The organism is Methylobacterium sp. WL19, from assembly GCF_008040005.1.
In the GTDB taxonomy this organism is placed as follows: domain Bacteria; phylum Pseudomonadota; class Alphaproteobacteria; order Rhizobiales; family Beijerinckiaceae; genus Methylobacterium; species Methylobacterium bullatum.
In genome coordinates this window covers 1-45234 of the sequence record NZ_VRVC01000025.1, presented here as the reverse complement: position 1 = coordinate 45234, position 45234 = coordinate 1, and the positions used below count along the sequence as shown (strand labels likewise).

The window sequence follows — 45234 nt, the reverse complement described above, 5'->3', positions numbered from 1 at the left end:
GCGTGTGACCACGACTGACGGCAGGTCTCCTGGCTCGCGGGTCACTGCCCTTCACCGTCTTCCCGAGCGAGGCCGCTCAGTGACGTCGGTGGCGAAGGGCTCGCCGCTTACAGTTGCGGGGGCAGCCGCGGCGTTGAGGCTACCCCCGCACCGCGTTCCCTTTTGATCCTCCGGGGAGGAACCGTCACGGCCGAGCTAACATGCCGACGCCCATGCCCGTCAACGGACCAAGTGCAATGCACGAGGGGTTATGCCCTGCCGGCAACACCTGGGAAGACGGATCGCGCACTCCGTCCGTCAGGTCAGGACCTCGACCTGCTGCGGCGGCAAGCTACGCCACCACGCGTCCGGGGATTGGAAAACCTCGTAGGTGAACCGGAGGACCTCATCCGGCTGGCGATGCGACGGGTCCACGCGACCGCGCTCGTCGTTGCGGGCCTTCAGGACCTCCCACGGCACGTCGAACACCTTCCACGCCACGGTGAGCCCGTGTCGGGCGACGATCCCGAGTTCGCGCTCGAACACGGGTCTGGTGAGATGTGTGTCCGCCATCACCACGCTGAAGCCGCTCGTCAGGGCGGCATCCAGGGCTGCTTCCTTGACCCGGTGCAGGAGGTCCCGGGCCGCATCGTCATGTGAGCCCTGCCTGAGTTCCCAGTAGACCTGCCGGTGCGGCGGCCAGAGGGTCTGCCGGAAGTCGTCGAGGGTGAGGTGAACCCAGCCGGCGAGAGGGTCGAAGCGGCGGGCGTAGGTCGTCTTCCCCGCGCCCGGGCAGCCGATCAGGCCGATCACCCTCTGCGGTGCCCCCGGACGATTCCTGCCGGGCACCGTCCGGGTCACGGTCAGGCCGTCGCCTCCGCATCCTCGTCGTCGCTCGCCGAGCCCTCGATGATCTCGCCCCGTAGGTAACGAGCCTGGGCCTCGGCGACCCGGCGTGCGCCCTGGGCGTGGCGGGTCGACACCGTGCCGCCGGGCGCCTCGGGCCCGCCGCGCTTGATGGCCACGAGTTCCGGATCACCCCAATGGTCGAGCATCGCCTGGAACGCTTCGTAGCGGCCGGCATCGAAGGCAATGCGGTCGCCCATCATGTCCTTGTAGGGGTGCGCCGGGTGCAGGCCTCCGCAGGGGACCCAGCCCGCCGGGATCGGCGTCGTGGCGGCATGGGTCCGACCGCTGCGCAGGAGCTTTGGCAGTACGTGCGTGTGCGGACCCTCGGGGCTGGTGCCGCCGGACCCGGGGATCGGGGCATAGACCTCGACGCGACCGACCCGCGCCAGGAACACCCGGTGCGGGCTCATGGCGACGAGGTGCGGCCCGATGGGGTTGGCGTGGTCGAACAGGGGCATGCCGACGCCGGCCCGCAGCCGCTCGACGGCCTCCGGATCGCGCACCCGCACACAGGCATCCACGGCGAGCAGGCCGAGGCCGAGGTCGAACAGGATGCCGTCGCGATCCTCGACCCGGGCGGCGTTCCGGTCGGGCCCGAGTTCCGTCACCACGGTCCTGCGGTTCATCGTGCATGTCGCTTCCGGCAGGCAGAGGGCGACCGCGTGGTTCCAGCCCGAAGCGACCGCGGTCTCGTAGGCGATTGGCCTCAGGTCGGAACTCGGCGTCAGGGCGATGGCGCCGCGCGCTGTCGCAAGTCCTAGGCGATCGTCAGGGAGGGCCAGGACAGGCTCGTCCGGATCGCGCATGAACTCGGCGATGGCACCGAAGCTGCCGAGGCTCCAGGCCGTGCCCGGATCGGCCAGTGCCTCGCGCAGGAGGGCCACGACAGCATCAGGGCTGGTGGGGGAAGGCTGCATCGATGTCCTCCGGATGTGGCCCTGAACGGTTCCAGGGCAGGATATAGGCGGTTCCGTCCGGTCCGGCCCCACGGCACGCCGTGACGCCGAACGCGTCGGCGAGCAGCCGATCCGTAAGAGCAACGTCCGGGCGTCCGTCGGCGACGAGGCGTCCCGCACCCAGGACCACGATCCGGTCGCAGAACCGTGCGGCGAGGGTCAGATCGTGCAGGACGGCGACGACGCCGGTGCCGGCCAGGGCCACGTTCCGTAACAGCGTCATGGCGTCGAGCTGGTGGGCAGGGTCGAGGGCGGTGATCGGTTCGTCGGCCAAAAGCCACTCCGCTTCGACGGCAAGCGCCCGCGCTAGCAAGACGCGCATCCGCTCGCCCGTGGACAGGGTCGGTTCGGTCCGCTCGGCGAAGCGCGCGACGTCGGTTCGTGCCATCGCTCGGTTTATGGCGGCATGATCTGCCCCATCGAGGCCACCGAACGCGCGTCGATGCGGCAGCCTGCCGAGGGCGACGAGGTCACGCACCTGCATCGGCCAACCGGCCCCCGCGCCCTGGAACAGCACCGCGATGCGCTTGGCGCGCGCGTCGCGGGAGATGCCCTTGAGCGGCATACCGTCGAGATTTACGCGGCCCTTGGTCGGGGCGACCAAGCCCGCGAGGGTGCGCAGGAGGGTGGTCTTGCCAGCGCCGTTCGGACCGACCAGACCGACGAGGGTCCCGCGTTCCAGGGACAGGGTGATATCCGACAGGATGGCACGCCCGCCGAGGCGGACATCGAGGGCTGCGATCGCGAGGCTCATGCGCCGCGTCCTCGCTCACGCAGGAGGAGCACGATCAGAAACGGTGCCCCAACGAGCGCAGTCACCACACCGAGCTTTAGTTCCGGGCGCGTCGCCAGGAGACGAACGCCCAAGTCCGCGGCAAGGACCAGGGCGGCCCCGGCGAGGCCACTCGGCCACAGGCTGGCACTAGGGCGTGCGCCGACCAGTGGTCGCACGAGATGCGGCACCACGAGGCCGACGAAGCCGATGGCGCCGCTCACAGCCACGCCGCTGCCTACGGCCAACGCCGCCCCCGTCACCAGGCGCAGGCGAACCGAGACTAGATGGAAGCCAAGGCTCGTCGCCGTGTCCTCGCCGAGCGTCAGGGCATCCAACGCACGGCCGGTGGACAGCATCAGGCCCCAGCCGACCGCCATCAGCGGCAGGCAGAGCCAGACATGGTCCATGCCGCGGTCGGCGAGCGACCCCATCAGCCAGAACACGATCTCCAGGGCCGCGTAGGGATTGGGCGACAGGTTGAGCGCCAGCGCCGTCATGGCACCCGCGAGGCTCGACAGGGCGACACCGGCGAGGATCAATCCCAGGGTGGTACCGCCGCGGGCGGCGAGGAGGTTGAGGGCGAGCGCTGCCAGCGCAGCGCCGGCGATCCCGCCGAGCGGGAGGGCCAGGGCAAAGGAGGCCGCGAACCCGCCGTAGAACACCACCACGGCTCCGAGGGCCGCCGCCGAGGAGATGCCGAGGATGCCGGGATCGGCGAGCGGGTTGCGAAGGTAGCCCTGCATCGCCGCCCCGGTCAGCCCGAGGCTGAATCCCACGAGGCCCCCGAGCAGGGCGCGGGGTAGCCGCAGTTCCCAGAGCACCAGCGCCGGGAGGGTCGCGCGTCCGGCGATGAGGTCGCCAGCCGCCTCCGGAACGTCGAAGGGGGCATACCCGACCGCGATGGACGCGACCGTCAGGACGAGCACAAGCAGACCGAGTATCCAGACGACCGCGCGGGGTCCGACGACCGCCCGGTCGACCCACATGGGAGGCGGGAGGGGAGCGTTCATCGTGCCGCCCGTTGGTGTGCCGCCGCAGCGAGCAAGGCCACGACCTCGGCGACCTGCGGACCTGGACAGGTCCAGAGCCGGTTCGGGATCGAGACGGTGCGACCCTGCCGGCGTAGCGTGTCGAGGACGGGATGATGCAGCAGGGCATCGGCCAGCGACGGCGCGCCGGGCTCCCCCTCGTCAAGGACGATGAGGTCGGCGTCGGCCAAGGCCGCCGCTTCCAGCGGGACCTGGCCGAAACGGTCGCGACCGAGTTCGGCGGCGACGTTGGCGAGGCCGGCGGCACGGATCACCGCGTCGCCAAGGCTGCCGGGTGCCACCGTGAAGGCGTTCGGACGCATCACGAGGGCCCGCAAGGGTTTGGCCGCCGGCATCACCCGGGCCAGCCGCGCGTCGAGGTCCGCGACCATCACCTCGCCGCGCGCCGGGTGCCCGAGGGCCGCGGCGACGGTCCGGATCTGGGCCCGCACCCCCTCGAAGTCGGTGGGTACGCCGAGTTCGAGAAGGGGGAAGCCGACGCGCTTCAGAAGGCCCACCGTAGTCCGTGTCGTGAAGGCACCGGCGACGACGAGGTCGGGCCGCAGGGCGACGATCTCCTCCGACAGGCCGCGCGTCACCGCGATGCCGGCGGCCTCCCGTGCGACGGTCGAGCCGCGCGGGTCTTGAGCGAGGTAGGTCACGGCGGCGACCTGATCGCGGTCGGCAAGCCGAAGGACGAGCTCGTCCGCGCAGAGGTTCATCGAGACGACGTGCCGGGGTTCCCCGGATGCTGGGGCGGCCATCCTACCGGCAATCGACCAGGTTTGGCTGACCGCCAGCATCACCGTCAGGACCGCGAAGCCGGACCGTCTTGCCATCGGCGGTCTCACAACGCGGTCAGGCGGACGCCGCCGTACACGGCGAGGCCTGCCCCGAGGAAGCCGGTGGGGTTCTCGTAGCGGCGGTCGAACAGGTTATCGACCCGCCCAAACACGCTCACCGTCTCGCTGACGTCGTAGTTCACCGCGAGGTTGACCAGGGTAAAGCCCGGGTTCTTGAGCCGGGCCACCGAGAAGTCGCGGTTGCCGTCGACGAAGTGGCCGAGCACGATCACGGTCCCGCTGACGGTCAGGCCCGGGAGGGGGGTCCAAAAGGCCGTCGCGCTGCCCTTGTGGCGGGGCCGTCGCAGGAGCTCCTGGTTGGTGATCTCGTTCTTGGTCACCGTGTTGGTGTAGTCGATCCGGCCCGTAAGGGTATCGGAGAACCGGACAGCGACGAAGGCTTCCGCCCCGTACGATTCGGCCCGGCCGACGTTCTCGTTCGAAGTGAACGTCGCGTTCGAGGTGATGAGGTTCTTGAAATCGTTAGCGTAGTAGGTCGCTCCGACGAGGACGCGGTCCCCCAGGGGCTGCTCGATGCCGGCGTCGTAGCCGAGGCTCTCCTCCGGCCTGAGGTTCGGGTTGGCGAAGAAGTTTGAGGCCGGGAAGCTCTGGAACAGCTGGCTCAGGGTCGGCGCCTTGAAGCCGGTGCCGACGCTGCCTTTGATCCGGGTCTCGGTGAAGGGCAGGATGTAGCTCGGCGCGACGCGGAAGGTGGTGGCCGGCCCGAAGGCGTCGTTCTCGTCGTGGCGGATGTTGGCAACGAACGACGCCCGCTCGAAGGGCGTCAGCTGCACCTCCCCGTAGCCGGCCGTGTTGCCGTTCCTCGCCCGCAAGTTGCCGGCCCCGAACGGGCTCGGGTCGGTGGTCGACAGGCTCTCGTCGTCACGCTGAGCGCCGAACAGGACGAGGTTGCCGGGCGAGAGCTGGTAGTCCCCGCGGTACTCGTAGCGCGTGCGCTCGCCCAGGCCCGTCGTCGCGTCCGGCGTCGCAAGGGGGTCGAGGGGGCCCTGCTGTCTGTTGAACAAGTTCGAGTAGTTGATCGCAAAGAGGTTGTGGAACCCAGCGAACGGTGTCCACTCGGCCTCGTTGCGGGTGAAGACCTGCTGCACGTCGGCGGCACTCCGGAACGCCGCCGGGAAGGCTGGGAAGGTGCTGTAGTCGGTTCCCGTGAATAGGAGACGGGAATTGATGAAGCGCGTCACCGAGTTGATGCGGAAGGTGTCGGTGAACTGGTAGCCGAACTTCGCCGAGACGGTCTCGTTGTCGTAAAAATTCGGATGGATCGCCCGGCCGAGCGGGACGAGGTTCGGCGGCGTCACCGGCGTCGCGGCCGCACGGAAGTGCTGGATCGAGACCGAATAGTCGAAGCCGTCCTCCGACCCGCTGATCCTGCCGCTTTGGTTGAAGGTACCGAACGAGCCGCCCTCGATCCGCGCGGTGGCCCTGGCCGGTCCCTCGCCACGCTTCGTCGTGAAGGAGACCGCGCCTCCAATGGCGTCGCTGCCATAGAGGCCGCTCTGGGGACCCCTGAGCACCTCGATGCGGGAGAGGTCGTCGGTCAGGAGTTGCCCGAAGTCGAAGGAGCCGTTCGGGTTCGACGGGTCGGTCGCGTCGATGCCGTCGATGAGCACCTTCACGTGGTTCGAGTTCGAGCCGCGAATGAACACCGAGGTCTGACCGCCCGGGCCGCCGGTCTGCACGACGTTGAGGCCCGGTACCTGCTGGAGGGCATCCGGGACGGTGCGGCGCTGCTGGGCCTCCAGGGTGGCGGCGGTGAGCACGGTGACGCTTGATCCGACCTGGTCGACGGGCGTCGGCACGCCGGTGGCGGAGACGGAAAGCTCGGAGAGCGTGACGGCCGCCTCGGCCCCGCGCGGGACATCGGCGAAGGGGGCGGCGGCCTGTTGCGCGAGCACGGGACCGGAAAGGGCGGCGCAGGCGAGCGCGAGCGTGCGCAAGCACGCGGTTCGGGAAGGAAAGGACACGGGACAAGCCTCGGGCGACGTCTGTGGCACGTCACCGCGAACGAGGCCTGGGCGCTTGCCTGCCGTTAGGGCAGCCGGGCGCCTCGACACCCATCAGGACACCCCGCCCGATGCGTTTCGCGTGTGACCACGACTGACGGCAGGTCTCCTGGCTCGCGGGTCACCGCCCTCTCATCGTCTTCCCAGGCCCGAAGACCCAGTGACGTGTTGATGATGGGCTCGCCGCTTACAGTTGCGGGGGCAGCCGCGGCTTCGGGAAGGCCCTTTCGGACCTCATCCTCACCGCGTTCCCTTTTGATCCTCCGGGGAGGAACCGTCGGACATACAGGACCTGAGGGAATGGCCCAGCGTCAATGTCGCTTCGGGGTTTTCCGCCCTGTGTGTTCATAACGTTACAAGTCGGGCCTCGGGGTCGATGGCATTCGGTTCGGACCGCGGCAGTCCCCAGCCCTTCACCAGGCCGTAGACCGCAGGGATTACCACGAGGGTCAGGACGGTCGACGAGACCATGCCGCCGATCATGGGGACCGCGATCCGCTGCATAACCTCAGAGCCCGATCCGGTGCTCCACAGGATCGGCAGGAGCCCGGCCATGATGGCGACCACCGTCATCATCTTCGGACGCACCCGCTCCACCGCGCCGATCATGATGGCCCTCCGCAGGTCGGCACGGGTGAGTGCCCGTCCGGCGCGGTCGCATCCGGCCCGGATCTCGGCCAGCGCATGATCGAGGTAGACCAGCATGATCACCCCGGTCTCGGCCGCGACGCCTGCCAGTGCTATGAAGCCGACGGCCACCGCCACCGACAGGTTGAAGCCCATCCACCACATCAGCCAGACCCCGCCGACGAGCGCGAACGGCAGCGACAGCATCACGATCAGGGTCTCGGTCAGTCGACGGAAGTTGAGGTACAGCAGCAGGAACACGATCAGCAGCGTCAGCGGCACCACGACCTTGAGCCGGGCCGTCGCCCGGTCGAGGTACTCGACCTGACCGCTCCACTGCACGAGGGTACCCTGCGGCAGGCTCACCTCTTTGGCGACCGCCGCCCGCGCCTCGGCGACGTAGCCCCCGAGGTCGCGACCGGCGACGTCGACGTAGATGAAGACCGCGAGTTGCCCGTTCTCGGTCCGGATCTGGGTCGGGCCACGGTTCAACTGAACCTTGGCGACCTCACCGAGCGGTACCGTGCCCCCACCCGGGATCGGCACCTGAACCTCGGAGGCGATGGAGCGCGGGTCGGAGCGGAAGGCGCGCGGGTAGCGTACGTTGACGGTGTAGCGCTCGCGGCCCTCGACGGTGTTGGTGACGCTCTCGCCGCCGAGCGCCATCCCGATCACGTCCTGCACGTCGCCGACGGTCAGCCCGTACCGGCCCAGCGCCTCGCGGTCGGGGGTGATGTCGAGGAAGTAGCCGCCCTGCACCCGTTCGGCGTAGGCGCTCGACGTGCCCGGCACCGCCTTCACCACCGCCTCGACCTGGCGGGCGACCTTCTCCATCTCGGAAAGGTCCGTCCCCAGCACCTTGATCCCGACCGGCGTACGGATGCCGGTCGAGAGCATGTCGATGCGGGCGCGGATCGGCTGGGTCCAGGCATTCGAGACCCCGGGGAACTGGAGCGCGGCGTCCATCTCGGCCTTCAGGCTCGCCGTCGTGACCCCGGGTCGCCACTCCGCCTTCGGCTTCAGGTTGACGATGGTCTCGAACATCTCGGACGGCGCCGGGTCGGTCGCGGTGTTGGCCCGACCGGCCTTGCCGTAGACCGAGGCGACCTCGGGGAACGACTTGATGATCCTGTCCTGGGTGGCGAGCAGGTCCCCGGCCTTGGTCACCGAGATGCCCGGCAGCGTGGTCGGCATGTACATCAAGGTGCCCTCGTCGAGGTCGGGCATGAACTCGGAGCCGAGCCGGCTCGCCGGCCATGCCGTCGCCGCCAGGACGACGAGGGCCAACAGGATGGTGAGCACCCGCGCCCGCAGGACGCCTGCGATGAGCGGTCGGTAGATCCAGATCAGGAGTCTGTTCACCGGATTGCGGTGCTCCGGAATGATCCGGCCCCGGACGAATAAAGCCATCAACGCCGGGACGAGTGTCAGGGACAGCACCGCCGCCGCGGCCATGGCGAAGGTCTTGGTGAAGGCCAGCGGACCGAACAGGCGGCCCTCCTGGCTCTCTAGCGTGAAGATCGGCAGGAAGCTCACGGTGATGATGAGGAGCGAGAAGAACAGCGACGGCCCGACCTCGCTTGCGGCCTCGATCAGGATCTCGACCCGGCGCTTGCCGGGGTCCGCCCGCTCCAGGTGCTTGTGGGCGTTCTCGATCATCACGATGGCGGCGTCGATCATGGCGCCCACCGCGATGGCGATGCCGCCCAGGCTCATGATGTTGGCCCCGAGCCCGAGGGCCTTCATGCCCGCGAACGCCATGAGGATGCCGACCGGCAGCATCAGGATCGCCACCAGCGCGCTGCGGACGTGGAGCAGGAACACGACGCAGACGAGGGCTACGATGACGCTTTCCTCGATCAGCGTGCCCTTGAGGGTCTCGATGGCCGCCTCGATGAGGTGCGAGCGGTCGTAGACCGGAAGGATCTCCGTGCCCTCGGGCAGGCTGGCGGCGACATCGGAAAGCCGGGCCTTCACGTTCTCGATGACGTTCAGGGCGTTGGCACCGAACCGTTGCAGGACGATCCCGCCGGCGACCTCGCCGTCGCCGTTCATCTCGGTGATCCCGCGGCGCTCGTCGGGACCGAGCTCGACCCGAGCCACGTCCTTCACCCGCAGGGGTGTGCCCGCCTCCGTCCTCAGGACGATGCTCTCGATGTCGGCGACGCTCTTGAGGTAGCCGCGGCCACGGACGACGAACTCGAACTCGGAGAGCTCGACGGTACGGCCGCCGACGTCGGCGTTGCTCGACCGGATCGCCTCCCGGAGCTTGGACAGGGTGATGCCCTGTGCCCGCAACCGGTTCGGATCGACGACCACGTTGTACTGCTTCACGAAGCCGCCGACGCCGGCGACCTCCGCCACGCCCTCGGCCCGCGACGCCCCGAAGCGGACGACCCAGTCCTGCAGCGACCGGAGCTCGGCCAGCGTGCGCTCCTTGGCGACCACGACGTACTGGTAGACCCAGCCGACCCCGGTCGCGTCGGGTCCCAGGGTCGGGGTGACGCCGGCCGGCAGGCGTTTGGCCACGGTGTTCAGGTATTCGAGCACCCGGCTCCGGGCCCAGTACGGGTCGGTGCCGTCCTCGAAGATGACGTAGACGAACGACACCCCGAAGAACGAGAAGCCGCGCACGACTTTCGACCGGGGCACCGTCAGCATCGCGGTGGTCAGGGGGTAGGTGACCTGGTCCTCGATGACCTGGGGCGCCTGCCCGGGGTACTCGGTGTAGACGATGGTCTGGACGTCCGAGAGGTCCGGGATCGCGTCGAGCGGCAGGGTCCTCAGGGCGTAGAGCCCGGCTCCCACCGCGAAGACGGTCCCGATCAGCACCAGCACCAGATTCCGGGCCGACCAGGCGATGAGGCGGGCGATCATGGCGCCTTCCCCTCGGCGGCGGCCTGCGGCCCGGGATCGGGCTTGGGTTCCGAGAGCCCCTGCAGCGCCGCCTTCAGGTTGCTCTCGGCATCGATGAGGAAGTTGGCCGAGGTCACCACGCGGTCGCCGGCGACGATGCCGTCGCGGATCTCGACGTAGCCGTCGCCGCGGGTGCCGAGCCTGACCGGCCGCGGTTCGAAGCGACCCTCTCCCCTGTCCAGCAGGACGATCTGCCTGGTGCCGGTGTCGATGACCGCGTCGTCGGGCACCGCCACCACCGGCCTGTCGCTGCCGGTGGCGATCGTCACGTCGGCGAACATCCCCGGGCGCAGGTCGCCGTTCGGGTTGGGCAGCTCGATGCGCAGGCGGGCGGTCCGGGTCCCCATGGCGAGGTGCGGGTAGATCCGGGTCACCGCGCCGGTGAAGACGCGGTCCGGGAACGTCCGGGCGCGCACGGTCGCCGTCTGGCCCTCCGCCACGGCAGCCAGGTCGCGTTCGGTGACGTCGGCCAGGACCCAGACCCTGGAATGGTCGACGAGCTTGAACAGGGTGTCGCCGGACTTGGCGCGCATGCCGTCCGAGACGTTGCGCTCGACCACGACCCCGTCGCGGGGCGCCGACCACGTGATGGTGGAGGGCACCTTCCTGGTGCGCTCGATCTCGTCGATGACCTCGGGTGGGATGCCGAGGTTCTCCAGGCGGCGCCGGGCGCCCTCGTAGCCGATGCCGGTGAGGTACTGCGCGGCGGCCGCGTTCATCTCCGGCGAGAATAGGCGCAGGAGTGGCTGACCCTTGCGGACGTGGTCGCCGGTGGTGACGGCCTCAACCTTCTCGATGAACGCGTCGGTGCGCATCGCGATGACCGAGATCCGGCGCTCGTCCTCCTCGATGGCGCCCGGCGCGCGCACAGGCATCGACAGGACGCGTCGCTCGACGACCGCCGTCCGGACCCCGGTGCGCTGGAGCTTGCCGGGCGAGATTTTTACGGTGCCGTCGTCGGTGTCCTCCCCCTCGTAGACGGGGAGGTAGTCCATCCCCATCGAGTCCTTCTTGCGGGTCGGCGAGGTGTCCGGCAGGCCCATCGGGTTGCGGTAGAACCGCACCTTGCGGGCGCTCGCGGGCATCGTGGCCTGACCCATGGCCATGTCGCCGTGCCCGGCGTCGGGCATCGCCTCCGCCTCGTCGGGTTCGTCGAAGCGCACGTCCTCGCTGGCGCGGACGGCGCGAAAGTCGCGACCGTCCGCCGTGCGCCTCAGCTCGGAGGCGTAGTCCGGCTTCCCGTCCGGGTCCTGATAGTAGACGACCGGTCCCGTCGCCTTCGCCGCGTCCGATGCCTGTATCGGGGAAGCCGGCCGGGGCGTGCCCGGCAGCCAATGGGCGAACCCGGTCCGCGCCTGCTGGACGAGCGCCGGCACGGGGCTGCCCTCATGCCCCGCGCCAAATCCCAAAACCCCCGCCGCCAGCGCGGCGAGGGTCCCGGCGGCCCATGCCGTCCGGCTCACTTGGTGGCCTTGAACACCAGCTTGTTCTCGACGGTGCCGGTCTCACCCTGGACCTTGGCCCCGAGCGAGAGGCGCCAGCCACCGGCCATCGTCAGCTTCGCCTTGAACCGGTAGAGGCCCGGCTCCGGCGACGGCAGCTGCTCGATCTTCGAGGTCATCTCCTCCATGCTGTCGGGCGCCATGTCGATGCGCTTGGCGAAGATGACGGCGTTCGGCACGGGCTTGGACGTGCGCTTGTCGACGAGGCGGACATCGAGGATGGCCTCCCCCTGCTTGGCCTCGTCCTTTACCAGTTGGAACTCGTAGTCCTTGGTGTCGGCCCGGGCCGCGGCGGTCAGGGCGAGGCCGAGCAGCGCAGCCGTCAGGGCGCGCGAAAACGATGTCTTGGACACGGTCGTTGATCTCCTGAAAATGATGTGACCCGGGCCTTCAGGCGCGCGGGATCGACCGGCGCAGGCGCCGGCGGCATCGAATTCAGGCTCGGGGAGGCTCGGTGGGCGGCCCTTGCGACAGGCTGTCGAAGGAGGCGGTGCCGCCCCAGGTCGGCCCCTCGACGCCGGCGACGCGGCCCGGAAGTCCGAGGGCCACCGGCAGCCCGGTGGCGACCTTCGCCAGGCAGAGCGCCATCAAGGGGCAGACCTTCGAGCAGTCGGGCAAGTCCGGCCGCTCCTTGGGACAGCACGGCATCTCGTCCATGGCCATCCCGGCCATGTCGTCCATGGCCTCGTCGGGCGCCGCCATGGCGTGCCCCTGAACGGCTATCGGCGCGCGCATGCCCGCGGCGGCCGCGGAAGCGGTCACCGGCGCAAGGGCGAGGCCGAGTACCGCCATAAGCGGGAGCAGGCGCCGAAGGGCGAGCCAGAAGGTCACGAACGGACGATGCCACATCGCGTGTCGGCGCGGAAGGGACAGGGACTACCTGACGAAAGCCCCACCCGCGGAGAGACCGAACCCGCGACGGGGAAGCCGAGGGACAGGCCCCCGATGACCCATCTCAGAGGCCACCCCGTGTCCTCCGATATTAGGTTGGCGAGCATGCACAGCAGGTAGAACGAGGCCCCCCAGGTCAGGATTTGGATCGAGCCAAGGGCAGGGATCACCACGAGACGGTGGCGATGCGGGATCACGGGTACGCTCCGCCGTATCATCGGGGCCGACCTAGACGGCCGGGACCGGCAACGCCGACGTTCGGCCGAGCCTGGGCATGACACGGACGTAGACGAGCTCGCTCACGAGCTCGACCAGCGTCTGGGTGACGATGACGGCCGGCAGCAGCGGGACGGCGCCGGGGACGGCGAAGGCCAGCGGCAGGACCACCAGGGAGTTGCGGGTGGCGGCGCTGAAGGCCAACGTCCGCACCGTGGGGGCGTCGAGGCGGAACGCGCGCCCGACCGCCCAGCCCATCAAGGGAGCCGCCACCGCGAAGGCGACGTAGACAGGAACCACCCGCAGGGCATCGTCGAGGGCGGGTCCGAGTTGGGGCAGGACGGACGCGATCACCACGAACAGGACCAGCGCCGTCGCCGGCACCGGCAGGAGCCCGAGGCCCGTAATCACCCGTTGCCCGGCCGGGCGGCGTCCGGCCCAGATCTGCACGGCCGCAGCAAGTCCGAGGGGAACCGCGATGAGCCAGACGAACGCGTGCACGAAGGGACCGACCTGGACGAACCTGGCGGCATCCTCGCCGAGGAAGACGTTCAGATAGATCGGCAGCAGCAGCATCTGCGCGATCAGCAGCGCCGGGGTGGAAGCCAGCAGCACCTTGGCGTCGGCCCGTCCGAGATGGGCGAAGGTCACGACGTAGTCGATGCACGGCGTGAGAAGGACCATGAGCACGCCCAGCCGCAGCATCGGATTGGCGGGCAGGAACTGGATCAGGCCAGCCACCAGGATCGGCAGCACCACGAAGTTCGTGACGAGGAGCGCCGCCAGGAAGCGGACCCGCGTGAAGGCCCGGCCGAGTTCCGGCAACGGCACCTGCAGGAAGGTGACGAACAGCATCAGCGCCAGGGCCGGATTGATCCCGACCTCCAGGGCCGTGGTGCCGGGCAGCGTCAGGGCGATCAGCGCCGCCGCGCCGATGGCCGCGAAGTAGATCGCGATCTGGTTGCCTTCGAGGGTGTCGCGCAGGCCCGTCATGCTTCCTCACAGGCGATCTTGGATGGCTGAGCGACCTGCTGGGGCCGACCGGTGCACCGGGCGAACAGGGCGATGGCTCGGTCGCAGACCTCGCAGTGTCCCTCGCAGCAATCGCGCATCAGGAAGGCCACCAGGTCGGACAGGGCGGTGAACACCGCGCTGTAGATGATCGACCGCCCCTCCCGGCGGCTGACCACGAGCCCGGCGTTCTCAAGGTGGCTGAGGTGGAACGAGATGCGTGGCGCCGAGGCGCCCGCGATGGCCTCGGTGATGGCCCCGGCCGCCATCCCGTCCGCGCCGGCAGTGACCAGCAGGCGGACGATGCGAAGACGGGTTTCCTGGGCGATGGCTCCGAAACCGTCGAGGGCTTGCTTCTCGTCCACGTCACTTAAACCGTTATGGAAACGTTTAAGCGTCATTAGGCTCGGAATGGGTCGAGGGCAAGAGCCGCCTAGCCAGTCCACGCTCGCCGACGAGACCGCTTCGTCCCCGGACGGAAGGCGATCGGTCTGATCGGGATCGGATGCCGCGAACGTCGGAGGCGGACGTCGACCTGTTAGGCCTCGGACCGGACGCGCCACAGGGCCAGGGCAAGCGCGACATTCGCCACAGCGAGGACGCACAGGAGGACGTAGGTCGTATCCGCGCCTGCGTGGGTTAGGACCACGGCTCCGATGGAGGGGGCGAGCGCCTGAGCCACCAGTCCCGGACGGGCGAGCCGGCCTACGAGCGGGGCGTAACGCTCGGGTCCGAACAGTGCCAGGGGCACCGTTCCCCGGGCAATCGAGTAGATCCCGTTGCCCGCCCCGTACAGGACTAACGCCAGCCCGACCACGGGCAGTCCTGCGGCAAGCATCGCAACCCCGATGGCGACCAGCACCATCGCCGCCGTCAGGGTCCAGAGCGGATGGTGCCGGCCCTTTCCGGCCATCTCGACGATGCGTGCCCCAACCTGGGCCGGTCCGATCAGGGCGCCGTAGGCCACGGCCGAGGTAAGAGCCACCCCACGGGCCTGAAGCAGGGTGATGAGGTGCACCGAGACCATGGCCATCACCGTGCCGCCCAGCGTGAGGACCCCCGCCATGAAGAGGAAGGCGCGCCGCTCCCGACCATCGAGCCGAATGACGGGGCTTGGGCCTACGGGTCGCGTGATCGGATGTGCGGGGGGCCGGGGGATCGCGATCAGGACGAGCGGCAGCGTGACCGAGAGGTGCAGTCCGGCATAGGCGAGACAGGTCCCGCGCCAGCCCACCTGTTCGATCAGGAAGGCCGAGAGGGGCCAGCAGACCGTGCTCGCGAAGCCGCCCCACAGGGTCAGCGTGGTGATGGCGGGCCTTGCTTCGGCCCCGTAGAGCCGACCGAGGGTGGCGAAGGCGGGGTCGTACAGTCCGGTGCCCATGCCGAGGCCGATCAGGAGCCAGCCTCCGAGATATGTCGGTAGGTTCGGCGCCAGACCGAGGATGGCAAGGCCGACGGCGAGGGCGACGGACGCGAAGGCCAGGACGGGGCGCCCGCCATGCTCGCCGATGTAGGTGCCGACCCGCGGCGAGGCCAAGCCCGCAACGAGGAGACCGAGGGACAGGCCGCCGATGACCCATCCCAAGGGCCACCCCGTGTCCGCCGACATCGGGGCGGCCAACACCGACAGCAGGTAGAACGACGAGCCCCAGGTCAGGATCTGAACCACGCCCAGGGCCGAGATCACGGGCCATCGGCGCGCCGGGGCCATCGGATCGCTACCGGGCGCCGAGCACGGGTAGCCAGAGGGCCAGCGCCGCCAGGGTGGCGAGCAGCACCGGCGGGGTGATGACCAGGCCGACCCGCATGTACTGGCCCCAGGTGATGTGCTGGCCCTTGGTGTCGAGGACGTGGAGCCAGAGCAGGGTGGCGAGGCTGCCGATGGGCGTGAACTTCGGGCCGAGGTCGCAGCCGATGACGTTGGCGTAGACCATCAGCTCGCGCATCAGGGGCGACAGGTCCGGGGCCTGCTGGATCGACAGCGCGCCCACCAGCACGCTCGGCATGTTGTTCATGACCGAGGACAGGATGGCTGCGGCGACCCCCGTGCCGATGGTGGCGACGAACGGTCCGTGGCCCGAAAGCCAGGCGAGGCCTTGGGCCAGGTAATCGGTCAGGCCGGCGTTCTTCAGGCCGTAGACGACGAGGTACATTCCGAGGCTGAACAGGACGATCTGCCAGGGGGCGCCCGCCAGCACCTTGCGGATCGGGATGACGCGGCTCCGGCTGGCCAGCGCCAGCAGCACCACGGCGCCGGCGCAGGTCACCACCGAGACCGGCACGCCGAACGGGGCTGTCACGAAGTAGGCGACCAGCAGCAGGCCGAGGAGCGGGAAGGCTGCCTTGAACACCAGCGGATCCTTGATCGCGTGGCGCGGCGGTTCGAGCTCGGTCACCGGGTACGTCGCCGGTAGGTCGCGCCGGAAGAACAGCCACAGGACCACCAGGGTCGTGGCGAGCGAGACGAGGTTCACCGGGACCATCACGGCGGCGTAGCGGCTGAAGGTGATGTCGAAGAAGTTCGCCGAGACGATGTTGACCAGGTTCGAGATCACCAGGGGCAGGCTGGTCGAGTCCGCGACGAACCCGCAGGCCACGATGAAGGCCAGGGCGGCCGCCGGCTTGAAGTCCAGCCGCAGCAGGATGGCCAGCACGATGGGTGTGAGCAGTAGGGCGGCGCCGTCGTTGGCGAACACTGCCGCGATGGCGGCGCCGAGTAGGATCACCAGCGGGAACAGCAGGCGCCCCCTGCCTCCGCCCCAGCGGGCGATGTGGAGCGCCGCCCAGTGGAAGAAGCCGGCTTCGTCGAGCAGCAGCGAGATGATGATCAGCGCCACGAAGGTGAAGGTGGCGTCCCAGACGATGTGCCAGACCACCGGGATGTCACCCGGGTGGATGACGCCGGTGGCCAGGGCCACCGCGGCCCCGATGAGGGCGCTCCACCCGATCCCGAACCCCTTGGGCTGCCAGATGACGAAGACGAGGGTGACGACGAAGATGGCGAGCGCGAGCATCCGGACCGTTTCTTATTCTTGGTGGCTGGGGATGGATCAGGCGGTGGCGACGCGGCGCCCGTGCTCGTCGACGACGCGTTCGCCGCCCTCCTTGACGAACTCGCCCTGCTGGGCCGGCAGGAGGTCGAGGACCGCCTCTGACGGGCGGCATAGCGAGACGCCTTTCGGGCTCACCACCAGCGGCCGGTTCAGCAGGATCGGGTGCTCGGCGATGGCATCGAGAAGCTGGTCATCCGTGAGGTTCGGGTCCGCGAGGCCGAGCTCGGCGTAGGGCGTCCCCTTCTCCCGAAGCAGGTCGCGCACGGTGATGCCGGCGCGCTCGGCGAGTTGCCGGACCAGGAACCGGTTCGGCGGGGTCTTCAGGTACTCGACGACGTGCGGCTCGATGCCGGCGTTGCGGATCAGTGCCAGGGTGTTGCGGGACGTGCCGCAATCCGGGTTGTGGTAGATGACGACGTCCATCAGGCGGTCTCCGTGCAGCAGGCGGATAGGGCGGCGACGGCCGGGGCGCAGACCTCGGGGCGGCCCTGGCAGCAATCGCGCATCAGGAACTGGATGAGCTCGGACAGGTCCGGGTAGGCGGCGCCGTAGATGATCGACCGGCCTTCCCGGCGCGAGGTGACGAGGCCGGCATGGCTGAGCTCCTTGAGGTGGAACGACAGGTTGGTGCCCGAGATGCCGACCGCCTCGGCCAGGATACCGGCCGCCATGCCGTCCGGCCCGGCGGTGACGAGTTGGCGCACGATGCGCAGGCGATGCTCCTGCCCCAGGGCCGCGAAGGCGGCGACGGCTTGCCGTTCGTCCATCATCATGTCAATATCTCAACCATCATTGAAACGTAGAGGATAGACGTTCCTTGGACAAGCCCCGACAGCCCTTCGCCGACGGCCTGCCGAACCTGAGCGAGGGACACTTCGTCGTCCCGACGAGCGCCGACCTGGAGGTGGCGACGCCGTTCGCCCACGCCCCGCGCTTCCTGATCATCTACGGGTCGCTCCGGGAGCGCTCGTTCAGCCGCTTCCTCGCCTACGAGGCCGCGCGCCTTCTGGAGGCGATGGGCGGCGACGTGCGGATCTACGACGCGCACGGGCTGCCCCTGCCCGACGACAGCACCGCCGACCACCCCAAGGTCCAGGAGCTCCGGAACCTCTCGATCTGGTCCGAGGGGCATGTCTGGGTCAGCCCCGAGCGGCACGGCGCCATGACCGGTGTCATCAAGAGCCAGATCGACTGGCTCCCCCTTTCGGAAGGGTCAGTGCGTCCGACGCAAGGGCGGACCCTGGCCGTGATGCAGGTCTCGGGTGGGTCGCAGTCGTTCAACGCGGTCAACGGCCTGCGCATCCTCGGGCGCTGGATGCGGATGATCACCATCCCGAACCAGTCATCCGTGCCGATGGCCTACAAGGAGTTCGACGACGCCGGCCGGATGAAGCCGGGACCGCTCTACGACCGGGTGGTCGACGTCTGCGAGGAACTGATGAAGTTCACGCTCCTTACCCGCGAGCGGTCCGACGACCTCGTCGACCGCTACTCGGAGCGGAAGGAGCGCGAGCCGGAGCGGCTCAAGGCCGTCGCCGTAGACATCGGCTTCGTCAGGCGCTGAACCACCGACCGACGGTGGCAGGTTCGGCGACGGCGTCGACCTGTTCGAGTTTTACGACAAGATTGGTTTTGTCGAAATCCCCAAGCCTGGGCTTGCCTGAAGTCCGACCCATCCATGGACGATCGCGGGGAAGGCCACCGGGCGGCACTCAGGCGTCGAACGACGGCGTGGCGACACGAGAAGCGATGCGTCCGGGGAATGCCGGCCAACCCTGTCGATCGAGACCACGTGGTAGATCCCCGCCGCGCGCAGGACATCGTTGGTCTCGGCATTGATGAGGCCGCGCTTGCCCGTCACCAGGGCCGCGGCCACCGCGCCGGCCTGCCCGCCATTGGCATCGGTGATCCGCCGGGTCAGCGCGTTGCGCGCATCGTCCACGGCAGCGGCGAGCGAGACCTGCCAGGGCAAGGGTCTCGGCGGAGGCTTCACCTCGATCTTGCCCACGAGAGAGCCGACGGCGCCGATCCCGCGAAAGTAGGCATCGCGCGCGAAATCGTATCCGCCGGGCCGGGCCGCCTCGGGCGGGGGCAGGAGCCGCGCCGTCGCCGAGATGTAATCGCCGGGCTTCAGGGTGAGCGCCTTTTTGTAGGACACGCGAACCCGCGTCGGCCGGCGATCCGGCGTCAGGGTGCCGAAACTCTCCACGAGGACGATGAGCCGCGCACCGACCTCCCGCTCGTCGAGGGCTTCCACAAGGCCTGTGAGCGGCGCGATGGTCGTCCGGGCCAGGACGGGCGCCGCCACGATCCGCAGGCGCAACACAGCGGCCGAGAAGCCGAGGAAGGACGCGGCGAGTCCGAGAACCAGAGCGAGGGCGACGGGCCTTGAACCGAGGAACGGTACGGCGGCCGAGAGGGCGAGCGCCACGAGGAGCGGTGCCGCCAGCGATGGCTCGCCGTTGGTGGCGGTGAAACAGACGAGAATGCCGAGGCCGAATGCGACGGCGAGCCACGGAAACAGGCGGCGCTGTTCGGATTCCTCCGCGAGCCCGCCGGCGAACCAGCGTTTTGCCGCCTCTACCATAGCCGACGGGGATCGCGGACGGGCCAGGCCCGAAAACGTCGCGCCCTTTGCTCGCGCGCTGGCCTGGGCCATCTGCCGCTGCGTCTCCCTCAGGGCTCACCCTTTTGGAGAGAGCCCGCACGAGCGGCACCGCCTCCGCCTCGCGACTCGGCGCCACGTTTTCTTAACGTCACCGCAAACGCATGCTACATGCGCCGATCCGGGCCGGTCGATCCGCCCTCCCACCTTCACGCACAAGTTTAGCCGCCCGATGTCGTCACCCGTCGTTACGCGTTTTGCCCCCTCCCCCACGGGGTACCTGCATATCGGGGGAGCGCGCACGGCGCTCTTCAACTGGCTCTATGCCCGCCATTTCGGCGGTCGCATGCTGCTGAGGATCGAGGATACCGACCGGGAGCGCTCCACCCAGGGCGCCATCGACGCGATCCTCGAAGGGTTGCGCTGGCTCGGCCTGGATTGGGACGGAGACGTCGTATACCAGTTCGCCCGCGCGGATCGGCACCGCCAGGTCGCGGAAAGCCTGCTCGCCTCGGGCAACGCCTATCACTGCTATGCGACGCCGGACGAGCTCACCGCCATGCGCGAGGCCGCGCGCGCCGAAGGCCGCCCGATGCGTTACGATGGCCGCTGGCGCGACCGCGATCCGGCCGAGGCACCGGCCGGTGTTAAGCCGGTGATCCGCCTGCGCGCTCCGTCCGACGGCGAAACGGTGGTGGAAGATCAGGTCCAGGGCCGCGTGACCTGGGCCAACAAGGATCTCGACGATCTCGTCCTGCTGCGCTCCGACGGTAACCCCACCTACATGCTCGCCGTCGTCGTCGACGATCACGACATGGGCGTGACCCACGTGATTCGCGGTGACGACCACCTCACCAACGCCGCCCGGCAGGGACAGATCTACGACGCGCTCGGCTGGTCCGCGCCGATCATGGCGCATATCCCGCTGATCCACGGGGCTGACGGCGCCAAACTGTCGAAGCGTCACGGAGCACTCGGTGTCGACGCCTATCGCGACCTCGGCTACCTGCCTTCGGCCTTACGCAACTACCTCGTCCGCCTGGGCTGGAGCCATGGCGATCAGGAGGTGTTCTCGACCGAGGAGATGATCGCCGCCTTCGACCTGAAGTCGATCGGCCGCTCGGCTGCCCGATTCGATTTCGCGAAGCTCGAGAATCTCAACGGGCTCTACATTCGCGGGGCGGACGATGCCGTGCTGATCGATGCGATCGAGACGATCCTTCCGGTGCTCGCTCCCGATCGCGGATTGCCCACCGCTTTGTCGCCCGAGCTTCGTGCCAAGCTCGGCGCGGCGATGCCCGGTCTCAAGGAGCGCGCCAAGACCCTCGTGGACCTCCTCGACAGCGCCTATTACCTCACCGCGTCGCGTCCCCTCGGCCTCGACGACAAGGCGAAGGCCCTCCTGAGCGAGGAAGCTCGCCAGCGTCTCGCGGCGATCCTGCCGGCCCTCGCCGACCTGCCGGAATGGAACGCGGCCAGCACGGAGGGCGCGGTGCGCCGCTTTGCCGAGGAAAACGCGCTCAAGCTCGGCCTGATCGCCCAGCCATTGCGGGCCGCGCTCACGGGGCGCGCGACCTCTCCGCCGGTCTTCGACGTCATGGCCGTGCTCGGACGCGAGGAGTGTCTGGGGCGCCTCGGAGATCAGGCATCCTCGACCTGATCACAGACGCTCGACGGGTGACAGATCGGCCCGGTTTTCGCTTGCGCGGCCGAGTGGCGAGGGGGATCGGTTGTAGGCGGTGTGCCGATCCGCTAACCCGATAGGTGTGTGAGCACCTGCAGCAAAAGCCTGTTCGTGCGCGCCGGTCCGAAGTGGCGGATGTCGCCATTCGGGCCGGCGCTACCCTCTGCCAAGGTCTGCCTTCTGCCAAGAAAGGGTCCACGTCTCCATGAGCGCCACCAGCACGATCTCCGTGGGCGACAACCAAGTCGATCTTCCGATCAAGACCGGTACGATCGGACCCGACGTCATCGACATCGGCAAGCTCCACGCCAAGACCGGCATGTTCACCTTCGATCCCGGGTTCACCTCCACCGCGTCCTGCGAATCGAAGATCACCTATATCGACGGCGACGCCGGCGTCCTCCTGTATCGCGGCTATCCCATCGAGCAGATCGCCGAGCAGGGCGACTTCCTCGAGACGTGCTACCTGATGCTGTTCGGTGAATTGCCGACGCCCGCCCAGAAGGCGGATTTCGACTACCGGGTCACGCGCCACACCATGGTGCACGACCAGATGAACCGCTTCTTCCAGGGATTCCGCCGCGACGCCCACCCGATGGCGATCATGGTCGCCTGCGTCGGCGCGCTGTCGGCGTTTTACCACGACTCGACCGACATCTCGGACGACAAGCAGCGCATGATCGCCAGCTTGCGCATGATCGCCAAGATGCCGACGCTCGCGGCGATGGCTTACAAGTATTCAATCGGTCAGCCCTTCGTCTACCCGAAGAACGACCTCGATTACACCTCGAACTTTCTGCGGATGTGCTTCGCGGTGCCGTGCGAGGAGTTCGTCGTCAACCCGATCTACGCACGCGCGCTGGACCGGATCTTCATCCTCCACGCCGATCACGAGCAGAACGCCTCGACCTCCACCGTGCGTCTGGCCGGCTCGTCGGGCGCCAACCCCTTCGCCTGTATCGCCGCCGGCATCGCCTGCCTGTGGGGGCCTGCGCATGGCGGCGCCAACGAGGCGGCGCTCAAGATGCTGGAAGAGATCGGCACACCCGACAACGTGGCGAAATACGTCGCCAAAGCGAAGGACAAGAACGACCCGTTCCGTCTGATGGGCTTCGGTCACCGGGTCTACAAGAACTACGATCCGCGCGCCCGCATCATGCAAAAGACGACGCATGAGGTTCTCAGCCAGCTTGGCATCAAGGACGATCCGCTGCTCGAAGTCGCCGTACAGCTCGAGCAGATCGCCCTTAAGGACGAGTACTTCATCGAGAAGAAGCTCTACCCGAACATCGATTTCTATTCCGGCATCACCCTCAAGGCGATGGGCTTCCCGACCTCGATGTTCACCGTGCTGTTCGCGCTCGCCCGCACCACGGGCTGGATCGCCCAATGGGCCGAGATGATCGAGGATCCCTCGCAGAAGATCGGGCGCCCGCGCCAGCTCTATATCGGCCCGGACAAGCGCGAATACGTGCCCATCGGCCAGCGCGGCTGATACTCGGGTTCAGACTCTCCGCCGTATCCAATCTTGGTTTCCGAGAGCGGACTCCAGGCTGCGAGTTGATCGTCCGTTAGAAGAGTTACCGAAGGCGGGGTGGCCAGATAGGCTGTCCCGCCTTTCTTGTGCTCTCCCCGCACCGCAGGCCGCCAGCGGAGCGCAACCTGCCCCGTTCCAAAGAGCATCGGGCAAACAAAAAGGCCGCCCTCTCGGGCGGCCTTTTTCGTCTCGGTGATGATCCGGTGGGATCAGCGCGAATAGAACTCGATCACAAGGTTCGGTTCCATCTGGACCGGGTAGGGAACTTCGCTGAGACTCGGCACGCGGGTGACGCGAGCGGTCATCTTGGCGTGATCCACCTCGATGTAGTCCGGCACGTCACGCTCGGCGAGCTGCGAGGCGACGACGACGATCTCGAGCTGCTTCGACGAATCCTTCACCTCGATCACGTCGCCCGGCTTCACGAGGAAGCTGGCGATGTTCACGCGACGGCCATTCACCTTGACGTGGCCGTGGTTCACGAACTGGCGGGCAGCGAACGGGGTCGGCACGAACTTGGCGCGGTACACGACCGCGTCGAGGCGACGCTCCAGCAGGCCGATCAGGTTCTCGCTCGAGTCGCCGCGCAGGCGGATCGCCTCGGCGTAGTAGCGGCGGAACTGCTTCTCGGTGATGTTGGCGTAGTAGCCCTTGAGCTTCTGCTTGGCGCGCAGCTGCGTGCCGAAGTCGGACATCTTGCCCTTGCGGCGCTGGCCATGCTGGCCGGGGCCGTACTCGCGGCGATTGACGGGGCTCTTCGGGCGGCCCCAGATGTTCTGGCCCATACGGCGATCGAGCTTGTGCTTCGCCTGAATACGTTTTGACATCGCAGTTCCTCTCAGCGAGTGAGATTGGTCGAGGAACGCGCCCTCCTCTTTCCGAAGCGGCCCGGGGCCGAAGCGGAACGACAGAGCGGACATTGCCGCTCACGGGTGCGCTTGAAAAAGCTGCGGGGCCCCTCTCGGAGCCCCGTAACTGAGCGCTGCATAGGCGAGAGAGGCCCGGAGGTCAATGCCGAGGCGGCAACGCATCTATTGCAGAGCGAGCGGCATCATCTCCACGGCGACATCGCCGACGCCCCTGGCATCGAGAGAGCGACGCAGGGAGGGCGTGATGCCGGCACCGCTGGTGAAGGCCGTCAGCCCCGGAGGGATGTCGTCCAGGGGCTTGCGCCGGGATGGACCGAGAAGCTGCGTGACCCGGCGGGCGATGGCCGGGGCCGGATCGATCCAGGTCACCTCCCAGGGGGCGAGGCGCTGGAATCGCGTGAGCAGCAGGGGATAATGGGTACAGGCGAGGCAGACCACGTCCGTACGTCGACCGTCCTCGCTCTCGACGAAGCATGGGGCGATCTCGGCGGCGATCAACGCGTCGTCGACCGGGCGGCCCGCGAGTTCGGCCTCGGCATAGGCCGCCAGATTCGGCGATCCGACCAGGGTGACCGCACAGGCGCCCGCATAAGTCTCGATGAGGTCGTGGGTATAGGGCCGCGCCACAGTGCCAGGCGTCGCCAGGAGGCTGATCCTGCGCGAGCGTGTCGCCTCCGCCGCCGGCTTGATCGGCGGCACGACGCCGACGAACGGTGTCGAAAAGCGCGCCCGGAGTGCAGGAAGCACCAGGGTCGACGCCGTGTTGCAGGCGATCACGACGAGATCGGGGCCGTGGCGTAGGAGAAGTCTCTCCATCACCGCCAGGACGCGGGCAACGAGGATGGATTCCGATAGACGCCCGTAGGGAAAGGCGGCGTCGTCGGCGGCATAGACGTAACGCGCATCGGGCCGGGCGCGCCTCACCTGTTCGAGAACGGTGAGGCCTCCAAGACCGGAATCGAACACGAGAATGGTTGGGGTCGGCCGGATTTCAGCCGCCAGGGCCGCCGTCATCACTCCTGCCATCAGATCGATCCGCATACGAGCCTTGCCTGGACACTGTGCGTGGATGGAGGAGTGTCGGGCCGGCAGGGTTAAGGCCGTGTCACTGAGGCATGAAAAAGGCCCGGCATTTTTCGCCCATGCGCGCCGCGTCGATGGGCGCAGGCGAACGGCCGTTGCCGAATGGCGGCGGGGCCATATTTCCGCATCATGGATGCGAGTGGAGTGATCGAAATGGCAGCGACGGCGGCAATCCGCGAGACCTCGCATCGTCAGACGGAAAGCGCGGCATTCCCGCCGCCAAACGTCTCGGAAAGGCCGGTGGATCGCGCGGCCTGGATCAGGGCCTTCCGCGCCGTGCGTGACGAGACAGAGCGCCGCGCCGCGCCGCTATCGCCGGAGGACCAGCAGATCCAGTCCATGGCCGATGCCAGCCCGACGAAGTGGCACCGGGCGCATACCACGTGGTTCTTCGAGCAGTTCCTCCTGCGCGATCACGTGCCCGGCTACCGCATCTACGACGAGCGGTTGCACTACCTCTTCAACTCCTATTACGTCGCCGCAGGCCCCCGCCAGCCGAGAATCATGCGCGGTCTCATCACACGGCCGACCGCGGATGAGGTCGCCGGTTACCGCACTCATGTGGACCGTGCAGTGGAGGGCCTCCTGGCGGATTCGACCGAGGCGACCCTCGACACGGTGCTGTCGATCCTGGAGATCGGCCTTTATCATGAGCAGCAGCATCAGGAGTTGCTCCTCACCGACATCCTCCATGCCTTCGCGCAGAACCCTCTGAGCCCCGTCTACGATGCCGGATGGCGTTTTCCTCGTCCTGTATCGCGGGGCGGAACCGCCGAGTTGGATGGGAGGGTCGAGAAGATCGGGCATCAGGGCGACGGATTCTCGTTCGATAACGAATCCCCACGCCATGAGACGCTGATCCTGCCGTGTCGGATCGACAGGGGCCTCGTCACCAACGCGCAATGGCTCGCCTTCATCGAGGATGGCGGCTACGCGCGGCCCGAACTCTGGCTCTCGGATGGCTGGCTCGCGGTGCGGGCGGAGGGCTGGGAGGCCCCCGGCTACTGGCAGCGCAATGAGGCCGGGCAATGGTCGAGCATGACCCTCGCCGGACAGGCCAGTATCGACCCGGCCCTGCCCGTCACCCACGTGAGCTATTTCGAGGCGGATGCCTTTGCCCGATGGGCGGGGCGCGATCTGCCCACCGAGTTCGAATGGGAGATCGCCGCCAAGGAGGGTCTGCTCGACGACGCCTTCGGCCTCGTCTGGCAATGGACCCGTTCTGCATATTTGTCCTACCCGGGCTACAGGCCGGTGTCCGGTGCGCTCGGCGAATACAACGGAAAGTTCATGTCGAACCAGTTCGTCCTGCGCGGCTCTTCCGTGGCCACCTCCGAAGGTCATGCCCGGATCGGCTATCGCAATTTCTTCTATCCGCATCAGCGCTGGCAGTTCACGGGGCTGCGGCTTTCGAACTATCGCGACTGATCTCCGTTTCCCTCTCCCGCGAAACCTTACGTCCTTCGGCGTTCCTCGGAGACTTGCCCGTGACCATCAACCCCGTCTTCACGGACGCCACCCCCGTCTCCTCCGTCACTCCGGAGCAGCAGTTCCTCGACGACATCCTCGTGGGGCTCTCGGCGGCACAGAAATTCATTCCGGCGAAGTATTTCTACGACGAGATCGGCTCCGACCTGTTCGAGGCGATTACCCGACAGCCGGAATATTATCCGACTCGCACGGAAATCGGCATCCTCGATGCGTCGGGGCCGGACATCGCATCGCTTCTTCCTTCACGAGCGAACCTCGTGGAATTCGGTAGCGGCTCGACGGTGAAGGTCCGGCGGCTTCTCGTCCATCTCACGGATTTGGCCGCCTACGTTCCGGTTGACGTTTCGGAGAACTTCCTACGAAGCGAAGCCGAAACCCTGTCGCGGGACTTCCCACACCTGTCGATTCAGCCGGTCGCGGCGGATTTCACCCGGCCCTTCACTCTCCCCGACGGGCTCTCCGATGGCGCTGTAGCGGGGTTCTTCCCAGGCTCGACCATCGGCAATTTCGAGCCGCCTCAGGCCGCTCATCTCCTTGCCCATTTCGGGCGGGTTCTCGGGCCTGGAGCATCCTTGATTGTCGGCGTCGATCTCGTGAAGGACAAGACGGTGCTGGATGCGGCCTATGACGATGCGGCTGGCGTTACGGCGCGTTTCAACCTCAACCTGCTCGATCGGATCAATCGCGAACTCGGTGCCGATTTCGACCGATCGGCCTTCGCCCACCGGGCCTATTTCGCACCTGAGGCGTCGCGGATCGAGATGCATCTCGTGAGCTTGCGCGCCCAGGACGTGTCGCTCGCGGGCCGCCGCTTCAGCTTCGCGGGTGGAGAGACGATCCACACCGAGAACAGCTACAAGTACACGATCGACGGCTTCCGCGCCCTTGCGGCTCAGGCAGGATGGAAGGTTGCGAAGAGCTGGACCGATGCCGAGCGCTTGTTCTCGGTCCATGCCCTCACCCGATAAGGGTCAAGCCTTCTTCTCGAGCATCTGCTTGACCTGCATCAACTGGTCCCAGACCGTGCCCGGAGTCGTTCCGAGCACGTCGAATCCGGCGCTGATCCCCCAATAAATTCCGTAGCAGATGATCGGAACGAGGATCCAACCCAGGATTTCCTCGCCCCGGCGCCGCCGTACACGACGACGCCGTCGCTCTTCGCGCCGGGTTAGTTTCTGCGGGCGGGCCGCGACATGCGTGCCCTGGCTGGAGAGCGGTGTCAGGGGGCCCTCTTGCAGATCGCTCATGGATACTCCCCTGTCATCGCGAGTGGCTTCAACGATCCCACTCCAACCTTTCCCGCACCGGCATGAGCCGTGACGGGAAATCGAAGTCTGTGACGTTGCTCGGCGAGCCCCTCGAAGGTGTCACGGCCGAACGTGCGCTGATGCATTTACTCAAAGGCGCTAGCTAGCGACCGAGCCCGCGCATGTCGACAGCAGGACCGCGCATTTTCAGCCCGAACGCGAACGGGGCGCGCCTCCCTCGTAAGGAAGACGCGCCCCGTTCGGCAGAGCTTCGGTGCGATCAGGCCCGGACGAGAGGAACTTTCGGTACCGTGCGGACACCGCCCGAACCACCCTTGTCGTCCTTCTTCGCCTCTTCCTTCTTTCGCGGAGCGGCCTTGGCCCGGCTGCGCTTGCGCTTGCCGCCGGCATTGGTCACGTCCTTCTCCGGTTTCGGTGTCACGGGTCCGGCCGGGAACTCGAAGGCCAGCGCGTCTTTCTGCGCCAGCGTCACACCTTCCTCGGCCTTCTTCAGCACAACCCGAACCGCGCCGCCATCCTTGAGGCGTCCGAACAGGACTTCATCGGCGAGCGGCGTCTTGATCGTGGTCTGGATCAGGCGTGCCATGGGCCGGGCACCCATCGCCTCGTCGTAACCGTTCTCGGTCAACCACTCGCGCGCCTCGTCCGAGAGTTCAATGGTCACGTTGCGGTCGGCCAGCTGCGCCTCGAGCTGGAGCACGAACTTGTCGACAACCTTGGCCACCACGTCCTTCGGCAGATGTCCGAACGAGATGATCGAGTCGAGGCGGTTCCTGAATTCCGGCGCGAAGAGCTTGTTGATCGCCTCGACGTCGTCTCCCGTGCGCTTGGCCTGGGTGAAGCCGTAGGCCGACTTCGCCATGTCCGATGCGCCCGCATTCGTCGTCATGATGATGATGACGTTGCGGAAATCCACCTGCTTGCCGTTGTGATCGGTGAGCTTGCCGTGGTCCATCACCTGCAACAGGATGTTGAAGAGGTCCGGATGGGCCTTCTCGATCTCGTCCAGCAGCAGCACGCAATGCGGATGCTGGTCGATCCCGTCAGTGAGCAGCCCACCCTGATCGAAGCCGACATAGCCGGGCGGAGCGCCGATGAGACGGCTGACCGTGTGGCGCTCCATGTATTCCGACATGTCGAAACGGATCATCTCGATGCCGAGTGACGAAGCGAGCTGCTTGGCCGCTTCCGTCTTGCCGACACCGGTGGGCCCGGCGAACAGGTACGAGCCGATCGGCTTGTCCGGATCGCGCAAGCCGGCGCGCGCCAGCTTGATCGCCGAGGTGAGAGCCTCGATGGCATCCGTCTGCCCGTAGACAACGCGCTTCAGGTTCTCGGTAAGGTTCTTGAGAACCGCAGCATCGTCCTTCGAGACGGTCTTTGCCGGGATACGTGCCATCGTCGCGATGGTCGCTTCGATTTCCTTCACACCAATCGTCCGCTTGCGGCGAGCTTCCGGCACAAGCATCTGCGACGCGCCGGTCTCGTCGATCACGTCGATCGCCTTGTCCGGCAACTTGCGGTCGTTGATGTAGCGCGCAGACAACTCGACGGCGGCTTTCACGGCCTCGGTCGTGTATTTGAGTTTGTGAAACTCCTCGAAATAGGGCTTGAGACCCTTCACGATCTCGATGGCGTCCGGGATCGACGGCTCGTTGACGTCGATCTTCTGAAACCGGCGCACCAGGGCGCGGTCCTTTTCGAAGTACTGACGGTACTCCTTGTAGGTGGTCGAGCCGATGCAGCGGAGCGAACCGTTGGCCAAAGCGGGCTTGAGCAAGTTCGACGCGTCCATCGCACCGCCGGAAGTCGCGCCGGCGCCGATGACGGTGTGGATCTCGTCGATGAAGAGCACCGCGTTCGGGTGCGCCTCGATCTCCTTCATCACCTGCTTTAGCCGCTCCTCGAAGTCGCCACGATAGCGCGTGCCCGCGAGCAGGGTGCCCATGTCGAGGGAGAACACCGTTGCGTCGATGAGAACTTCCGGCACTTCCTTGTTGATGATCTTGCGCGCCAGTCCTTCGGCAATGGCGGTCTTGCCGACACCCGGGTCGCCCACGAGCAGCGGATTGTTCTTCTGACGGCGGCACAGGATCTGGATGGTGCGCTGGACCTCGCTCTCACGACCGATCAGCGGATCGATCCGGCCATCGCGTGCCTTCTTGTTGAGATTGACGCAGTAAGCCTCGAGCGCGTCGCCCTTCTTTTTAGTGCGGTTCTCCGTCTCCTCGCCGCTCGGACGCTCGGTGGAAGGCTCCTCCTCCGCGCCACGAACGGGCTTCGGCTCGGACGCGCCGGGACGCTTGGCGATGCCATGGCTGATGTAGTTGACCGCGTCGTAGCGGGTCATGTCCTGCTCCTGCAGGAAATAGGCAGCATGGCTCTCGCGCTCGGCGAAGATCGCTACGAGCACGTTGGCCCCGGTCACCTCTTCCCGGCCGGAGGACTGGACGTGGATGACCGCGCGCTGGATCACCCGCTGGAAACCCGCCGTCGGCTTGGCATCCTGGCGCCCATCGCCGATCAGGTTGGCGAGTTCGGTGTCCACATACTCGACGAGGCTGCGTTTCAGCGTGTCGACCTCGACGTTGCAGGCGCGCATGACGGCCGCGGCGTCCTGGTCGTCCACCAGGGCGAGGAGCAGATGCTCCAGCGTCGCATATTCGTGCCGGCGCTCGCCGGCGAGCGCCAGGGCGCGGTGGAGAGCTTGTTCTAGGCTGCGAGAGAAGCTGGGCAAAAGCGGGTCCTCGTGTGAAGTGCCTATTTTTTTTCCATGACGCACTGGAGAGGATGTTGGTGTTTGCGCGCGAAGTCCATGACCTGCGTCACCTTGGTCTCCGCCACCTCATAGGTAAAGATCCCGCACTCGCCGACGCCATTCTGATGCACGTGCATCATGATCTGGTAGGCATCGGCCTGTGATTTGTTGAAAAATTTCTCGACCACGTGCACGACGAACTCCATCGGCGTGTAATCGTCGTTGAGAAGGAGCACGCGGTACAGGCTCGGCCGTTTCGTCTTGGGCTTGGTCCGGGTGATGATCGCAGTCCCCGAGCGACCGTCGTCATTGCCGCCCGGTCCAATGGGATCGGCTGCGCGCGGCGTCGAAGGATCGTCAGGGATCGCGCCATCAAGCCCAGCGGTCGTGGTGGCGCCGCCGTGATCCGTATTGAGGGAGACCAGACAACGCATCGGGTCGTCGGACATCGGAATAGCATCGACCCCATTTTTGGCAGAGAAGCCCGGACGCGGATCGTGAGACCCCACCGGCTTCCCGACTGCACGCTGGCGCCGCGCGCCTGCTTCACCGTCAATCTATAGGCCGTTTCCCGACTTCGCCAGTCGCCTGCGCGCACTTGTCCGGTACGTGGCCCGGTGAACGCCTGCCGCCGGGCGGACTTTACCCGGCAATGCCGCGGGAAGGTGCGATGACGCACGAAAAAGGGCGACCGAGCCGTCGCTCGATCACCCTTTAGCATATCTTTCTTGTCGTCGCCGGCTCCAACGCCGGACGGACGCTCAGTTGGTAGCGGGAAGCTTGATCTTGGTCAGGCCCTCGAGCGGTTTGCCGATCTCCTTGGCGAGCTCGGCATACAGGCCGCCGACCAGCTTCGCTTGAGCGACCATGCGCTCGTAGGACGCTTTCATGAACTCGGCCTGGATTTCCATGGCGCTCTGAGGGGTCTTCGCCTCAGACAGCTTCTTCATCGTGGCGGTGCCATGCTCGAAGGACTGCTTGGTGAAGTCCGCCATCTCGGTGCCGACGGTCTGGTTCGTCCGGGCGACGAGCGACACGCTCTTCATCGCCGAATCGAAGCCGGACTTGTCGAAAGCGGGGATCTTGTCGAAGGGCTGGAAAGTCATGGGATGCGAGATACCCTTGCGGGCATTCCTCTGGGGCCGGATGTCGACAAGGCCGGTTCCCCGACCCGCGGAATCGACCAACGCCGTCTTTATGTGCAATGCACCATCGATCGTCAAGATTTATATTGCACCGCAGCGAAAGCGAGCAAATTGATGCCGAGGCATTAACCGGGCCGTAACCGCGTCGACCTAGCCTGATTGACAGATGTTGCGAGGGCACGGCGGCACGTTCGCCGGCCTTGCAGTGATGATGCAGTGCAAGCCGACCTCAGGGTCGGTTGTCGAGGACACCCCGTCGCGATGCGTAGCGTTCCGAGTCGCTCCCGGACGACCCATGGACTGCCGGCCCTGATTACGGCCGCAGCCGTTCTCACGGCCATCGCCTCGCCCGCCGATGCGCGTCGTGGGCACCATCACCGGGGCGGTGGCGGGGGCTACAACCCGCCCTACGCCGCCATGGTGGTCGATGTGAAGACGGGCCGCACCCTGCACGCGGTCAACGAGGATTCCCTCCGCCACCCGGCGTCGATCACGAAGGTGATGACGCTCTACATGCTGTTCGAACAGCTCGAGCGTGGCCGTTTCAACCTCGACTCGCCCCTGACCATCTCGGCATTCGCCGCCGCCCGGCCGCCGTCCAAGCTCGGTCTCCGGCCCGGCTCGACGATTGAGGTGGAGGACGCGATCAAGGCGATCGTGACGAAATCCGCCAATGACGTGGCCTGCGCCATCGGCGAGAACATCGCCGGCTCGGAGCCGAAATTCGCCGAGATGATGACCCGCAAGGCACAGGCCCTGGGGATGTCCCGGACCAACTACGCCAACGCCTCGGGCCTGCCCGATGCGGACCAGATCACCACGGCGCGCGACCTGACCATCCTCGCCCGGGCGATCCAGGACCGGTTTCCGCGCTACTACAAGTACTTTCAGACCCGCTCCTTCGCCTTCCGCGGCCGGGTCATCGGCAACCACAACCGGCTCCTGGGCAATGTCGAAGGCGTGGACGGCATCAAGACCGGCTACACTCGCGATTCCGGCTTCAACCTGATGACCGCCGCCAAGTCCGACGACCGCCAGATCGTGGCGATCGTGCTCGGCGGAAAGTCCGGTGCCAGCCGCGACCGCATCATGGCCGATCTCGTCCGGGCGAACCTGCCGCGCGCCTATGCCGGCAACCGCCAGGCACCGGCGGTCACGGAAGTCGCCGAGCGTGGCCGCCCGGCCGTGGTGGCGGACGCCACGTCGCGGACGCGCACTCAGGTCGCCTCGGCCGACGACGAGGAGATCGAGGTGGAGACCACCGCCTCGACCCAACCTCTCGACATCAGCCCGCGCCAGACCACGACCCCTGGAAGCGCCGGTGCCAAGTGGCGGAGCGGCGCCCTCCCGGCCTCGGCTCAGGCCTATGCACCGAGCAGCGCGCCCGCCGCTTTCCCTGGAACCAAGGCTTCGCCCAGCGGCAAGTCGGATGCACGTCTCGCATCGGTCGATGGCGCCCGGCCCGAGCCCGCCCCGAAGTCAGCGTCCACGAGCCGCGTCACGCCTACCGCCTGGGTGATCCAGCTCGGCGCCATGGACGACGAAGACAAGGCTAAGTCGATGCTTTCCGAGGCGCGCAGCCGGGCCGGAAGCGCCCTTTCCAAGGCCTCGCCCTACACGGTCAGGGTCGATCATGGCGGCGCCACCCTCTACCGGGCCCGGTTCTCGGGCTTCAGCGAGCAGGAAGCCGCGCAGGACGCTTGCTCGACCCTGAAGCGCAACGGCTTCAACTGCTTCGCCACGCGAAGCTGAAACCCGCCATCGTGACGGCTTAGCTTTTCAGAAGCTGGAAGCCCTCCTGACATCGGTGACGACGCCATTTGCGTCCTCGCCGAACCCAGTCGGCTGTTCGCCGGCCGGGTCCGATCGAGCATTTTTCTGGCAACGCGCGTGGAGTATCAGCGATGTCGGCTCACAAGCCTGTCTCGGGCCGCGTTGATGCGCGAAGCCCCCTCGACCGTTCCGCCCTGGTCGGGATGCCACCGTTTCATCAGCGTGCGATGAGCCGTGCGGATCTGCTGCAGGGTCGCCCCGCTCTGAAGCCCCAGGATCTGGTGGGCCTCCTCTTGCGTCATCGCCCCTGGATCCGGCGGACGGCGCGACCGCGCGTCGGAATCTCTCTCAGCGTCTTCACGCCCGGCGGCCGTTCTGCCGTCGAGATACGTCTGTAAACGGCGAGCGGCGATGCGGTCGACTTTGCGGCAGACGGCGAGGATCTGTATCAGCGCCGCTTCAGGAAGCTGCGACAGGCGCCGCCCGGCATAGGGACCGATCTGGACGATCCCGTCAGCGGTCCGCCCATCGGGCATCACCTCGAACAGCACGATCGTGGGCCGCGAGACGGATGCGCGCCTGAACAGGCCGCGAAGCCGGACGAGCACGGCGTCTACACCATCGAGGAACCAGAACGCGACGCCCCCGAACAGGATCGCGAGTTCGATCCGACCACGAACCGCAGCCACGCCGGCCAGGGCGAGCAAGACATAGCCGCCGATCCGTCTCGCCAGTCGCGGCGTGATCAGCCGACCCATGCGCCGGACGAGGTGGGGCTTGGCGGTCTTGGCGTACCACCACAGGACGAACAGGGCCGCGAGGGCGGCAAGGATGGTCATCGGCGCATGTCGTGGTCGAGCGTGACCCGTCCGCCGATCCTGACCTGGACATCGCCGATCCGGTGGAAACCGCCCTGCGTTCCCACCTGCTCGGCGCTGCGATCCGGACACGTGTCGCGCGGCGGGAGGCGCCCCCCCTCGGGAGCATCGTCGCGGCATAGGCGCCGCGACGCGTCCCTCGCTCCGGCCGGCATCACGCCGAGCACGAGCGCGACGCGGACGAGGGATCGGAACAGGCGGGCCTTCGTCGTCATTGCGGTGTCTTGCGTGTTGTCGTTCGGCGCGGTTTCAACCCTACTGCACCGGAAACGGCCTTTGTGACAGCCCGGCCTGGGAAAGCCTTATTGCCGCGTCTCTGCCACATCCGCCGTGATGACCTTCACCTTGCGGATGCGGCCGTCCCGCTCGACGGCGAGATCGACGGCCTTGCCGATGCCCGCCGCCTCCATCGCGGCGGTGAGATCGGCGAGGCGGTGCACCGGCTGACCGCCGGCTCCGACGATGACATCGCCGATCGTACCGGTCTGGACATCGACACCGCGCAATCCGGCCTCGGCGGCCGGCGATCCGCGCAGGACCCGCAGGACCACGACGCCGTCGATCCCGAGACGCGCGGCGGTCGCTTCCTGACCGGCGATGATGCCGATGCCCGGATTGCGGGTGCGGCCGTTGCGGATGAGTTCGGGCACGACCCGGTTCACCACGTCCACGGGGATCGCGAAGCCGATGCCGGCGCTGGCGCCCGAGGGAGAATAGATCGCCGTGTTGACGCCCACGAGTCGCCCCGCGGAATCGAGGAGCGGCCCCCCGGAATTGCCGGGATTGATCGCGGCGTCGGTCTGGATCACGCCGGACAACTCCCTCCCCTCCCCCGTCGGGAGGCGGCGACGAAGAGCGCTGATGACGCCCGTCGTGAGGGTATGGTCGAGGCCGAACGGGTTGCCGATGGCGAAGGCCGCTTGCCCGACCTTGAGATCCGCCGAGGTACCGATGGCCAGGGGCGGCGGAACGACACCGGTGCCGCCGAGGCGAAGCACGGCGAGATCGTAGCTCGGCGCGGTCCCGACGATCGTCGCCGGGCGGACCTCCCCCGAGGATAGGCGGACGGACACCGAGCCACCCCGCTGGGCCGCGCCCGCCACCACGTGATTGTTGGTGACCACGTGCCCGGCGGCATCCCAGACGAAGCCCGTGCCCGTCTGCGCGCCGTTGCCCCCTTCGCCCTCCTCGGAATCGGGGCTCATCAGGGAACGCCCCTGGGCAGCGGCCTGGGCGAAGACATGCACGACCGACGGGCTCGCGCGCTCGAACAAGGTCGCGGTGGACGTTTCGGATGGGGCCAGATCCCCCCGGGCCGTGATCGCCCGAGGAGTTTCAGCCGAGAACAGGAGCGCCGCCAAATAGGGCTGTCCGACGTAGAGCGCCATGAGCACCAGGGCCGCCGTGATCGCCATGCGGCCAAAGCGATCCGACATGTCACATCCCTTTCACAGCTTTGGAAAAATTCTGGACTGCGTCCGTCGCATTAACTGGTCGGTCACCCATCTCCGTTCAACTGTTTTCACGGGCGGCACGATCCGAGTGCGCGGGCACACGGTTCCGTCCTAAGGTTCAAGCTACAAGTTCAATCAGCACTGTCACCCTAAACTCTTCATCATAAAAAGAGGGCGTCCCAGGGCAGCCGCTTAAAGCTTTGTGTTCAAAACATGATGTTTAAGGCGGGGGATAAAGGATCGGGTCTGCCATACTCATCATGGCAATGCCCAAATTGATCGCAAAGCTGCCCTAGAGATGCTTCCATTCTCACGGAAACACGTCCCGCTCTGGCTGCACCGAATGCTGGCCCAGCAGCACAGACCCGCGGGGAACGACCCTCTCAGGTTCAAGGAAAACATCGCTATGGAAACCGAAGCCCTCGAACGTCCCGCCGATCTAACGATCTGGCGGACCACCCCCGTCCCGGCGCCGCTGGCCCAGCCCGCGCGCTACGGCACCCTTCGCGAGGCGATCGAGGCCGCCGCAGGCGCCCTGACCGACCCGGCAAAGCAGCCGTGGATCATCACCGAGGAAGGCGAAATCCTCTCGCCGAACTGGATCCGCACCTATCTCAACTAAGGTGATGCGGCCTCTCGCAACCTCCTGACGAGGCCAGGAAGACCCAGCCGCCGGCGCGGAACCGACCGCGCCGCACGGCGGACGTCCCGATCTGTCGTGAACCGAGCCGAGCTGTCCGTTACGTTTTCGGCCCCTGGCGACACGCACGACCCATCCTGCCGGATGACCTGCCCCGATGCGGGCGATCATCCGGCCTCTCCACCGATGGTAACCGGGGCTCAGACCTGCCGGTCCACGACTGCGCCTTGGCCTTCGGGAAGAACAGCCTTCTGTTGATCGGCGGATTGCTGCAAGAGCTGGGCGATGGCCCGATCACTCTCACCCTGCTTGCGTATGAAGGTCGTCTGCATCGACTCGCGCGTCGCAGCGCTCTGGTTCGAGACGATCGACTGCGCGAGGCCGGCGATGGAATCACTCATGAACGGGGTTCCTCATGGCTCAGACGGGCTTAGCCCGCTCGATCTTGCCAAACACTGAAGAAAGCCAGTCGCTATTGTTTGTAATTTCCCCGTTCGATCTCGCCGTGCCTATAAACCTCCGGCTTGTTCACGAGGGAGACCAGAACGTAGGAAACGATCATCAGCAGGTACCAGGAACCAAGCTTCGGCCAGGAAACCATCGCCCAGGTCGATACCTGGTTCGGATAGAGCCAGACCCGCGTTCCGGTGCCGATGTTCTCGGCGAGCCAGATGAACAGGGCGACGAGCAGGAAGCCCAGGAGAAGCGGCATCCGCCGGTGTACCCGCCAGACCTTGAAATACACCCAGGTTCGGCCGAACAGCAGAGCCGTCGCCGCGAACAACCCGAGGCGGATGTCCGTTACGTAGTGGTGCGTGAAAAAGTTAAGGTAGATCGCCGTGGCCAGCAGAAGCGTCGCACCGGTGCCGGGATGGTGGGTGAAGCGGAAATCGAACAGGCGCCACACCCGGGCGATGTAGGAGCCAATGCTCGCATACATGAAGCCCGTGAAGAGCGGCACGCCGGCGATGCGGAACAGGCTCACCTCCGGGTAGATCCATGATCCGACGGCGGTCTTGAAGATTTCCATTACCGTCCCGACCACATGGAAGAGAGCGATCACCTTCGCCTCCTCCCAGGTCTCCATGCGCAGAGCGAGAAGGACGACCTGGATCATCACGGCCGAGAGGGTCAGCATGTCGTATCGGCTGAGCGTGGCCTGGGCGGGATAGAACAGGTAGCTGCCGATCAGGAGGGCGCACAGCAATCCGCCGAACAGGCAGGCCCATCCCTGCTTGATGCCGAAACGCAGGAATTCGTAGACCCCGGCCACCAGAGGTCCACGTGCCAGAGCCCAGGCGCCGACCCGCGCCTCGATGGCGACGAACCGGGCAATGGGGCGCCATAGGCAGGCCGCGCTGGCGGTCGGAATGTCTGTCACGGTGGCTGTCCCGAAGCTTTTGCGGTCTCCCTTTACCCGAATGGAGACCAGGCCCACATCGAGGCTCGGCCTTATCGATCGCGCGAGAGACCGACCGTTTGACGATCCACACGTTGTCCGACGAAACCGATCCCGAAACGCGCCGCGTGCGGCGGAACCTCGCCCGGCTTCAGGTTCTGCTCGAACGCCGCCGCGTACGCGCCGTGGCCATGCGCGGTGTCCGTGGGGCTCTCGGCGGCGGCGCCAGCTTCGCCGCCTTGGTGAAGCTGAAGCTCGCCGGCTCCCTCTTGCTCAAGGGCGGGCTAGCCTTGCTCGTCGGGCTCTGTTTCGCCTGGCCTGTCGTGGCCGGTCTACTCCTCGGGCTCGTCCTCGTCGTTCTCGCCGTGGTGGGTGCCTTCGAGGGCGAGGCGCCGAGTTGTCCCGATTCATGCTGGAGCGCCTCAAGGCGACGCGACAGGCTGCGCGAGCTGATCGACGAGCGTCTCGGATGGCTCGAAAGCCGCACCGGCCCGGCACCGCGATATCGCCGACCGTGACGAGATTGTCCCGCTCGTCGAACCCGGACCGACCGGTCCGATGACGTCACTGTTTCTCAAAATGGATTTGAGAGGGATAGCCCGAAGCCGGTGCTTCACTATAATGCTTCGCCAAACGCCGCCGCACGAGTTCGATCACATGACGTCCCGTATCCCCGATTTCGCGAACGTCCCCTACGCGGCAGATGCCTTCACGGCGCCAGTGCCGCCCGCAGGCGAGCCATGGATGACGCCCGAGGGCATCCCGGTGAAGGGCGTGTACGGGCCGGAGGATCGCGAGGGGATCGAGTTTCTCCATACCTATCCGGGTGTGGCACCCTACCTGCGCGGCCCCTACCCGACCATGTACGTGACCCAGCCCTGGACCATCCGGCAATATGCCGGCTTCTCCACGGCCGAGGATTCGAACGCGTTCTACCGGCGCAATCTCGCCGCCGGACAGAAGGGCCTGTCGGTCGCCTTCGATCTCGCTACCCACCGCGGCTACGATTCCGATCACCCGCGTGTCTCGGGCGATGTCGGCATGGCCGGCGTGGCGATCGATTCGATCTACGACATGCGGACGCTGTTCTCGGGCATCCCGCTGGACGAGATGACCGTGTCGATGACGATGAACGGCGCGGTGCTGCCGATCCTCGCCCTCTACATCGTGGCGGCCGAAGAGCAGGGCGTGCCGCCCGAGAAACTCGCGGGCACGATCCAGAACGACATCCTCAAGGAGTTCATGGTCCGCAACACGTACATCTACCCGCCGGCGGGCTCGATGCGGATCATCGGCGATATCTTCGCCTACACCTCTGCCCATATGCCGAAGTTCAATTCGATCTCGATCTCCGGCTACCACATGCAGGAAGCCGGGGCGACCAACGACCTAGAACTCGCCTACACGCTCGCCGACGGCGTCGAGTACATCAAGGCGGGTCTCGCCGCCGGGCTCACCATCGACAAGTTTGCCCCACGACTGTCGTTCTTCTGGGCGATCTCGACGAACTTCTTCATGGAGATCGCCAAGATGCGGGCGGCGCGCCTGATCTGGGCCAAGCTCGTAAAGGAGTTCGAGCCGAAAACGGATAAATCCCTCCCCCTGCGCACCCACAGCCAGACATCGGGCTGGTCTCTGACCGCACAGGACGTGTTCAACAACGTCACCCGCACGTGCATCGAGGCGATGGCCGCGACGCAGGGCGGCACCCAGTCGCTTCACACCAACGCCCTCGACGAAGCACTCGCGCTCCCCACCGACTTCTCGGCCCGCATCGCCCGCAACACGCAGCTTTTCCTGCAGCAGGAGAGCGGCACGACGCGCATCGTCGACCCGTGGGGCGGCTCCTACTATGTGGAGAAGCTCACTCAGGACATCGTCGCCCGCGCCTGGGAGCACCTGCGCGAAGTCGAGGAATTGGGCGGTATGGCAAAGGCCATCGAGGCCGGCATCCCCAAACTGCGCATCGAGGAAGCGGCGGCCCGCGCCCAGGCGCGGATCGATTCCGGCCGTCAGACCATCGTCGGTGTCAACAAATTCAAGCCCGAGGACGATCGCGCCATCGAGTTGATGCGCGTCGACAATGGCAATGTCCGCATGCTGCAGATCGACAAGCTCAAGAGGCTGCGCGCCGAGCGCAATCAGGCCGATGTCGATGCCGCGCTGGCGGCACTGACCGCAGCCGCCCAGGGAGAGGGCAATCTCCTGGCGCTAGGTGTCGAGGCTGCCCGCGCGAAGGCCACGGTGGGAGAGATTTCCGACGCCCTGGAGAAGGCCTGGGGCCGGCATCGCGCCGAGATCCGCTCGATCTCGGGTGTCTACAAGCGAGAGGTAGGTGGCATGTCGCCGGTGGTCGAGACCGTTCGTCAGCTCGTGGAGACCTTCGAGGAAAATGACGGGCGGCGCCCGCGCATCCTCGTCGCCAAGATGGGCCAGGACGGGCACGACCGTGGCCAGAAGGTCATTGCGTCGGCCTTCGCCGATCTCGGCTTCGACGTCGATATCGGCCCACTCTTCGCCACTCCGGCCGAAGCCGCACGACAAGCTGTGGAGAACGACGTCCACATCGTCGGCGTTTCGTCTCTCGCCGCCGGCCACCTGACGCTGGTGCCCGAATTGAAGGCGGCGCTGACTGAACAGGGACGCGGCGACGTGATGATCGTGATCGGAGGCGTGATCCCCCCGGGTGACTATCCGGCGCTCTATGCCGCTGGCGCATCAGCGATCTTTCCGCCCGGCACGGTCATTGCTGAAGCAGCCGTGAAGCTGATCGAGGAATTGAGCGGCAGGCTTGGCTACAACGCGCGGCAGGCCGCCGAGTAGGATGACCGTATTGCCGCATCGGCATTCTTGAAGATAACTCCGAGGCCATTGCCGGACGCTCACCTCCTGCCCTAATCGCGTCCGTCGCATATTTTGCCCCGCAACGGGTTGGTTGCGGCGCAGCAAGATCGTATTTCCCGGCATCGTACTGAACCTGAAATTGTGAGTTGACGCCGATGGCCTCAGGATTTTCCGCCCTCATCCATCCGGTCATCCTATGCGGTGGCTCCGGTACGCGATTGTGGCCCGCCTCCCGCGAGAGCATGCCGAAGCAGTTCACGCCGCTCGTGAATGCCGATAGTTCGACCTTCCAGGACACGGCCCGTCGCGTCGCGGATGGAACCGCCTTCTCGCGGCCGACGATCATCACCAGCAGCGACGCCCGCTTCATCGTAGCCGAACAGCTGCTTCAGGCCGAAGTCCAGGCGGACATCGTTCTCGAGCCCGAGCGGCGCGACTCAGCCGCGGCCGTCGCGGTCGCCGCCCTCCATGCCGCCCGGCGCGACCCGGAAGCGGTAGTGCTCATCCTGGCCGCCGATCACGTCATCGGCGACACGGCTGCCTTCGTGGATGCTGCGCGCGCCGCCGCTGTTGGCGCGCAGGCCGGTCGGATCATGACGCTGGGGATCGAGCCCACCGCACCGTCCACGGCCTATGGCTATATCCGCAAGGGCGCATCGATTGACGGGGTCGAAGGCGCGTATGAGGTCGGTCGCTTCGTGGAGAAGCCCAACCGTCACGGAGCGGAAAGCCTGATCGCCGACGGCGCCTTATGGAACAGCGGCTACTTCCTGTTCCGGGCCGACGTCATGCTGGCCGAGCTGGAGACCTATGCTCCGGAAATCCTGGCCGCCACCCGCGCCGCTCTCGATGGGGCGACGACCGATCTCGATTTCCTGCGCCTGGATGCTACCGCCTTCGCAAGCGCGCCGAAGACCTCGATCGATTATGCCGTGATGGAGCGGACCGATCGCGCCGGAGTCTTGCCGGTGTCCTTCCCCTGGTCCGATGTCGGCACCTGGGACGCGGTCTGGGACGTGTTGCCCCGTGATGCGTTGGGTAACGCCGTGCGCGGTCGCGTGGAACTCGTCGAGACCCGCGGTAGCCTCGTGCATAGCGAAGGCGAGCATCTCACTGCCGTGGTGGGTCTCGACGATGTCGTCGTGGTCTCGACCCCGGACGCCGTCCTCGTGACCTCGAAGGCGAAAGCCGGCCTCGTGAAGGAACTGGTCACGCAGTTGCGCGAAAAGGCCCATCCCGAGGCGGATGCGCATCGTCGGATGCTCCGCCCCTGGGGTTGGTACCAGCGCATCGATATCGGCGAGCGCTTCCAGGTGAAGCGCATCATGGTGACGCCGGGCGGGCGGCTCTCGCTGCAGAAGCATTTCCACCGGGCCGAGCATTGGGTCGTGGTTCGCGGGACCGCCGAGGTCACCGTGGACGATCGCGTCGTGCTGGTTCACGAGAACGAGGCCGTGTACCTGCCCATCGGTTCGATGCATCGTCTCACCAATCCGGGCAAGATCCCCCTCGAACTCATCGAGGTCCAGGTCGGATCCTATACCGGTGAGGACGACATCATCCGCGTCGAGGACATCTACGGACGATAGGCGCGACGGCCGGGGGTCAAGCGGCTACGGGTCGCTCGACCCGGCCGCGATAGGACAGGGCCTCGGCGAGATGGAGGCGGCGCACCTGCTCTTCGCCGTCGAGATCCGCCAAGGTTCGTGCCACGCGCAATACGCGGTGGAAGCCTCGTGCCGAGAGACGCATCGTCTCCGCCGCGTTGCGGATCAGAGCCGTACCGTCTGCATCAGGCGCCGCCATCTCCTCGATCAGCGGCACCGGACAGGTTGCGTTCGTGACGACGCCGGTCAGGCCGTGCGCCGCGAAACGTGCGGCCTGCAGCGCCCTTGCCGAGGCCACGCGAGCCGCTGTCTCCGCCGAGCCTTCGGCCGGAGGAGGCAAGATCAGATCGGCCGCCGTGACGGCACCAACTTCGATCCGCAAGTCGATGCGATCGAGGAGTGGCCCTGAGATCCGCGCGCCATATTGGGCGACGCAGCGGTCGTTGGGTCCGCGCCGGCAGGCATAGCCCGGCTCCAGGGCCTGACCGCACCGACAGGGATTCATGGCGGCAATCAGCTGGAACCGCGCGGGGTACGTCACCCGGTGATTGGCGCGGGCTATCATGACCTCGCCGGTTTCCATCGGCTGGCGCAGGGAATCGAGCACCTGCGGTGTGAACTCGGGAAGCTCGTCGAGGAACAGCACGCCGCCATGCGCCAGTGAGGCCTCGCCGGGGCGGGCATTGATACCACCTCCTACGAGGGCAGCCATCGACGCCGAATGGTGAGGTTGCCGGAACGGCCGACGGTTCGACAGAGCTCCGCCTTTCAACTCACCGGCCACCGACTGGATCATCGAGACTTCGAGGAGCTCGCGGGGCCCGAGAGGCGGCAGGATGGAGGGAAGCCGGGCCGCGAGCATCGATTTACCCGCACCGGGCGGGCCATTCATCAGAAGATTGTGGCCTCCGGCGGCGGCGATCTCCAGGGCACGTTTGGCTCCCTCCTGGCCCTTGATGTCGCGAAGGTCCGGCAGCCGTCCCGTGGTCGTGGCCACGGCCGGCTCGGGGCGTGCCATGACCTGACTGCCCTTGAAATGGTTCGCGAGCTGGATCAGGGAGCGCGGGGCCAGAACGTCCATGTCGCCACCGGCCCAGGCCGCTTCAGGCCCAGTCGCGGCCGGGCAGATCAGACCGAGCCCCCGCGAATTCGCCGCCATGGCGGCAGGCAAGACGCCGTTCACCGCTGTGATCGTGCCGTCCAGGGCCAGCTCGCCGAGGACGCAATAACCGGCGAGCGCATCGGGCGGGATCGCGCCGATGGCGGCCATCACCGCAAGTGCGATGGGCAGATCGTAATGCGATCCCTCCTTAGGCAAGTCCGCCGGAGCGAGGTTGACGGTGATGCGCTTTGCCGGAAGCGCGAGTCCCGATGCGATCAGGGCCGAGCGGACGCGCTCCCGTGATTCCGCCACGGCCTTGTCGGCCAGACCAACCACCATGAAGACCACGGCGCCGGGAGCGATCTGCACCTGCACGTCGACGGCACGCGCCTCGATTCCCTCGAAGGCAACGGTGGCGACGCGGGTGACCATGGTTTCGAGCCTCTGAGGTTAAGGCCAAGGTTATGGCGAGCCGGCGCCCGTGACAACCAGCGCGTGCGCCCATGTGGAATTGTCATGGAACTCCGGCAGGGCTGTACCGTTCGCAACCGTCTGATTTCCATCCAAGGAGATGTCCATGTCGATCAAGACAGCCGGCCTCGCAGCTATTGCCCTCGGTTTCGCCCTGACCGGAATCGCCTTCGCCGACAGGGCACCGACGCCCGAGGAACTCACCAAGATCGAGGCGACCTTGAAGAAGGAAGGCTTCGTGAAGTGGAAGAAGATCGAGGTCGAGGATCATGAGATCGACGTGGACGATGCCGTCGATGCCAACGGCAAGCAGTTCGACCTCGAGCTCGACCCCAAGACCTTCGCCATCACCACCCGCGAAGCCGAATAGAGGTCCGGCCTCGTGAGGCGCTTGCGTTACGCCGAAGCGCCGGCCATATAACGCTCGGGAGGTTGGCGAGGGACGTTTCACTCGCCAACCGGGTCAGGTCCGGAAGGAAGCAGCCCTAACGAGACCGAGCGGGTCTTCGTCCAGCCTCCCACCTTCGTCGATCCTCACCGATCGACCTGTCCGAGGCCCCGCGTGGCGGCATTCCCCCGACCCGGGGCCGTTCGAACCACGCAAGGCGGCATGGACGCGACTTCCGGCACACCGAGCGATCTTCCTGGCCTGCCGGGCTTGCCCGAGCCCGTGCCGGCGGTGACGCCCTATCGGGTGCTCGCCCGCAAGTATCGCCCGCAGAATTTCGACGATCTGATCGGCCAGGGCGCCATGGTGCGCACGCTTGCCAATGCGTTCGCGGCCAACCGCATTCCACAGGCGTGGATGCTCACCGGCGTACGCGGCGTCGGGAAGACGACGACGGCCCGCATTCTCGCACGGGGCCTCAACTATGTCCGCGACGGCCATCCCGATACCGGCCCTACCATCGCCATGCCGGAGCTCGGCCGCCATTGTCAGGCGATCATGGAATCCCGGCACATGGACGTGCTGGAGATGGATGCCGCCTCGCATACCGGCATCGACGACGTGCGCGGCATCATCGACGGCATTCGTTACTCGCCGGTCTCGGCTCGTTACAAGGTCTACATCGTCGACGAGGTCCATATGCTCTCGGAGAAGGCGTTCAACGCCTTCCTGAAGACCCTGGAAGAGCCGCCGCCCCACGCCAAGTTCGTCTTCGCCACCACCGAGATCCGCAAGGTCCCGGTGACGATCCTGTCACGCTGCCAGCGCTTCGATCTGCGCCGGGTCGAGGCGGACACCATGGTCGCGCATCTCGCCCGGATCTGTGCGGCCGAGAATGTCGAGGCAGAGCCGGAAGCCCTGGCGGCGATCACCCGCGCAGCCGAAGGCTCCGTGCGCGATGCGCTCTCTCTTCTCGATCAGGCCATCGCCCATGGGGCTGGTCTCGTGACCGGGGCCAGCGTGCGCGACATGCTCGGCCTCGCCGACAGGGGGCGGATCGTCGACCTCTTCGAGGCGGTGATGCGCGGCGACGTTCCGGCGAGCTTCGCGGAAGTGCGTGGCCAGTACGAGGCAGGTGCCGACCCGGCGGTGATCCTGTCGGATCTGGCGAGCTTCACCCATCTCGTCACTCGCCTGAAGCTTGTGCCCGAGGCCGCCGCCGCGGACCCAACGCTCAGCGCCGACGAGCGCGGCCGGGGCGGCGCATTCGCGGCCAAGCTCTCGGTGCGCGCCCTGTCGCGGGCGTGGCAGATACTTCTGAAGGCCATCCCCGAGGTCCAGGTCGCCGCAAGACCGCTGGCCGCCGCAGAGATGGCGCTCGTGCGCCTCGCCTATGCCGCCGATCTCCCGACGCCGGACGAGGCGCTGAGGCAACTGAGGACCGAGGCTCTGGCATCGCCTCAGACGCAAGCGCCACCCACCGCCTCCCCGCCCGCTCCCAGCAGTGCC

General features: G+C 66.8%; 40 protein-coding genes, 1 other RNA gene, 2 pseudogenes and 2 riboswitches. Of the genes and pseudogenes, 13 read left to right on the top strand and 30 right to left on the bottom strand.

The genetic code is table 11. The features are described from left to right. Position 1: 1 nt before the first annotated feature. Positions 2 to 201, bottom strand: a riboswitch (cobalamin riboswitch). 96 nt (positions 202 to 297) lie between these two features. The 17 genes and pseudogenes from FV220_RS07440 to FV220_RS07360 form a co-directional block, all read right to left on the bottom strand. After that, on the bottom strand, positions 298 to 840 hold the full coding sequence (locus FV220_RS07440; protein ID WP_246689401.1) for an AAA family ATPase: 543 nt from the start codon (positions 838 to 840) through the stop codon (positions 298 to 300). Positions 841 to 842: 2 nt separating this feature from the next. Next, positions 843 to 1805, bottom strand: a complete 963-nt coding sequence (locus tag FV220_RS07435) for a hypothetical protein (protein WP_147830444.1) — start codon at positions 1803 to 1805, stop codon at positions 843 to 845. Further along, positions 1780 to 2598 carry an ABC transporter ATP-binding protein gene (locus FV220_RS07430; RefSeq protein ID WP_147830443.1) on the bottom strand — a complete coding sequence of 273 codons (819 nt, stop codon included), beginning with the start codon at positions 2596 to 2598 and terminating at the stop codon, positions 1780 to 1782. Before FV220_RS07430 ends, FV220_RS07435 begins: the two co-directional genes overlap by 26 nt. Then, the gene (locus FV220_RS07425) at positions 2595 to 3629 is read right to left on the bottom strand and encodes an iron ABC transporter permease (protein WP_147830441.1); all 1035 of its coding nucleotides are present in this window, start codon (positions 3627 to 3629) and stop codon (positions 2595 to 2597) included. Before FV220_RS07425 ends, FV220_RS07430 begins: the two co-directional genes overlap by 4 nt. After that, positions 3626 to 4411: an ABC transporter substrate-binding protein gene (locus FV220_RS07420; protein WP_246689402.1), complete on the bottom strand. Its 786-nt coding sequence runs from the start codon at positions 4409 to 4411 to the stop codon at positions 3626 to 3628. Before FV220_RS07420 ends, FV220_RS07425 begins: the two co-directional genes overlap by 4 nt. 83 nt (positions 4412 to 4494) lie before the next feature. Then, positions 4495 to 6447, bottom strand: coding sequence for a TonB-dependent receptor (locus FV220_RS07415; RefSeq protein ID WP_246689400.1), 1953 nt, complete (start codon positions 6445 to 6447; stop codon positions 4495 to 4497). 147 nt (positions 6448 to 6594) lie between these two features. Next, positions 6595 to 6807, bottom strand: a riboswitch (cobalamin riboswitch). 51 nt (positions 6808 to 6858) lie between these two features. Further along, a complete protein-coding gene (locus tag FV220_RS07410; protein WP_147708269.1) occupies positions 6859 to 10017 on the bottom strand; it encodes a CusA/CzcA family heavy metal efflux RND transporter in 3159 nt (1052 codons plus the stop codon). Further along, positions 10014 to 11519 carry an efflux RND transporter periplasmic adaptor subunit gene (locus FV220_RS07405; protein WP_147708268.1) on the bottom strand — a complete coding sequence of 502 codons (1506 nt, stop codon included), beginning with the start codon at positions 11517 to 11519 and terminating at the stop codon, positions 10014 to 10016. The genes FV220_RS07410 and FV220_RS07405 overlap by 4 nt, the downstream gene beginning before the upstream one ends. Further along, positions 11516 to 11911 carry a FixH family protein gene (locus FV220_RS07400; RefSeq protein WP_056220820.1) on the bottom strand — a complete coding sequence of 132 codons (396 nt, stop codon included), beginning with the start codon at positions 11909 to 11911 and terminating at the stop codon, positions 11516 to 11518. Before FV220_RS07400 ends, FV220_RS07405 begins: the two co-directional genes overlap by 4 nt. Before the next feature lie 82 nt (positions 11912 to 11993). Further along, positions 11994 to 12389: a hypothetical protein gene (locus FV220_RS07395; protein ID WP_147708345.1), complete on the bottom strand. Its 396-nt coding sequence runs from the start codon at positions 12387 to 12389 to the stop codon at positions 11994 to 11996. Positions 12390 to 12445: 56 nt separating this feature from the next. After that, positions 12446 to 12667, bottom strand: a pseudogene (locus tag FV220_RS26010) (MFS transporter); the annotation flags it as partial. Positions 12668 to 12677: 10 nt separating this feature from the next. Beyond that, entirely contained in the window at positions 12678 to 13658 is a 981-nt protein-coding gene (locus FV220_RS07385; RefSeq protein ID WP_147708267.1) for an arsenic resistance protein, read from the bottom strand. Next, entirely contained in the window at positions 13655 to 14041 is a 387-nt protein-coding gene (locus tag FV220_RS07380; RefSeq protein ID WP_147708266.1) for a metalloregulator ArsR/SmtB family transcription factor, read from the bottom strand. The genes FV220_RS07385 and FV220_RS07380 overlap by 4 nt, the downstream gene beginning before the upstream one ends. 173 nt (positions 14042 to 14214) lie before the next feature. Continuing rightward, positions 14215 to 15387 (bottom strand): MFS transporter, encoded by a 1173-nt coding sequence (locus FV220_RS07375; RefSeq protein WP_147708265.1) that lies wholly within the window; start codon positions 15385 to 15387, stop codon positions 14215 to 14217. A 7-nt stretch (positions 15388 to 15394) separates the two neighbouring features. Further along, positions 15395 to 16690 carry an arsenic transporter gene (locus FV220_RS07370; RefSeq protein ID WP_147708264.1) on the bottom strand — a complete coding sequence of 432 codons (1296 nt, stop codon included), beginning with the start codon at positions 16688 to 16690 and terminating at the stop codon, positions 15395 to 15397. Between the two features lie 36 nt (positions 16691 to 16726). Continuing rightward, the gene (gene arsC, locus FV220_RS07365; protein ID WP_147708262.1) at positions 16727 to 17152 is read right to left on the bottom strand and encodes an arsenate reductase (glutaredoxin); all 426 of its coding nucleotides are present in this window, start codon (positions 17150 to 17152) and stop codon (positions 16727 to 16729) included. Next, a complete protein-coding gene (locus FV220_RS07360) occupies positions 17152 to 17499 on the bottom strand; it encodes a metalloregulator ArsR/SmtB family transcription factor (RefSeq protein ID WP_147708344.1) in 348 nt (115 codons plus the stop codon). Before FV220_RS07360 ends, arsC begins: the two co-directional genes overlap by 1 nt. Positions 17500 to 17546: 47 nt before the next feature. On the opposite strand from FV220_RS07360, the gene arsH reads away from it, so the two are divergent. Beyond that, positions 17547 to 18293, top strand: coding sequence for an arsenical resistance protein ArsH (gene arsH / locus FV220_RS07355; protein WP_147708260.1), 747 nt, complete (start codon positions 17547 to 17549; stop codon positions 18291 to 18293). 216 nt (positions 18294 to 18509) lie between these two features. Here arsH and FV220_RS07350 read toward each other — a convergent pair. Further along, positions 18510 to 19388: pseudogene (locus FV220_RS07350) on the bottom strand (DUF4131 domain-containing protein); the annotation flags it as partial. A gap of 178 nt (positions 19389 to 19566) precedes the next feature. On the opposite strand from FV220_RS07350, the gene gltX reads away from it, so the two are divergent. Next, positions 19567 to 20994 (top strand): glutamate--tRNA ligase, encoded by a 1428-nt coding sequence (gene gltX / locus FV220_RS07345; protein WP_147830436.1) that lies wholly within the window; start codon positions 19567 to 19569, stop codon positions 20992 to 20994. A gap of 229 nt (positions 20995 to 21223) precedes the next feature. After that, the gene (gltA, locus tag FV220_RS07340) at positions 21224 to 22513 is read left to right on the top strand and encodes a citrate synthase (protein WP_027172387.1); all 1290 of its coding nucleotides are present in this window, start codon (positions 21224 to 21226) and stop codon (positions 22511 to 22513) included. 251 nt (positions 22514 to 22764) lie between these two features. Here the strand turns inward: gltA and rpsD are convergent, their stop codons facing one another. Then, complete coding sequence (rpsD, locus tag FV220_RS07335; RefSeq protein ID WP_018044769.1) at positions 22765 to 23382, bottom strand: 30S ribosomal protein S4; 618 nt, start codon at positions 23380 to 23382, stop codon at positions 22765 to 22767. A gap of 204 nt (positions 23383 to 23586) precedes the next feature. Then, the gene (gene murI / locus FV220_RS07330) at positions 23587 to 24465 is read right to left on the bottom strand and encodes a glutamate racemase (protein ID WP_147830434.1); all 879 of its coding nucleotides are present in this window, start codon (positions 24463 to 24465) and stop codon (positions 23587 to 23589) included. A 195-nt stretch (positions 24466 to 24660) separates the two neighbouring features. On the opposite strand from murI, the gene egtB reads away from it, so the two are divergent. Next, on the top strand, positions 24661 to 25935 hold the full coding sequence (gene egtB / locus FV220_RS07325) for an ergothioneine biosynthesis protein EgtB (RefSeq protein ID WP_147830432.1): 1275 nt from the start codon (positions 24661 to 24663) through the stop codon (positions 25933 to 25935). A gap of 59 nt (positions 25936 to 25994) precedes the next feature. Then, the gene (gene egtD / locus FV220_RS07320) at positions 25995 to 26966 is read left to right on the top strand and encodes an L-histidine N(alpha)-methyltransferase (RefSeq protein ID WP_147830431.1); all 972 of its coding nucleotides are present in this window, start codon (positions 25995 to 25997) and stop codon (positions 26964 to 26966) included. A gap of 3 nt (positions 26967 to 26969) precedes the next feature. On the opposite strand, the gene FV220_RS07315 is transcribed toward egtD, so the two are convergent. From FV220_RS07315 to FV220_RS07300, 4 genes are all read right to left on the bottom strand, one after another. Then, on the bottom strand, positions 26970 to 27245 hold the full coding sequence (locus tag FV220_RS07315) for a hypothetical protein (protein ID WP_018044773.1): 276 nt from the start codon (positions 27243 to 27245) through the stop codon (positions 26970 to 26972). A 280-nt stretch (positions 27246 to 27525) separates the two neighbouring features. Next, positions 27526 to 30003: an ATP-dependent Clp protease ATP-binding subunit ClpA gene (gene clpA, locus FV220_RS07310; protein WP_018044774.1), complete on the bottom strand. Its 2478-nt coding sequence runs from the start codon at positions 30001 to 30003 to the stop codon at positions 27526 to 27528. A 23-nt stretch (positions 30004 to 30026) separates the two neighbouring features. After that, entirely contained in the window at positions 30027 to 30473 is a 447-nt protein-coding gene (gene clpS / locus FV220_RS07305; protein WP_187273352.1) for an ATP-dependent Clp protease adapter ClpS, read from the bottom strand. 312 nt (positions 30474 to 30785) lie between these two features. Beyond that, positions 30786 to 31130 (bottom strand): phasin family protein, encoded by a 345-nt coding sequence (locus FV220_RS07300; RefSeq protein WP_051074421.1) that lies wholly within the window; start codon positions 31128 to 31130, stop codon positions 30786 to 30788. A gap of 300 nt (positions 31131 to 31430) precedes the next feature. On the opposite strand from FV220_RS07300, the gene FV220_RS07295 reads away from it, so the two are divergent. Beyond that, entirely contained in the window at positions 31431 to 32921 is a 1491-nt protein-coding gene (locus FV220_RS07295; protein ID WP_018044777.1) for an SPOR domain-containing protein, read from the top strand. A gap of 146 nt (positions 32922 to 33067) precedes the next feature. Here the strand turns inward: FV220_RS07295 and FV220_RS07290 are convergent, their stop codons facing one another. The 3 genes from FV220_RS07290 to FV220_RS07280 all read right to left on the bottom strand — a co-directional run bounded on the left by FV220_RS07290 (position 33068) and on the right by FV220_RS07280 (position 35256). Beyond that, positions 33068 to 33781, bottom strand: a complete 714-nt coding sequence (locus FV220_RS07290; protein ID WP_056148465.1) for a DnaJ domain-containing protein — start codon at positions 33779 to 33781, stop codon at positions 33068 to 33070. Continuing rightward, entirely contained in the window at positions 33778 to 34035 is a 258-nt protein-coding gene (locus FV220_RS07285; protein WP_147830429.1) for a hypothetical protein, read from the bottom strand. Before FV220_RS07285 ends, FV220_RS07290 begins: the two co-directional genes overlap by 4 nt. An 87-nt stretch (positions 34036 to 34122) precedes the next feature. Then, a complete protein-coding gene (locus FV220_RS07280; protein WP_056148458.1) occupies positions 34123 to 35256 on the bottom strand; it encodes a trypsin-like peptidase domain-containing protein in 1134 nt (377 codons plus the stop codon). Positions 35257 to 35680: 424 nt separating this feature from the next. On the opposite strand from FV220_RS07280, the gene FV220_RS07275 reads away from it, so the two are divergent. Next, a complete protein-coding gene (locus tag FV220_RS07275) occupies positions 35681 to 35896 on the top strand; it encodes a hypothetical protein (RefSeq protein ID WP_018044781.1) in 216 nt (71 codons plus the stop codon). Positions 35897 to 36114: 218 nt separating this feature from the next. Here FV220_RS07275 and FV220_RS07270 read toward each other — a convergent pair whose 3' ends face one another. Both FV220_RS07270 and FV220_RS07265 read right to left on the bottom strand, forming a co-directional pair. Beyond that, a complete protein-coding gene (locus FV220_RS07270; RefSeq protein ID WP_027172373.1) occupies positions 36115 to 36315 on the bottom strand; it encodes a hypothetical protein in 201 nt (66 codons plus the stop codon). A gap of 71 nt (positions 36316 to 36386) precedes the next feature. Beyond that, complete coding sequence (locus FV220_RS07265; RefSeq protein ID WP_147830427.1) at positions 36387 to 37295, bottom strand: DUF817 domain-containing protein; 909 nt, start codon at positions 37293 to 37295, stop codon at positions 36387 to 36389. 113 nt (positions 37296 to 37408) lie between these two features. On the opposite strand from FV220_RS07265, the gene FV220_RS07260 reads away from it, so the two are divergent. The 3 genes from FV220_RS07260 (at position 37409) to FV220_RS07250 (ending at position 41746) form a co-directional block, all read left to right on the top strand. Continuing rightward, positions 37409 to 37831: a hypothetical protein gene (locus FV220_RS07260; protein WP_238254217.1), complete on the top strand. Its 423-nt coding sequence runs from the start codon at positions 37409 to 37411 to the stop codon at positions 37829 to 37831. 139 nt (positions 37832 to 37970) lie between these two features. Then, positions 37971 to 40136, top strand: coding sequence for a methylmalonyl-CoA mutase (scpA, locus tag FV220_RS07255; protein WP_056148835.1), 2166 nt, complete (start codon positions 37971 to 37973; stop codon positions 40134 to 40136). 176 nt (positions 40137 to 40312) lie between these two features. Next, positions 40313 to 41746: a mannose-1-phosphate guanylyltransferase/mannose-6-phosphate isomerase gene (locus FV220_RS07250; protein WP_147830425.1), complete on the top strand. Its 1434-nt coding sequence runs from the start codon at positions 40313 to 40315 to the stop codon at positions 41744 to 41746. 16 nt (positions 41747 to 41762) lie between these two features. On the opposite strand, the gene FV220_RS07245 is transcribed toward FV220_RS07250, so the two are convergent. Further along, a complete protein-coding gene (locus FV220_RS07245; RefSeq protein WP_056161978.1) occupies positions 41763 to 43298 on the bottom strand; it encodes a YifB family Mg chelatase-like AAA ATPase in 1536 nt (511 codons plus the stop codon). A gap of 145 nt (positions 43299 to 43443) precedes the next feature. Between FV220_RS07245 and FV220_RS07240 the strand changes: the two genes are divergently transcribed. The 3 genes from FV220_RS07240 to FV220_RS07230 all read left to right on the top strand — a co-directional run. After that, complete coding sequence (locus FV220_RS07240; RefSeq protein ID WP_147830423.1) at positions 43444 to 43707, top strand: PepSY domain-containing protein; 264 nt, start codon at positions 43444 to 43446, stop codon at positions 43705 to 43707. Positions 43708 to 43763: 56 nt separating this feature from the next. Then, positions 43764 to 43860, top strand: an RNA gene (gene ffs, locus FV220_RS07235) — signal recognition particle sRNA small type. Between the two features lie 87 nt (positions 43861 to 43947). Beyond that, the coding region (locus FV220_RS07230; protein WP_147830421.1) for a DNA polymerase III subunit gamma/tau at positions 43948 to 45234 on the top strand (1287 nt) is incomplete at its 3' end.

Excerpts from the sequence above, each read along its gene's own strand:
- FV220_RS07270 (WP_027172373.1), bottom strand. The coding sequence starts at position 36,315 with ATGAGTGATTCCATCGCCGGCCTCGCGCAGTCGATCGTCTCGAACCAG.
- FV220_RS07425 (WP_147830441.1), bottom strand. The coding sequence starts at position 3,629 with ATGAACGCTCCCCTCCCGCCTCCCATGTGGGTCGACCGGGCGGTCGTC.
- arsC (WP_147708262.1), bottom strand. The coding sequence starts at position 17,152 with ATGGACGTCGTCATCTACCACAACCCGGATTGCGGCACGTCCCGCAAC.
- FV220_RS07275 (WP_018044781.1), top strand. The coding sequence starts at position 35,681 with ATGGAAACCGAAGCCCTCGAACGTCCCGCCGATCTAACGATCTGGCGG.
- FV220_RS07245 (WP_056161978.1), bottom strand. The coding sequence starts at position 43,298 with ATGGTCACCCGCGTCGCCACCGTTGCCTTCGAGGGAATCGAGGCGCGT.
- FV220_RS07290 (WP_056148465.1), bottom strand. The coding sequence starts at position 33,781 with ATGACCATCCTTGCCGCCCTCGCGGCCCTGTTCGTCCTGTGGTGGTAC.
- FV220_RS07315 (WP_018044773.1), bottom strand. The coding sequence starts at position 27,245 with ATGAGCGATCTGCAAGAGGGCCCCCTGACACCGCTCTCCAGCCAGGGC.
- FV220_RS07420 (WP_246689402.1), bottom strand. The coding sequence starts at position 4,411 with ATGGCCGCCCCAGCATCCGGGGAACCCCGGCACGTCGTCTCGATGAAC.
- FV220_RS07250 (WP_147830425.1), top strand. The coding sequence starts at position 40,313 with ATGGCCTCAGGATTTTCCGCCCTCATCCATCCGGTCATCCTATGCGGT.
- gltX (WP_147830436.1), top strand. The coding sequence starts at position 19,567 with ATGTCGTCACCCGTCGTTACGCGTTTTGCCCCCTCCCCCACGGGGTAC.
- murI (WP_147830434.1), bottom strand. The coding sequence starts at position 24,465 with ATGCGGATCGATCTGATGGCAGGAGTGATGACGGCGGCCCTGGCGGCT.
- gltA (WP_027172387.1), top strand. The coding sequence starts at position 21,224 with ATGAGCGCCACCAGCACGATCTCCGTGGGCGACAACCAAGTCGATCTT.
- FV220_RS07300 (WP_051074421.1), bottom strand. The coding sequence starts at position 31,130 with ATGACTTTCCAGCCCTTCGACAAGATCCCCGCTTTCGACAAGTCCGGC.
- FV220_RS07280 (WP_056148458.1), bottom strand. The coding sequence starts at position 35,256 with ATGTCGGATCGCTTTGGCCGCATGGCGATCACGGCGGCCCTGGTGCTC.
- FV220_RS07240 (WP_147830423.1), top strand. The coding sequence starts at position 43,444 with ATGTCGATCAAGACAGCCGGCCTCGCAGCTATTGCCCTCGGTTTCGCC.
- scpA (WP_056148835.1), top strand. The coding sequence starts at position 37,971 with ATGACGTCCCGTATCCCCGATTTCGCGAACGTCCCCTACGCGGCAGAT.
- FV220_RS07285 (WP_147830429.1), bottom strand. The coding sequence starts at position 34,035 with ATGACGACGAAGGCCCGCCTGTTCCGATCCCTCGTCCGCGTCGCGCTC.
- FV220_RS07385 (WP_147708267.1), bottom strand. The coding sequence starts at position 13,658 with ATGACGGGCCTGCGCGACACCCTCGAAGGCAACCAGATCGCGATCTAC.
- FV220_RS07360 (WP_147708344.1), bottom strand. The coding sequence starts at position 17,499 with ATGATGGACGAACGGCAAGCCGTCGCCGCCTTCGCGGCCCTGGGGCAG.
- clpS (WP_187273352.1), bottom strand. The coding sequence starts at position 30,473 with ATGTCCGACGACCCGATGCGTTGTCTGGTCTCCCTCAATACGGATCAC.
- FV220_RS07435 (WP_147830444.1), bottom strand. The coding sequence starts at position 1,805 with ATGCAGCCTTCCCCCACCAGCCCTGATGCTGTCGTGGCCCTCCTGCGC.
- egtB (WP_147830432.1), top strand. The coding sequence starts at position 24,661 with ATGGCAGCGACGGCGGCAATCCGCGAGACCTCGCATCGTCAGACGGAA.
- FV220_RS07295 (WP_018044777.1), top strand. The coding sequence starts at position 31,431 with ATGCGTAGCGTTCCGAGTCGCTCCCGGACGACCCATGGACTGCCGGCC.
- FV220_RS07370 (WP_147708264.1), bottom strand. The coding sequence starts at position 16,690 with ATGCTCGCGCTCGCCATCTTCGTCGTCACCCTCGTCTTCGTCATCTGG.
- FV220_RS07410 (WP_147708269.1), bottom strand. The coding sequence starts at position 10,017 with ATGATCGCCCGCCTCATCGCCTGGTCGGCCCGGAATCTGGTGCTGGTG.
- FV220_RS07430 (WP_147830443.1), bottom strand. The coding sequence starts at position 2,598 with ATGAGCCTCGCGATCGCAGCCCTCGATGTCCGCCTCGGCGGGCGTGCC.
- rpsD (WP_018044769.1), bottom strand. The coding sequence starts at position 23,382 with ATGTCAAAACGTATTCAGGCGAAGCACAAGCTCGATCGCCGTATGGGC.
- FV220_RS07375 (WP_147708265.1), bottom strand. The coding sequence starts at position 15,387 with ATGGCCCCGGCGCGCCGATGGCCCGTGATCTCGGCCCTGGGCGTGGTT.